49 protein-coding genes, 1 tRNA gene and 1 other RNA gene (1 of these 51 only partly in view) are annotated in these 57,671 nt (G+C 49.5%); 23 read left to right on the forward strand and 28 right to left on the reverse strand.

Annotation, left to right across the window (positions count from 1 at the left end):
* The 5 genes from H6G50_RS13425 to H6G50_RS13445 all read right to left on the reverse strand — a co-directional run.
* Window positions 1–242, reverse strand: partial view of a hypothetical protein gene (locus H6G50_RS13425; protein WP_190717045.1) — the start only. Its footprint begins 256 nt before the window's first position; 242 of the gene's 498 nt are visible here — the first part of the coding sequence; its start codon is at window positions 240–242; the stop codon falls past the left edge of the window.
* Between the two features lie 322 nt (window positions 243–564).
* A complete protein-coding gene (locus H6G50_RS13430) occupies window positions 565–2,688 on the reverse strand; it encodes a DUF4114 domain-containing protein (protein WP_190717047.1) in 2,124 nt (707 codons plus the stop codon).
* A 257-nt stretch (window positions 2,689–2,945) separates the two neighbouring features.
* Entirely contained in the window at window positions 2,946–4,061 is a 1,116-nt protein-coding gene (locus tag H6G50_RS13435) for a TIGR03032 family protein (RefSeq protein ID WP_199302920.1), read from the reverse strand.
* A 166-nt stretch (window positions 4,062–4,227) separates the two neighbouring features.
* Window positions 4,228–4,622, reverse strand: a transfer-messenger RNA (tmRNA) gene (ssrA, locus tag H6G50_RS13440).
* 55 nt (window positions 4,623–4,677) lie between these two features.
* On the reverse strand, window positions 4,678–5,040 hold the full coding sequence (locus tag H6G50_RS13445; protein WP_190717049.1) for a hypothetical protein: 363 nt from the start codon (window positions 5,038–5,040) through the stop codon (window positions 4,678–4,680).
* A gap of 176 nt (window positions 5,041–5,216) precedes the next feature.
* On the opposite strand from H6G50_RS13445, the gene H6G50_RS13450 reads away from it, so the two are divergent.
* Window positions 5,217–5,741 carry a GIY-YIG nuclease family protein gene (locus H6G50_RS13450; RefSeq protein ID WP_190717051.1) on the forward strand — a complete coding sequence of 175 codons (525 nt, stop codon included), beginning with the start codon at window positions 5,217–5,219 and terminating at the stop codon, window positions 5,739–5,741.
* A gap of 200 nt (window positions 5,742–5,941) precedes the next feature.
* On the opposite strand, the gene H6G50_RS13455 is transcribed toward H6G50_RS13450, so the two are convergent.
* The 3 genes from H6G50_RS13455 to H6G50_RS13465 all read right to left on the reverse strand — a co-directional run bounded on the left by H6G50_RS13455 (window position 5,942) and on the right by H6G50_RS13465 (window position 9,764).
* The gene (locus H6G50_RS13455; protein WP_190717053.1) at window positions 5,942–7,756 is read right to left on the reverse strand and encodes a R3H domain-containing nucleic acid-binding protein; all 1,815 of its coding nucleotides are present in this window, start codon (window positions 7,754–7,756) and stop codon (window positions 5,942–5,944) included.
* A 157-nt stretch (window positions 7,757–7,913) separates the two neighbouring features.
* Window positions 7,914–9,032, reverse strand: coding sequence for an LdpA C-terminal domain-containing domain (locus H6G50_RS13460; protein ID WP_190717056.1), 1,119 nt, complete (start codon window positions 9,030–9,032; stop codon window positions 7,914–7,916).
* Between the two features lie 315 nt (window positions 9,033–9,347).
* Window positions 9,348–9,764, reverse strand: a complete 417-nt coding sequence (locus H6G50_RS13465) for a DUF4278 domain-containing protein (protein ID WP_190717058.1) — start codon at window positions 9,762–9,764, stop codon at window positions 9,348–9,350.
* Window positions 9,765–9,944: 180 nt separating this feature from the next.
* Between H6G50_RS13465 and H6G50_RS13470 the strand changes: the two genes are divergently transcribed.
* The 4 genes from H6G50_RS13470 (at window position 9,945) to H6G50_RS13480 (ending at window position 13,422) form a co-directional block, all read left to right on the forward strand.
* Window positions 9,945–10,598, forward strand: coding sequence for a DUF1003 domain-containing protein (locus tag H6G50_RS13470; RefSeq protein ID WP_190717060.1), 654 nt, complete (start codon window positions 9,945–9,947; stop codon window positions 10,596–10,598).
* A 97-nt stretch (window positions 10,599–10,695) separates the two neighbouring features.
* Window positions 10,696–12,174 carry an alpha-amylase gene (locus tag H6G50_RS13475; RefSeq protein WP_190717062.1) on the forward strand — a complete coding sequence of 493 codons (1,479 nt, stop codon included), beginning with the start codon at window positions 10,696–10,698 and terminating at the stop codon, window positions 12,172–12,174.
* Window positions 12,156–12,290, forward strand: a complete 135-nt coding sequence (locus tag H6G50_RS24430) for a hypothetical protein (protein ID WP_277882691.1) — start codon at window positions 12,156–12,158, stop codon at window positions 12,288–12,290. Before H6G50_RS13475 ends, H6G50_RS24430 begins: the two co-directional genes overlap by 19 nt.
* 88 nt (window positions 12,291–12,378) lie before the next feature.
* Window positions 12,379–13,422, forward strand: coding sequence for an isochorismatase (locus H6G50_RS13480; protein ID WP_190717064.1), 1,044 nt, complete (start codon window positions 12,379–12,381; stop codon window positions 13,420–13,422).
* A 28-nt stretch (window positions 13,423–13,450) separates the two neighbouring features.
* Here H6G50_RS13480 and H6G50_RS13485 read toward each other — a convergent pair whose 3' ends face one another.
* Window positions 13,451–14,410, reverse strand: coding sequence for a phosphate ABC transporter substrate-binding protein (locus H6G50_RS13485; protein ID WP_190717066.1), 960 nt, complete (start codon window positions 14,408–14,410; stop codon window positions 13,451–13,453).
* Window positions 14,411–14,996: 586 nt separating this feature from the next.
* Here H6G50_RS13485 and H6G50_RS13490 point away from each other — a divergent pair.
* From H6G50_RS13490 to H6G50_RS13515, 6 genes are all read left to right on the forward strand, one after another.
* The gene (locus H6G50_RS13490; RefSeq protein WP_190717068.1) at window positions 14,997–15,743 is read left to right on the forward strand and encodes a phycocyanobilin:ferredoxin oxidoreductase; all 747 of its coding nucleotides are present in this window, start codon (window positions 14,997–14,999) and stop codon (window positions 15,741–15,743) included.
* Window positions 15,744–15,824: 81 nt separating this feature from the next.
* Window positions 15,825–16,724, forward strand: coding sequence for an agmatinase (gene speB, locus H6G50_RS13495; RefSeq protein ID WP_190717070.1), 900 nt, complete (start codon window positions 15,825–15,827; stop codon window positions 16,722–16,724).
* 202 nt (window positions 16,725–16,926) lie between these two features.
* Window positions 16,927–17,484, forward strand: a complete 558-nt coding sequence (locus tag H6G50_RS13500) for a thioredoxin family protein (protein ID WP_190717072.1) — start codon at window positions 16,927–16,929, stop codon at window positions 17,482–17,484.
* A 158-nt stretch (window positions 17,485–17,642) separates the two neighbouring features.
* On the forward strand, window positions 17,643–18,365 hold the full coding sequence (pyrH, locus tag H6G50_RS13505; RefSeq protein WP_190717073.1) for a UMP kinase: 723 nt from the start codon (window positions 17,643–17,645) through the stop codon (window positions 18,363–18,365).
* On the forward strand, window positions 18,352–18,900 hold the full coding sequence (frr, locus tag H6G50_RS13510) for a ribosome recycling factor (RefSeq protein WP_190717075.1): 549 nt from the start codon (window positions 18,352–18,354) through the stop codon (window positions 18,898–18,900). Before pyrH ends, frr begins: the two co-directional genes overlap by 14 nt.
* A 230-nt stretch (window positions 18,901–19,130) precedes the next feature.
* Window positions 19,131–20,258, forward strand: a complete 1,128-nt coding sequence (locus H6G50_RS13515) for an NAD(P)/FAD-dependent oxidoreductase (protein WP_190717077.1) — start codon at window positions 19,131–19,133, stop codon at window positions 20,256–20,258.
* A gap of 138 nt (window positions 20,259–20,396) precedes the next feature.
* Here the strand turns inward: H6G50_RS13515 and H6G50_RS13520 are convergent, their stop codons facing one another.
* A complete protein-coding gene (locus H6G50_RS13520; protein WP_190717079.1) occupies window positions 20,397–20,861 on the reverse strand; it encodes a hypothetical protein in 465 nt (154 codons plus the stop codon).
* A gap of 317 nt (window positions 20,862–21,178) precedes the next feature.
* Here H6G50_RS13520 and H6G50_RS13525 point away from each other — a divergent pair, with 317 nt between their 5' ends.
* Window positions 21,179–21,361 (forward strand): CsbD family protein, encoded by a 183-nt coding sequence (locus H6G50_RS13525; protein ID WP_190717081.1) that lies wholly within the window; start codon window positions 21,179–21,181, stop codon window positions 21,359–21,361.
* A 205-nt stretch (window positions 21,362–21,566) separates the two neighbouring features.
* Here the strand turns inward: H6G50_RS13525 and H6G50_RS13530 are convergent, their stop codons facing one another.
* Window positions 21,567–22,844: a response regulator gene (locus tag H6G50_RS13530; protein WP_190717083.1), complete on the reverse strand. Its 1,278-nt coding sequence runs from the start codon at window positions 22,842–22,844 to the stop codon at window positions 21,567–21,569.
* A 445-nt stretch (window positions 22,845–23,289) separates the two neighbouring features.
* On the opposite strand from H6G50_RS13530, the gene H6G50_RS13535 reads away from it, so the two are divergent.
* From H6G50_RS13535 to H6G50_RS13550, 4 genes are all read left to right on the forward strand, one after another.
* Window positions 23,290–23,652, forward strand: a complete 363-nt coding sequence (locus tag H6G50_RS13535) for a response regulator (RefSeq protein WP_190717085.1) — start codon at window positions 23,290–23,292, stop codon at window positions 23,650–23,652.
* Window positions 23,653–23,686: 34 nt separating this feature from the next.
* Window positions 23,687–24,067, forward strand: a complete 381-nt coding sequence (locus H6G50_RS13540) for a response regulator (protein WP_190717087.1) — start codon at window positions 23,687–23,689, stop codon at window positions 24,065–24,067.
* Window positions 24,068–24,291: 224 nt separating this feature from the next.
* Entirely contained in the window at window positions 24,292–27,987 is a 3,696-nt protein-coding gene (locus tag H6G50_RS13545; RefSeq protein ID WP_190717089.1) for a PAS domain S-box protein, read from the forward strand.
* 211 nt (window positions 27,988–28,198) lie between these two features.
* Window positions 28,199–29,518, forward strand: coding sequence for an MFS transporter (locus tag H6G50_RS13550; RefSeq protein ID WP_190717090.1), 1,320 nt, complete (start codon window positions 28,199–28,201; stop codon window positions 29,516–29,518).
* An 87-nt stretch (window positions 29,519–29,605) separates the two neighbouring features.
* Here H6G50_RS13550 and H6G50_RS13555 read toward each other — a convergent pair whose 3' ends face one another.
* Window positions 29,606–29,758 carry a hypothetical protein gene (locus tag H6G50_RS13555; RefSeq protein ID WP_190717092.1) on the reverse strand — a complete coding sequence of 51 codons (153 nt, stop codon included), beginning with the start codon at window positions 29,756–29,758 and terminating at the stop codon, window positions 29,606–29,608.
* 132 nt (window positions 29,759–29,890) lie between these two features.
* Here H6G50_RS13555 and H6G50_RS13560 point away from each other — a divergent pair, with 132 nt between their 5' ends.
* The 3 genes from H6G50_RS13560 to H6G50_RS13570 all read left to right on the forward strand — a co-directional run bounded on the left by H6G50_RS13560 (window position 29,891) and on the right by H6G50_RS13570 (window position 34,911).
* Entirely contained in the window at window positions 29,891–30,388 is a 498-nt protein-coding gene (locus tag H6G50_RS13560; protein ID WP_190717094.1) for an MEKHLA domain-containing protein, read from the forward strand.
* 138 nt (window positions 30,389–30,526) lie between these two features.
* A complete protein-coding gene (locus H6G50_RS13565) occupies window positions 30,527–32,878 on the forward strand; it encodes a prolyl oligopeptidase family serine peptidase (RefSeq protein WP_190717096.1) in 2,352 nt (783 codons plus the stop codon).
* Between the two features lie 176 nt (window positions 32,879–33,054).
* A complete protein-coding gene (locus H6G50_RS13570; protein ID WP_190717098.1) occupies window positions 33,055–34,911 on the forward strand; it encodes a glycosyltransferase family 39 protein in 1,857 nt (618 codons plus the stop codon).
* A gap of 182 nt (window positions 34,912–35,093) precedes the next feature.
* On the opposite strand, the gene H6G50_RS13575 is transcribed toward H6G50_RS13570, so the two are convergent.
* From H6G50_RS13575 to H6G50_RS13590, 4 genes are all read right to left on the reverse strand, one after another.
* Window positions 35,094–36,074 carry an aldo/keto reductase gene (locus tag H6G50_RS13575; protein WP_190717100.1) on the reverse strand — a complete coding sequence of 327 codons (981 nt, stop codon included), beginning with the start codon at window positions 36,072–36,074 and terminating at the stop codon, window positions 35,094–35,096.
* Between the two features lie 41 nt (window positions 36,075–36,115).
* Window positions 36,116–37,099, reverse strand: a complete 984-nt coding sequence (locus tag H6G50_RS13580) for a vitamin K epoxide reductase family protein (protein ID WP_190717102.1) — start codon at window positions 37,097–37,099, stop codon at window positions 36,116–36,118.
* A gap of 195 nt (window positions 37,100–37,294) precedes the next feature.
* Window positions 37,295–38,146, reverse strand: a complete 852-nt coding sequence (btpA, locus tag H6G50_RS13585) for a photosystem I biogenesis protein BtpA (protein WP_190717104.1) — start codon at window positions 38,144–38,146, stop codon at window positions 37,295–37,297.
* A gap of 222 nt (window positions 38,147–38,368) precedes the next feature.
* Window positions 38,369–38,659: a hypothetical protein gene (locus H6G50_RS13590; RefSeq protein ID WP_190717106.1), complete on the reverse strand. Its 291-nt coding sequence runs from the start codon at window positions 38,657–38,659 to the stop codon at window positions 38,369–38,371.
* Between the two features lie 29 nt (window positions 38,660–38,688).
* Between H6G50_RS13590 and rimO the strand changes: the two genes are divergently transcribed.
* The 3 genes from rimO (at window position 38,689) to thrC (ending at window position 42,977) form a co-directional block, all read left to right on the forward strand.
* Window positions 38,689–40,017, forward strand: coding sequence for a 30S ribosomal protein S12 methylthiotransferase RimO (gene rimO, locus H6G50_RS13595; protein ID WP_190717109.1), 1,329 nt, complete (start codon window positions 38,689–38,691; stop codon window positions 40,015–40,017).
* Window positions 40,018–40,179: 162 nt separating this feature from the next.
* Complete coding sequence (locus tag H6G50_RS13600; protein WP_190717110.1) at window positions 40,180–41,631, forward strand: DEAD/DEAH box helicase; 1,452 nt, start codon at window positions 40,180–40,182, stop codon at window positions 41,629–41,631.
* Between the two features lie 245 nt (window positions 41,632–41,876).
* Window positions 41,877–42,977, forward strand: coding sequence for a threonine synthase (gene thrC, locus H6G50_RS13605; RefSeq protein ID WP_347239933.1), 1,101 nt, complete (start codon window positions 41,877–41,879; stop codon window positions 42,975–42,977).
* Window positions 42,978–43,010: 33 nt separating this feature from the next.
* Here the strand turns inward: thrC and H6G50_RS13610 are convergent, their stop codons facing one another.
* The 5 genes from H6G50_RS13610 to H6G50_RS13630 all read right to left on the reverse strand — a co-directional run bounded on the left by H6G50_RS13610 (window position 43,011) and on the right by H6G50_RS13630 (window position 49,653).
* Window positions 43,011–43,886 carry an Rpn family recombination-promoting nuclease/putative transposase gene (locus H6G50_RS13610; protein WP_190717112.1) on the reverse strand — a complete coding sequence of 292 codons (876 nt, stop codon included), beginning with the start codon at window positions 43,884–43,886 and terminating at the stop codon, window positions 43,011–43,013.
* A 128-nt stretch (window positions 43,887–44,014) separates the two neighbouring features.
* On the reverse strand, window positions 44,015–45,457 hold the full coding sequence (locus H6G50_RS13615) for a DUF1802 family protein (RefSeq protein ID WP_190717114.1): 1,443 nt from the start codon (window positions 45,455–45,457) through the stop codon (window positions 44,015–44,017).
* Window positions 45,458–45,483: 26 nt separating this feature from the next.
* The gene (locus tag H6G50_RS13620; protein ID WP_190717115.1) at window positions 45,484–47,388 is read right to left on the reverse strand and encodes a P-loop NTPase fold protein; all 1,905 of its coding nucleotides are present in this window, start codon (window positions 47,386–47,388) and stop codon (window positions 45,484–45,486) included.
* Window positions 47,389–47,438: 50 nt separating this feature from the next.
* Window positions 47,439–48,134, reverse strand: a complete 696-nt coding sequence (locus H6G50_RS13625) for a hypothetical protein (RefSeq protein WP_190717117.1) — start codon at window positions 48,132–48,134, stop codon at window positions 47,439–47,441.
* 394 nt (window positions 48,135–48,528) lie between these two features.
* Window positions 48,529–49,653: a site-2 protease family protein gene (locus tag H6G50_RS13630; RefSeq protein WP_190717119.1), complete on the reverse strand. Its 1,125-nt coding sequence runs from the start codon at window positions 49,651–49,653 to the stop codon at window positions 48,529–48,531.
* 195 nt (window positions 49,654–49,848) lie between these two features.
* Between H6G50_RS13630 and H6G50_RS13635 the strand changes: the two genes are divergently transcribed.
* On the forward strand, window positions 49,849–50,358 hold the full coding sequence (locus H6G50_RS13635; RefSeq protein ID WP_190717121.1) for a pentapeptide repeat-containing protein: 510 nt from the start codon (window positions 49,849–49,851) through the stop codon (window positions 50,356–50,358).
* A 181-nt stretch (window positions 50,359–50,539) separates the two neighbouring features.
* Here H6G50_RS13635 and H6G50_RS13640 read toward each other — a convergent pair whose 3' ends face one another.
* The 7 genes from H6G50_RS13640 to H6G50_RS13670 all read right to left on the reverse strand — a co-directional run bounded on the left by H6G50_RS13640 (window position 50,540) and on the right by H6G50_RS13670 (window position 57,561).
* Window positions 50,540–51,832, reverse strand: a complete 1,293-nt coding sequence (locus H6G50_RS13640; protein ID WP_242032824.1) for a pentapeptide repeat-containing protein — start codon at window positions 51,830–51,832, stop codon at window positions 50,540–50,542.
* Window positions 51,833–52,210: 378 nt separating this feature from the next.
* Window positions 52,211–52,456, reverse strand: a complete 246-nt coding sequence (locus H6G50_RS13645; protein WP_190717123.1) for a hypothetical protein — start codon at window positions 52,454–52,456, stop codon at window positions 52,211–52,213.
* Window positions 52,457–52,558: 102 nt separating this feature from the next.
* Window positions 52,559–54,712, reverse strand: coding sequence for a GAF domain-containing protein (locus H6G50_RS13650; protein ID WP_190717125.1), 2,154 nt, complete (start codon window positions 54,710–54,712; stop codon window positions 52,559–52,561).
* A gap of 116 nt (window positions 54,713–54,828) precedes the next feature.
* Window positions 54,829–54,913: transfer RNA gene (locus tag H6G50_RS13655), tRNA-Ser, on the reverse strand.
* Window positions 54,914–54,941: 28 nt separating this feature from the next.
* Window positions 54,942–55,841, reverse strand: a complete 900-nt coding sequence (locus H6G50_RS13660; RefSeq protein WP_190717127.1) for a TIGR04168 family protein — start codon at window positions 55,839–55,841, stop codon at window positions 54,942–54,944.
* Between the two features lie 169 nt (window positions 55,842–56,010).
* A complete protein-coding gene (locus H6G50_RS13665; RefSeq protein ID WP_190717128.1) occupies window positions 56,011–56,577 on the reverse strand; it encodes a hypothetical protein in 567 nt (188 codons plus the stop codon).
* A gap of 195 nt (window positions 56,578–56,772) precedes the next feature.
* Complete coding sequence (locus tag H6G50_RS13670) at window positions 56,773–57,561, reverse strand: SDR family oxidoreductase (RefSeq protein ID WP_190717131.1); 789 nt, start codon at window positions 57,559–57,561, stop codon at window positions 56,773–56,775.
* Window positions 57,562–57,671 lie beyond the last annotated feature (110 nt).

Consider the following 57,671-nt stretch of genomic DNA (forward strand, 5'->3'; position numbering starts at 1 on the left):
GTTTTAGGGTTAGTAGCATCGAAGAAGTTGATATTGGGAGTGCTAGCTACTAAAGGAACACTAGAAGGAAAAAGGAGCGAGGGATTTGGTGCAGCCTTAGCCGCTTGAGAAAATCCTAAGAAAGCGATGGTGAAAGCGAGGACAGACGCTAATAGACTCCGCAGCATTTTAATTGACTTTGTTTCGGGGTGTATATTGAAATGATATAAGACATTTTTTAAGAAAGCATGGCCTTTACCCAATCTTTACGCTATGGGTTAGTTTTTTAACCTAAAACTTTACGAAACTTACCGTGAAAATAAAATCTGGTCGTAGTTTAATCCTGCTAGCTCGGATTAATCGCTCGATTGCGGAAACGACTTCAATAATTAGGTAGACTGCATTTACGCTAGCACAGGATTTGTGCGTTACGCTTCGCTAACACACCCTACTTTTACTTAAGTCAGTGGCATTCCACCCTACTACATTCGCAAGCAAGTAACGCTATAAAATACTTCAAAGAAAAGAAAAGGGGAAATTGCGATCGCAACTCCCCCGAACCTTTACTTATTTCAGATCGAGCATTTAGACGACAATATCGACGCTAAGAATTAGATCGTTATAATCGCGATCGCCGCCGCCTGGTAAATCCTCAAAACCAAACGTATTATTCCCCAGCAATAGGACATGATCCGTACCATCGGGATTGCTCCCCAGGAAGGGGAAATAAGCCTGCGGGGGACCGATACCAAGAATCGCCAGACGCGAGGAGGCATTGGTTGGATTTTTCTCTAAGAACTGTTCCGGCGTTGAATTAACGATTAGGAACGGCGCATAGAGCGCATCTCCATCCAGTACCGCCGTGGTAGCCGCTGTTTGTTGGTTGCCAACCCCAAAGGTACTGCCCGCGACGCGCCGCTCGATCGCCGCCCGAGCGTAGCCCTCTTGTCCCGGAGCGATCCCGTTAATCGTCCCTTGGGCATCGTCAATGCGGTACAGTCCCACGACATCATTAAACCTCGCTTCCCGCTGCAAGGTCAGATTTGCCTGAACTTGTCGCCCTTGTAGGTTCACCTGGGGATTATTAGCAGCGAGCAGATCGACAAACTCTTGCCCTTGTCGCTGTACGTTCCCTACGCCAAGGGGTTGGGGTGTTGCCGTTTGCTGGAAGTTAATCGCAATGTCGTTGAACTTGCGATCGCTTCCTTCCTCAAATCCGAGAATAAAGTTACCGTTGCCGAGATCGGTTGCTTTTAATACGTTCTGACTTCCCAAACCGAGGGCTACATTATCCGTCGAAGTACGACCGGCTACAACCGCATCGCTGCTACTACTTTTCACCAAGTAGAAAGCAAAGCGATCGCCCGCCTTGAACTCGTCCGCAATGCCATCCTGTTGGCTCGCGCTAAAGCCCGCCGGTCGCGTTCCATTCGGCAATACCGAGAAGAACGCTTGCGATCGCGCCAAAGCAGCTTGCAGGTAGCCCCCACTACCGGGAGTTAAGTTGCCAATCTTACCCGAGTCGTCATCGACCTTAAAAATACCAATTTCGTCGATCTGACTGTTACTCGCTTGGGAAAGAACGTACTGCAAATTTGTATTGCCCCCATTCTTCCCAACCGTAAATACATTGTTGGCATTAACGCTGAGTAGGTCTCCCACCGGCGGTGGCGGTGGCGGTGGTGGTGGCGGTGGCGGTGGTGGCGGTGGCGGTGGTGGCGGCGGTGGTGGTGGCGGCGGTGGCGGTGGCGGGGTTGGTGAATTCGCTAAAAAGGTAATGCCACTGCTTGGTAGTCTTCCGCCATAGAGTAGATCGATTTTACCGTCTCCATTCAGGTCGGCAAAGACCGGACTCACTCCCTCGATCGCTCCGGCTTGGTTAACCGCATTGAAAGGATTATTCGCCCCTGTCAGTTCGACAAATTGAGAGGCATTCTTCGTCCCTTGATTCTCAAAATACCTTAATTGTCCCTTACCAACGTTAGCAACGCCCAGAACAGCATCTAGGTCGCCATCGCCATCGACATCGCCAAAGGCAGGCGTAACATAGTCGCTCGCTGCCATATTAATCCCATTAAAGGGGTTACTCGCTCCGACCTGCTTTGAAAAATTAGGATTTTGCGCGGTTCCGGTATTTTTATAAAACTCAATGTTGCCATCGCTACCGCCTGCTGTATCCCGGCGACCGATAAAGGCATCCAATAGTCCGTCGCCATCGATATCAGCAAAGCGAGGGGCGGAAACATAAACTTGAGACCCGACAGTGGTGGAAGAAACTGGACTCAAACCGAAGGGACTTGCCTGCGCCGGTCCAAATTGCGGGTTATTTAAGGTGCCATTGTTTTTGAAGAAATAGATTCCTCCCTCTGCTTCTCCAACGAAAGCATCTAATAGTGTATCGCCATCGATATCGACCAAGGTCAGTCTGGGATTCTCAGCCGGCTGACCCCCAACCAGCGTCGATAAGTCTAAGTTAAAAGGTTTATAAGACTGTTGGGTTAGAGGAGTCGAAAAATCCGGAGTGGTCTTGTTTCCGGTGTTAGGAATGAAGGAAATCAGACCTTTAAATAAAGGAAAAGCTCCGTTCGTCCCATCTTGACCGATTAACGCATCCAAATCGCCGTCGCCATCGATATCGCCGAAGGTGGGATAAGTATTATATCCCTGCGCGCTAAACAGTTTGACTGCCGAAGCAAAGGTAGTAGGCATATTTCAATTGCTCCTAATATGCTCTTTTAAGAGGATATTTGTGGTAAAGGAATAGTATTTTCACCGTGCGATCGCCGTTTGCGATCGCTCGCAATGCCCTTAATTTTTCCTCCTTTCACTCTCTCACACTCTCAAATCGTCTGCCGACCGGAGCTAGAAGGTCAGCGCTCTTCGTTCGGATTCATTGTACCCCAATGCTCGCCAGAATTTGACTTTGATTCTACCCCGCGATCGCAAACCGGAACGACTCTGAGAAATTACTGGAATTCGGGGAAAATTTGCCCGCTTCCTCGGATTAACGTTTCACCCCTCTGCGGTTGTAGGGCGGGACGCTGAGGATCGATCGCGATCCAATTACAAATTTCATCGGTTTTAAACCCAAAAGCCATCGGGCGCTGCACTCCCGGCAAAACTTGCAAATCGTAAAGTTCTGTAATCATCCCCTCAATTTGAATCCAATGATCGATATTGCCGGTTTTTATATTAATAATTGCAATGCCGCATTGACTTTCTGCTTCTTTTGTAGTCAAACGTTCATCCAAAGTTAGCTCCGAAAAAGCGCCTTCTCGCCTCGGTTTAGACAGTCCCACCAACGCCCAATCCTTATAAAAAGTCAATCCTCGCGCGTAACCGGGACAAAACGCGATCGCCTCAAAAACGCCTCGCTCTAAATCCACCGTTCCCAAATCCCCCGTTCCCGAGTTCAGCACCCATAACTGTCCGCGATACCAGCGCGGCGAATGCGGCATCGACAAGGTATTTAAAATAATTTCATTGGTACTGACATCGATTAAACAGCCCCCGCTTTGGCGCTTTTTACGCCATCCCGCCGCCACATCCGAACGACTAATCGCCGTTACATAGCGCGGTTGTCCGTTAACCATCGCCAAACCGTTGAGGTGACAGCGATCCTCTGGGGCGAGCTTGTCAATGAAAGGGGGCTGCCAAAGTGGAGTAAAGTTATAGCGATCGCTCGTCGTCCCCAAACAGCTATAGAGCGTATTAACAAAAACGATTCGTCCTTCCCCATCGACGGCTAAATCGTGAATGTCTAAATCCCCCGTTGTATGAGCCAAACGCGGCACATAGAGCTTATCGTAGCCGTTGTAATTTTCCCCGACAGCTAAAGTGTTTTCCAACTGCCAGATTTGATAGAGCGTGCTGAGATAAAGCCTATCTGGAGTGGCATAAAGTCCCATCGGGCGAGGGAACTGCCGCTCGAAAATCGAGAGTTCGCCTTCGGGTTTTAAACCGACAAAGAACAGGCAATGAGTTTGATAGGTACTAAACGCCAGACTAATCTGCTGCTCGTACAGCCAAGTGAGACAGTGACGAGAGCAAATAAATTCTAAGGGGGGGGAGGGAGAATTCAAAATTCAAAATTCAAAATTTTAAATTATTTTAACGGCTCGCAATCGAGTTGCTCGATGCGATCGAAAAGGGAGTTGCTCGAACGAACCCAAAAAAAAGAGGGCGAGGAAGCAATGATTTCCCCACCCTGTCGGATTAGTTGGTGTTTTTCAACTTGACAATTTCAACGAATGGAGCCGAGCAGAGTCGAACTGCTGTCCAAACTGGGTATTAACCTCTCGCTCGTTCACAAGTTTAGCTCCTCTAATCCTCAGAGCGGGAATCGTTCCTTATCCCGAACGATGGGATTCTTGAATTAAGTCTTAGCTAACAAGTAATTCAAGAAACCTTGTTAGAGCGTCCGTTGGGGTTAGTTCTGCAATCTTTAACGGAGTCAAATTACAGATGCTCGAACCTGAAAGAGGTTAGATTAGGCAGCTACAGGAGCGGCTTTACGAGCAAAAGCTACGATGTTGTTTTTCGCAGTTACATTTTTTTTGAGCCCGGGATTTGCGAGAGAAGACTCACTCTCGACTTGTATCACAATTCAGCGTTCGCCAGCCTGTCGAAACCATTACGGCCCCGCGTAGTTTTTATTGTAGCAGATGTGATGCTGTTAGGGAAGGTTTTAGTACAGTGCTAGGTTTTAGCGAGAAACTGAGTTTTTAAGCGAGGTACAAGCTCTAAGTCGGGAGTCATCGCCACGGCTAAAGCATTAACGAACAAGCAAGTACCTCCCAAACCGCTGAGAATGAAGGTAACGGGAGTCACGACTCCGATGACAAACCAACTCGATACGTGGAGAAAGAGCAGCAGGGCAAAGACGCTAGCACAGGCGGCGGAAAGGCGGATACGATAGAGAGAGCCATCGAACAGGAACGCCCAAGCGGTATGCCCGGTGGTAAAGAAGGTAGCAGGAACTAGAAATGCACAGATAGCGATGCAGTTCTGATGAGAAAAGTGAAGAAGTGTTGCGAGGTCGATCGCGGGCATAAATTGCATTGTATTAAAGTACCAGAGTAGCCGGAGCAGTCAAAGCCTCTCCTATCTTAGCTCGACCATCAAAAGACGGGACAATAGTAGAAGGCAAAGAAAATGTTAAAGAATGTCACAAGCTCTCTCCGACGCGGTTTGGTAGGATACTGAAGTGTCGCAGTTTGCCCCGCTCGTATCCGTTCATGGAAATTCCATCCTTAGAAAGTTTGCCTTATCAGTCCTACCTCGATGCTGAGGGAAAAATTCCCGATGAGTTAACCGGGAAAATTGGAGTTTATGCGATTTTCGATCGCGCCCGCACCCTGCAACTCGCAAATTACTCCCGCAACGTCTATCTCAGTCTCAAACAGCACCTCACCCGAAAGCCGCACCAGTGCTACGAGTTTAAGCTGCAAACCATCGAAAAGCCGAGCCGCACGATTTTAGAGGAAATCAAGCAAGCTTGGATTGCGGAAAACGGTAGCATTCCGCCGGGAAATAGCGATCGCGCCGTAGAATGGAATGAGGCGATCGATACCAAACCAGCGATGACTGAAGTCGAAAAAGCGACTTACGAAAAAAGCGAAGAACTCGCTAGAATCAAGCTGCTGAAAACCGTAGCGCGGCGCGTCGAAGCCGAAATTTTAGAAACCTTAAAAGAGCGCGGAGCGCAAATGGAGTTTCGCTTCAATCCCAAGATAAAAGAACGAGGATTGCTCGATCTCTAGCTGCCGCGCCAACTAAGAAACTATCTTATCGACTGTTTTTTGGATAATTTTAGAGGGTAGAAACCGAGCGGACAAAGGCAGAGTCGATTTTGAGGCGATTGCACCAAACCTGTAATTCGCCACCTTTACCCGCCCGACAATGGCTGCTTCTCTACTTCCATTAAGTTAAGAGCGCGAGCGATTGTTCATTAAAGCCTAACTTACGCCGGATAAATTCGCAGGCGACGATTCGGTTCTTCGCCGAAACTATCAGATTGCAGGCGATAATGTTCTACCAGTTCGTGCTGCATTTTCCGCACTTGAGAAGAGCGCGGCAATAACTCCACCGGCTGTCCTTTGGGAATGACGATTTGTTCCACCGCCAAACGCGCTTCCTCTAGCGCCTCGATTTCGTCATCGCTACCGTTCGCAGAAAAGAGGCGCAAATCGGGCGTATCGCCATCCCCCTCGCTGAAATCGTCCAGTCCGGCTAAACGCCGCAGCACGCGCGCAATTTGGGGCATTGTATTCGATTTGAGCGGGTGAATGGGAATTTGCCGCGCTTTGGCTAGGGTGCGAAGTTTGGCATGGTTTTTAATCTGCGATCGCAACGCTAAAATCGCATCTGCACCATCGAGGTCTTTTGTCAAGACTACGGGTAAATTCATTAGCTCGATCGCTTGCATCAATTGCGATCGCCCCACGCCATAAGGATAGACGTAAACCGGCCATTCCTCGCCATTCGGCCCGGGGGTGCGAACCTTAGCATTCTCGTCCTGAACTTGTCCCCAGGTGCGATCGAGCATCCGCTCGAACTCGCTGCTTGTTGCGCCGCCATTTCCGCTCGGAATTGCCTGCATCCGTCCCGAAGCGCGCCATCCTTGCGGGCGGCGTTCGTCCAGTTCGGGCGAAACCGGCGTTAGCATCTGCGGTAGCGGGCGCGTCGTGCGTTGGTGCGTAATGGTAATTTCCCCGCTTTCCGTCATCGTCCGCAATTGCGGCTGCGGTTCCTGTCCCCGCAGCAACAAATCCACCGTCTGCGCCACGTCCACATGAACCACCCAACTTTGCCGTTCCAGCATTTCCACCGCTGCTTCAAACGTCGGCGGTGCTTTGCGTTCCAGCACGGTTTTTTGGGAACCGCGCCGCCGCGCTTCTTCATCGCCCAACGTCACTGCCTGAATTCCCCCGACTAAATCCGAAAGCGTGGGATTTTTAATCAAGTTCTCAATCTGATTCCCGTGGGCGGTTCCCACCAACTGCACGCCGCGCTCGGCAATCGTGCGCGCTGCTAGGGCTTCCAGTTCCGTTCCGATTTCGTCGATGACAATCACTTCTGGCATATGATTTTCCACTGCCTCGATCATCACCTGATGCTGCAATTCGGGGCGCGCGACTTGCATCCGGCGCGCCCGACCGATCGCCGGATGCGGTATATCCCCATCGCCAGCAATTTCGTTCGAGGTATCAATGATTACCACCCGCTTTTGCAACTCATCGGCGAGAACGCGGGCAATTTCCCGCAGGGCAGTTGTTTTTCCGACTCCCGGCCGACCGAGCAGCAGCAGGGATTTCCCAGACTCCACCAAGTCGCGAATCGTACCGACCGTTCCGAGGATCGCCCGACCGACGCGGCAGGTTAGCCCGATAATTTCGCCGTGGCGGTTGCGAATGGCGCTGATGCGGTGGAGGGTGCGCTCGATCCCGGCGCGATTGTCGCCGCCAAAATTGCCGACGCGATCGATGGTATATTGCAAGGCTTCGCGCGAGATTGGTGTTTCGCTGAGATATTCGGCTTTTTTGGGCAGGCGAACTTCAGGAAAACGCCCCAAATCCAAAACGACTTCAATGATGCTGTCTTTAGCGGGGTGCTTTTGCAGTTTTTCACGAAGTTCCTCGGGAAAAATGTCGAGCAATTGGTCTAAATTATCCGTCACTTCAGTTCGTTGTCCGTCACGCTCTTCGGTCGTAATAATGGTGCGATCGCTCGCGCTATCTTGCGGATTAAAAGTGTCGCTAGAGTTGGGATTTACCATACCCGGTATCTTAGTTTCAGCGGTGAATTGGTACTGAGAAAAGCAAGGACGAGCAAGGTGAGTTGGGAACCCCTGCTTACCTTAACTTTACTGGATTAGCAATGATAAAATTCGAGACGATTGAACTTTTTCATATCTAGTGTTTTAGCGGGAGAAATTAAGCCAAAATTCCCCTAGATATAGCGGTATTAAAGTTGGATTGATTGCCTTTGACAGGGGAGACGAGGGAATCGGCGATCGCAACGGCTTGCCATAATAAAGCAGGAAAGTTTTCAAGATGGGGTAAGGTTTGCGTCTGGAGACTTTGCTGTTCGAGTTGGTGAAGGACAGGCAGAAGCAGCGATCGCGCGTAACTCCCATAAGCAACGCCGACAACCGAAGGAATTGAGGTCGCATCGAGCGATCGCAACCCTTCTGCTTGCAACTTCGCAACGGTATGTTGGTTCGTACCGCCCGCCAACTGCACCAATCCCGGCAAATTGGCTGCCAGGACTTTTCGCGCGAGTTTCACCGCCGCGCGCGTCGTACCTTTACCGATATCTCCACTCATAGGGCGACCGTCTGTTTGCCAAATTAAGCGGCAAGGCAAGGGAGACATGAGGTCGTAGAGGGAGGTGAGGTAAGGAATTATATCTGGACTGTCGGGACAGCTAATGGCGATCGCTTGCAGCCGATGTAGCCAAGGGTGGATTGCTGCCCACAGTCGTTTAAAATCATCCCTGCGTCCGACTTGGGTATGAATTTCGATCGCGTCGATCTCCAGGCTCATTATAGATGACGCGATCGCCTCCGGTGCGAAAACGCGAGCGCGGGCCGAAATGAGTTGTTCCGGACATACCGGCAAACAGCGACCGCAACCATAGCAGCGGCTATCGATTACGCCCTCGACTGCGCCCCCAAAGCGGATTGCTTCGGCCGGACAAATAATCTCGCAAGGGCGAGGACAATCGGACGGGCATTGAGTTGGGTCGAATTCAGCTTTGCGGAAGTGCGGATCTTCGCCATCATTCAAGCTCACCATCAGCCACGGCGACGGGCTGGGTTGAAATCCTCGCGCTTCGGCTTCTTCGAGCCACCCCGTCGCTACGGCGAGCGCTTGGCGAACGGCCGCGATAACGGCAGGATCTGCGGCTACGTCAATGCAATCTGCACCGGCTAAGGTATAAGCGAGCGTCAGACTGCGGATAGCCGGTAAATCCTGGTAACTGGCCCCACAAATGAGCTTGAACCAGCGATTCGTTGTTAATGAATGAATGGGAGATCGGTGTTTATCCACCCTTCTATGCTAATCCGTCCCGCTAAAAATGGGGCAGCGATCGCGCGAATTTTTCTCTAGCGGCGAGTTTTAGGCGGGCGTTCCGGACGATTAAAAGCATTGGCAGTATCGGTTAAACAGCTTGGGATGCGATCGCAATTATAACACGCATACTACACAAAATACATCCCGCCAGACTATATCCTTAAATTTGCGGTCATTAAAAATTGCCCATTACCAATTAATTTCCCCATCCCCCATGTTTAATTTTGAGCGCGAGGGACTCGGAGGCTTCCTTCGATTGTCCAATCGCGCTGTTAAATTGTAAATTTGCTTCTACACGCTTAGTGCTAATTGTTTCGACTCCTCCTCTAGCTGGCGAACTAAGACCTCATTTCCCTTTTGCTTGGCAATTTGCAGGCGATAAAGCAAATTGCGATGAAGATTGCTTAAGTGCCTTTGTTCTGCCTCGTGGCGCAAGACTTGGGGAACAGCCGCAAGCCATTGACTTTCGGGCTGAGCGATCGTTGGTAAACTGCAACCGATGCGGGTCTCTGCTAAAAGTATTGGGTGGGGCTGATACTGTACGCCGCGATATTGCAAAGTATGAGAATTCGGTTTTGCATTGGGTAAGTGCTTGGGATAGTGATGCTTCCAAGTTTCCCCCCGATACACCCCACTCGCTTCCCGTTCTGTCACTTCTAGGGATAGGGGTTGACTCTCGTAACTAACGCCGCGATAGATTAATCTCATGACTGCCTCCGATTGTTGCCGAGCTTAAAAAGCAAGGGCAGCACTCTAGCCCAGCCCTTTTATTATCTCGGCTTTTATTTCTGTATCTATTGTAACAGTTATGCGATTGAGTGTCAGTTGCCCGGAATACATTCCAAAAACCTCGTTGTAACACTTGTCAATTTCCTCTCTCAAATCGTTATGCCAAAACAATCTCAGACCTCAACCGACGAACGTTCTACCCCTAAAAATCGCTTGTTTAACTTAAAACCGCCGCGCAGTCGTATCGTTACAACTCCTCTCCCCGATCCCATTGCTAAAAATATCGAAGCCATCACCGCGCTCCACAACCAAGAACTACAAACCGTTTCCACTCACCAACAACTCCTAGAAAATTGGGCAGTCTTCTTCGGGCGACCCGTATTTTTATACAGCTTACTGGTCGTCTTAATCCTGTGGATCTTCTGCAATGCGTTCGGTGACTTTCTGCCTTTTACAGTCCCTTCTTTTGGTTGGTCGGAACACGGTTTAGACGCAGCCTCCTTAATTATTTCAACCGGAGTCTTAGTCCGACAAACACGCCAAGAAAATTTTGCCGAGCAGCGCGCACAATTGATGCTGCAACTCAATCTCCTTTCCGAACAAAAAATAGCGAAGAGCATTGCCTTACTAGAAGAACTCCGCGCCGATTTACCGAATGTAGTGAATAGATACGATCCTGAAGCTACAGTGATGCAACAAGCAGCCGATCCGATTGCCGTACTAGAAGCCCTCCAGGAAAACTTGAATCAAGAGTTGTCTGAAATCGAAGAACAAGAGTCCTCAAGAAAAGAAGAGGAAGCAGAGCGAAAATAACTTTGCCTCTACCTTGAGAGAGATTCAAAAATTATTTTTCAGACAAATGCCCTCGAAACCAGATAAAGTAATTGAATCATAACTTGGAGCAACCCGTATGTCTGGATTAAATGGCGTGATGATGCAGTATTTCCACTGGTACATCCCCCCGGATGGGGAACTTTGGAACGAGTTTAAAAACAACGCCAAAGAACTCGCCGAGGTCGGAGTAACCTCGGTTTGGCTGCCTCCTGCCTACAAAGGCAGTGCGGGCGGCTACGATGTGGGCTATGGGGTGTACGATATGTACGATCTGGGTGAGTTCGACCAAAAAGGTTCGGTGCGTACCAAATATGGCACAAAAGATCAATATCTTGCCGCAGTTAAAGCCGCCCGAGAGGCAGGAATCCGAGTTTACGCCGACATCGTTCTCAACCACAAGCTAGGGGGGGATGAGCCTGAAGAGACTGAAGCAACGCCCTTAAGCATGGACAATCGCCACGAACCTATTGGTGAGTTGCAAACCGTTCAAGTTTGGACGCACTTTACCTTTGCCGGTCGCAATAAGATGTACTCCGATATGGAATGGCATTGGTGGCACTTTGATGCGGTTGACTACAACTCCTACAACGACGGAGAAAATGCTATTTATTTATTCAAAGATAAATCGTTTGACGAGAACGTAGACCTCGAGAAAGGCAACTTTGACTATCTCATGGGCTGCGATTTAGATATGGATCACCCCGAAGTTCGCGATGAATTGAAGCGGTGGGGTGAGTGGTTTATCGACACGACCGGAGTCGATGGTTTTCGGTTCGATGCGGTCAAGCACGTTAAAGCGAATTTCTTTGCAGAATGGTTAAATCATTGCCGTCATCATGCCGGTCGAAACCTCTTTGCAGTCGGCGAATACTGGTCTTATGACGTTGAAGCGCTTCACTTTTTTATTGAAGCAACGGGCGGAGATGTTTTACTGTTTGATGCCCCCTTGCACTATAACTTCAGTGTCGCCAGCACGCAGGGTAACGACTACGATATGCGGCAGATTTTTGATAATACTTTAGTCAAAGATCAGCCGACTTTAGCTGTTACTTTAGTGGACAATCACGATTCCCAACCGTTGCAAGCGTTGGAATCTGTAGTGGAAGGTTGGTTCAAGCCCATTGCTTATGCTTTGATCCTGCTGCGGACTGAAGGTTATCCTTGTATCTTTTATGCTGATTATTATGGCGCGCATTATAAAGATAAGGGGAGTGATGGCAATGAATACGAAATTTGGCTCGAAAGCCATAAATGGTTAATCGATAAGTTTTTGTATGCCCGTCAAGCCTATGCTTATGGCGATCAATACGATTATTTCGACCATGCCAATACGCTCGGTTGGACGCGCTTGGGCGATGAAGAACATCCCGGCGGTATGGCAGTGGTGTTGAGTAATGGCGATAGCGGTACGAAGTGGATGGAAGTGGGACAACCCAATTGCACTTACATCGATCTTACCGAGCATATCGACGAACCGATTACGACGAATGAGGAAGGTTGGGCTGATTTTCGCTGCAATGCAGGTTCGGTTTCAGTATGGGTGCCGAAGTCTTAAGTACGACGTTTGCACGCATCTCCAACAGCAGTTCAGTAGGGGCGCATAACGATTCGCCCTTACAGTCGGCAATTGGCACTTGGAGCGATCGCGTCAGTCGCGAAGTCGTAAACTGACTCTTTAGAATAGGAATACTAAGGGTAGAGTCGCAGGAAATTCAGTCTTGCGCTCGCCCCAAACCTAAATTCTCTATTCGCTATTCTTATGAACGCTCCTCAACTCCTTCCTATTCCCAATTTTTACAATCCAGAAGCGATCGAAAAAGTTTGGCGTGTTCCCTATGGAGAACGGTCAACCCAAGCTGAATCTTGGGCGAAGCAACACGAAATCAAGCCCGCTGCTTTCGATAAAGCGCGCGTTTGTTTGTTATTAATTGACGTACAAAATACCTTTTGTCTGCCAGAATTTGAACTGTTTGTCGCGGGTCAATCGGGTAAGGGAGCAATTGAGGATAGCGCGCGATTGTGCGAGTTGATTTATAAAAATTTGGGAATCGTTACCGAGATTGTCCCGACGATGGATACGCACGCAGCCGTGCAAATTTTCCATCCCATTTTTTGGATTAACGAGGCGGGAGAACATCCTTCCCCTGCGTCTCTGATTAGTCTTGATGAGGTTGAAGGAGGCGCATGGAAAACTAATCCCGCGATCGCGCCAAGTTTAACGGGCGGCGATGTTGAGGCGCTGCAAAATTATGGCTATTACTACGTTAAAAAACTGAGCGATGAAGGGAAATATCCCCTCACAGTTTGGCCCTATCATTCAATGTTGGGCGGCATCGGGCATTCCTTAGTGTCTGCGGTGGAAGAAGCGATCTTTTTCCATAGTATTGCGCGGTGCAGTCCAACTCGCTTTGAATTAAAAGGAAATAACCCTTTAACGGAAAATTATTCGGTCTTGCGCCCGGAAGTCTTAGAAGATGCAAAGGGCTTATTGAAGGCAGCGAAAAATAAAGCTTTAATCGACCATTTGTTAGAGTTTGATGCGGTTATTATTGCGGGACAAGCAAAAAGTCATTGCGTGGCTTGGACGATTGACGATCTGCTGACGGAAATTAAAGCACGGGAGCCGAAGTTAGCGGGTAAAGTGTATTTATTGGACGATTGCGCTTCGGCAGTGGTCATTCCGGGTATTGTTGATTTTACCGAGCAAGCAGAGGCAAGCTATGCGCGCTTTGCCGAAGCGGGAATGCACCGCGTTAACTCGACCGACGCGATCGCGACTTGGCCCGATTTCCCGATAAACTAGCGATCGCCGGTTGCCCCATCCTGACTTATTAAAGAGGTGCGACCGCGCTTTGTCCGGCCGGCGACCCCAGAAAACCCAAAAATGCTTGCACTGCGGGCGATGCCGGTTGTTTGTAAGCGTAAGAAAGTTCGCGCACAAAAGGATAATTCGCAGCTTGCGGCGTTAATCCATCCACCGCCACAACGCGAACGGTTTGCTGGTTCGCGACTTGGGCATAAGTAGCATACCCGATGCCATCGACTCCCAGCGCGCGCAGTAACGGCGTAGTTGCATCGCGCTCTAAGGTTTGGAAATTGCCGCCGCTGCCAAACTTGCCCTTATTCAAAACTAACTCCTGAAAAGCTTGATGCGTGCCACTCCCCGCCGGACGATTAATCACTTTCAGCGTTCCCGCCTTGCCCCCGACTGCTGACCAATCCGTTGTTTGCCCCGTAAAAATATTGACCACTTGCTGGCGAGTTAAACCCTGACGGAAGGGATTGTTCGCCCCGACAACGATCGCGATCGCATCTTGTACCACCGGAACCGCAACCAACCCTTGGCTTTGTTCTTGGGGAGTTAGCGATCGCGAAATCGCCGCTACATCGGCACTGCCATTAATCACCGCCGCAATTCCCGCGTCCGTTCCTCCCGCTTGCGTCGTGACTGTCGTTCCCGAAAACTGCTGCTCGAAGCGATTTTTCAAGGCTTGATTAATCTGAACCATACTCGTCGAGCCATTGACTCGTATTGCTGTTCCCGCCGGTACTGTCGCGGGCGCGGGGAAAGCGTTCGGAGTCTGACTGTTATTGTTCGCGGGCGGCGGATTTGCCGGTACGTTCCCAACCGGAGTATTCGGTGTGGTGGCGGCGCTTCCCGGAGAATTATTGACCGTTACGGCATCATTCGGTGCATTTTTGCGCGTAAACCACCAAAATCCCCCGCCGACAATCCCTAACGTTAACAGCAGCGCGAGAATTAAAGGAACCGTTTCATTTTTCTGGGACATAGCCATTCTCCAAATCATTCATTTTGTAACAACTGCTGTCGGAGATCGAGCTACTGGTTCTAACGCAGCACTGTCCGAGACAGTTAACAATAAATCAATGGCACTGACTTAAGAAAGAATAAATTACGCCTAATGTGAATTAGCGTTAGAAGCCAGAAAGATCGATCTTTCTGTTCTTTCCCCCCTCGCCCACCGATTGGGAGAGGGGCTGGGGGTGAGGGAAATCAAGGCTTTTGGATAATGCACATCAGACGTAAATTGCCTGTCGAGACGTTGCATACAACGTCTCGACGATAATTTGGTAGGGTGGAACAGCGCCCACCCGCCTTAAATAAGTGCCATTCAACAATAAATAAATGTCGCATAAACGCGAGTTCGAGAAAAATATTCAATAGAGTTCGTCTGTTGAAAGCGTAAGGCTTTCCGCACGCGAACCGAATCGGGGTTTCCGGATTTGTCGATCGCGCGGCTCCCGATCGTTTTGGGAATTGGACGCTTAGAGTATATCGTTAAAAAAGATTAGGAAAGTTCCTCACCGGCTCATTTGGTTCGCATCTTAGCCCCGATTTTGCTCTAAACGCTTGTTATGTCAGAAGTTTCAACCCCCTCCCTCCAAGAAGAGTTGCACCCGTTAATTCGCCAACTCGCCGATGTAATTGTCACCAGTTGGCAGGAGTATTTAGATTTGTCTCCTTACGAACTGCCGGAGGGATTGGGCTATGTGGAAGGACGTTTAGAAGGGGAACGGTTGCGAATCCAGAACCGCTGTTACCAAAGTCGAGAATTCCGGAAAATGCACCTAGAGTTGGCAAAGGTGGGGAAAACGCTGGATATCCTGCATTGCGTGATGTTTCCTCGGGAAGGCTATCCGTTGCCGATGTTTGGCTGCGATTTGGTGGGAGGGCGCGGACAAATTAGCGCCGCGATTGTTGATTTGTCGCCGACGAACTCCGATCTTGAACTATCCGACTCCTATCGCCAGCAACTCGCCGCTTTACCCCCCGCAGCGTTTTCGCAACCGCGCGAGTTGCCGCCCTGGGGAGATATTTTTTCGGAATTCTGTCTGTTTATTCGCCCCAGCGATGAGGGGGAAGATGCACGGTTTCTCGATCGCGTCAAGCATTTTCTCGAGATTCACTGTCGCAACGCGATCGCCATGCAGCCCGTATCGGGAGAAGACCGCGATCTTTACTTAGAAGGTCAGCGCTACTACTGTACCAAACAACAGCAGAACGATAAAACGCGCCGCGTTCTCGAAAAAGCTTTCGGGAATGAGTGGGCTGAAACTTACATGACTTCGGTTTTATTCGATTTACCGCCCAGCATTGCTTGAGACTCAGCGTACTCGGAGATGGAGAGAAATTTTAAGCTACAATTCCTGATGGTTCTTTAACACATTGCGCGATCGCCACGGATGCCTACTCTTCCTTCTCTGCCCCCGTTCCTCGACTCCACCGTAGAAAGTTCCTACGAAGCCGCCCGCGTCGTCATTTTACCCATACCCTACGAAGCCACCACTACTTACCGCAAAGGGTGCGAAAGCGGGCCAGAAGCCATTTTAGCCGCCTCGCCGCAATTGGAATATTACGATGTGGAATTGAAGCGAGAAACTTGTTTTGAGATTGGCATTCACACTTGCGAACCCGTCGCCGATACGCGCCAACAGCCCGATCTCGCCCCCGAACGCATGGTTGAAACCGTTAAGGAAACGGTGATGCGTCTGGTTGCCGATGGGAAGTTTGTTATCGCGCTTGGGGGCGAACATGGGATTTCTGTTGGTGTCGTTGCTGCCTACCAAGAATTACTCTCAGAACCGTTTACCGTCATTCAAATCGATGCCCACGGCGATTTGCGCCACGAGTACGAAGGCTCGATCTACAATCATGCCTGCATCATGCGTCGCGTTGTCGATATGGGGTTGCCGACTTTGCCGGTAGGAATTCGGAGCATTTGTCAAGAGGAAGCAACATTAATTAACGACAAACAAATTCCCGTTCAGTGGGCGCACGAGATAGCAGAAAATCCCAACTGGATTGAAGAAGCGATCGCGCAAATCTCCACCCAGAAAGTGTTTATCACCATCGACTTAGACGGTTTAGATCCGAGCTTAATGCCGGGAGTCGGAACGCCGCAACCGGGAGGCTTGAGTTGGTACGACTTAATGCGATTTTTGCGCCGCGTCTTCGCGACTCGCGAGGTCATCGGTTGCGATATTATGGAACTCGCGCCGGTTGTCGATTCTGTCGTATCGGAGTTTACGGCGGCTAAATTGGTCTATAAACTCATTGGCTATCAACTGGCGAGCCGAGGCTAAACTCGACTTTCCCGATAGGGCGCGCTGGGACTGCATTTGCTAAAAAATTCGGACGCGATCGCAAACTCGGAAACCCTGTTCTGATTTTCCAGCGATCGGAGAAAATAGACATAAGGGTTCGCTTTCGTCGCTCAGCACCGAACGAGAGGGAAAACCCTGCAAAATAGCGAATATTATTTCTCACCCGGGAGTCTGCAAACCTATGATTGGGGAACAAGGTCAAACATCGCTGGGCAGTCGCGCCCCTGATTTCGAGTTGCCAGGGACAGACGGACAAGTCCACCATCTAACGCCCTATCTTCAAGAATACCAGGCTGTCGGAGTCATTTTCTTGGGTAACTTATGCCCCTATGTCCGGCGTTACATCGATCGCCTCAAAGCCATCCAAACTGAATTTCAAAACCGAGGCTTCACGCTGGTCGGAATCAACGCCAACGATGGCGGACAAATGCCAGAGGAAACTCTCGAGGAAATGAAAAAATTTGCCATCGAGTACGAACTTAACTTTCCCTACCTGCGAGATTCCAGCCAGGATGTCGCGCAGAGCTTTGGCGTGGAGCGAACGCCCGAAGTCTTTTTGCTCGCTCGCGACGGAACCATCTGCTACTGCGGAGGCATTGACGACAGTCCCGACACCCCCGAAGCCGTGAAGCAGCCGTTTTTGCGGCAAGCGATTTCTGCCTTGCTCGAAGGGCGCGAGATTGTAACGACTATGACTGAAGCTCCGGGCTGTTCCCTCATTTGGCAAGAAAAAAGCTAGCCGCCCTCTAACAACAGCAAAGGCGAAATAACATCCCAAAAACCTGCTATCTTAGACTAGGCGCGGTCGCCAAGATTGCCACCGTTCGCCTCTAGAATCCCTGTCTTTCTTTGAGGCGAGAGTCACTAATAACTGATGACTGATGACTGATAACTGAAATGACCTACAAACGGGTTTTACTCAAACTGAGCGGTGAAGCCTTAATGGGCGACCTCGGCTACGGAATCGATCCTAAAGTGGTTGCCGACATCGCTCAAGAAATAGCTGAAGTCGTCTCTATCGGCACGCAAGTTGCGATTGTTGTCGGTGGCGGCAATATTTTTCGCGGTGTAAAAGCAGCCTCAGCGGGCATGGATCGCGCGACGGCAGACTATGTGGGTATGATTGCCACAGTGATGAATGCCATCACCTTACAAGATGCCCTAGAGCAGGCAGGTATCCCCACGCGCGTTCAAACCGCGATCGCCATGCAAGAAGTTGCCGAACCTTACATCCGCCGTCGCGCCATTCGCCATCTTGAAAAAGGACGAGCGGTAATTTTTGGGGCGGGTTCGGGGAATCCCTTTTTTACCACCGACACCACCGCCGCCTTAAGAGCCGCAGAAATTGAAGCTCAAGTAATTTTTAAAGCCACCAAAGTCGATGGCGTGTACGACTCAGATCCCAAACTCAATCCTGAAGCCAAACGCTACACCAGCTTGACTTACGATCGCGTCCTCACTCAAGATCTGCGAGTCATGGATGGAACCGCGATCGCGCTGTGCCGGGAAAACAACATTCCCATTGTCGTCTTCGATCTCTTCGTTCGAGGCAACATTATCCGCTCCGTTAAAGGAGAAGCAATAGGAACACTTGTAGGAGGTTCGTGTGAAACTAAATGAAGTTGAAAGTTCAATGAAAAAAGCCGTTGAAGCCACTCAACGGTCTTTTAATACGATTCGTACTGGCAGAGCCAACGCCAGCTTGCTCGATCGCGTCTTGGTAGACTACTATGGCTCCGAAACGCCGCTAAAATCCCTTGCTAACATCAGTACCCCCGATGCCAGCACGATCGCCATCCAACCTTACGACAAAACCAGTATGGGCGCGATCGAAAAAGCAATCTCCCTCTCCGACATCGGTTTAACGCCCAGCAACGACGGCGTAACCATCCGTTTGAATATCCCGCCCCTAACCAGCGATCGCCGCCAAGAACTCGTCAAACTCGCCGCAAAATACGCCGAAGAAGGCAAGGTCTCCGTCCGTAACGTGCGTCGTGATGCCGTCGATTCCACCCGCAAGCAAGAAAAAAGTCACGAAATTTCCGAAGACGAAGCTCGCGACCTTCAAGATAAAATTCAAAATTTAACCAACAAATACACCAGCAAAATTGACGACCTATTAACCCAAAAAGAAGAAGACATCACCACCATTTAAAAAAATTAACGATCTTGTTTCAAACATTCCACCAATCGAGGGAAGAATAAGATCGGGGAACAATCCCGATCCCTTCCTCCAATTGGTGGTAGTGTTCCCTGTTTTCACGGGGCGGCGCTTGAGGTTACCTCGAAAATGGGAGCGGGACACGTTGATGTAATTTATTCGATGGCCTTAAATCGCCGCTCGACAGACCCAATTCCTTAATAGAAAAACGACTATAACGTATCATGGTTGACTGTATCATTGTCGGTTCGGGTCCCGCAGGTAGCGCTGCGGCCTATCATCTCGCCAAACGCGGACATTCAGTATTAGTTCTAGAAAAAGAATCCCTACCGCGTTACAAAGCCTGCGCGGGCGGCGTTTCTCCCGCCGTTGCCGACTGGTTTGACTTCGACTTCTCCCCCGTCATCAACGCCAAAGTCAGTCAGGTCAACTATACCTGGCAAATGGGCGATCCGATGGCAGTCGAACTCACCACCCAACCGATGTGGATGGTTCAGCGCGATACATTCGATAACTTCTTGCTCGAGAAAGCCAAAGCAGCCGGCGCGCAAGTTCAAGATAGTACCGCCGTTACTGCCCTTAAGTTTAACAACGGCGCGTGGCAGGTCACGACCAACAACGGCAACTTTGAAGGGCGATATTTAATTGCCGCTGACGGTGCAACCGGCCCTTGTGCCAAGCTTCTCGGCTTCAAAGAAATCAAACCTTACACGGCTGGGGTGTTAGAAATCGATAGCCCCCCCAAACAAAGCGATACGGCAAAATTTGACTTCGGAACGCTTAAAAATGGCTTTATTTGGGCATTTCCGAAAGGCGATCGCATCTCCATCGCCGCCGGAGTTGTTGGCAGTCACAAAGCCAACGCCGACGAATTAGAAAAGCAACTGAAAACCTACGCCAGCGAACTCGGATTCAATCTCGCTAATAGCCAGTATCGCCAACAGCCAATGATTCTCTGGTCGGAAAATCGCACCCTCCACGCCCAGAATGCGCTGCTAGCAGGAGATGCGGCTGGAGTTGCCGATCCCCTCCTCGCCGAAGGGATTCGTCCGGCTATGTTTACCGGCGTAAAAGCTGCTGAAGCCATTAGCAAAGCATTAGGAGGCGATGGTAGCGCCTTAGCGAACTACACTAAAACCATCGCTGAGGGATGGGGTAACGATATGGTTTGGGCGCAACGTTTAGCGGGCTTATTCTTTAAATTCCCCAAAATTGCTTATAAAGTCGGAGTTAAACGCCCTGCTGCCGCTGAAGTGATGAGTAAAATTCTCTGCGGTGAAATGCGCTATGGCGAGATTGCCGATAAAGCGACGAAAGTTTTAAAACGCAGTTTCCTCCCCGGACAAGGTTAAGAAGTAGAGAACGATTCTCCTCCGCCCGTTGAGATTAAATCGAGTTGAAAATGCAGCCTGGGGTTTAACTCAGGCTGCTTGTGCGTATAGAGGGAAATTAGTTAAAAAACACTCCAGACGCGCGCAAGGCATAAAATTTTACCGATCGAAAAGATTTTTAACCGAATCCACTAAATTATCCGCAGCTTTCTCTGCCTTGTCAGCCGCTTTTCCCGCACGGCGATCGACTTCATTAATATCGCGATCGACTTTATTTTTGAGGCGACCGATATCGTACTGCGCCCGTCCTTGAAGTTCTTTTCCCGCACCTTCAACTTTATTAGAAAAGCGATCGCTCGCTTTACGCTGTACGGTTCCCACATCTTGCTTCGCTTTTCCGGCTGCTTTATCGCCCGCGCCCGCGCCGAAGATTTCACCAACCTTATTAGCAATACCACTTTCAGCCAAAGTTAGAGAAGGATTTAAGTTTGAAGCACTGGCTGGAGGGGTAGTATTATAACCGAGACCGACCCAACCCAACGTTAGAGTTAATAGAGCTAGACAAACTGAAAAGACTTTTTGAGTATAACGAGTCGCACCCTTGACAATTTTAGCAATTTTCATGACGACTTTTGCTCCTGAGAATTTTTTTAATATCAACCTTATTGAGTCAGAAAATTGCTTTTCCTTCTTCTTTCATGCGATAGAAACAGAGTAGAATGACTCACCGTTCGCGACTCTTCCGAAGGATAGATAGTAAGAGCGACTTTGCCTGCTTATAAACTCAAATCGCCGAGCGTGCAAGGCTTTTTGGATTTCCATCTTTCGACAGACGAGCGGGGAAAGCCCTTTTGGTAGATTAAAGGAGTGCCAAACAAATCGGCAACTTAATATGACGAACTTGGCAAAATTTAATTAATTGTATTACGAGGGTAAAGATCATGAGTCTTGAAGATAGAGCTAAGGCAACTGCTAAAAATATCGAAGGTAAAGTTCAAGAAGTTGTCGGCGAAGTAACCGGCGATCCTCAAGATAAAGCAGAAGGTAAAGCAAAACAAGCTGAAGCTCAAACCCGCCATGCGGTTGAAGATGCAAAAGACAGCGTTAAGAAAGCAATTGACTAATTAATTTTTGGTCTGATGCACGCGTGCCTACAGGAACCCTAAAAACTTTTAGGCCGTAGAAAGTTACTAGAAGATGTAGAAAGATGTGTAGCTGCGATTGGAATCGCAGCTTTTTTGTGTTGAGCGCTAATGCAAGCACCCCTAAAAATCTTAAAACTTGAAACCCGTCCTACTAACTCACTTCAAGGCGGGCTTACCAGGAGATTTAACGATCGCTCTCAGGAACCGGACAGTATTTGTGTAAGATCGCTAAAATTTTATCGTCTTCGAGCGGTTTTGCCATAAAATCGGTTGCCCCGACCAGTTTGGCACGAATCCGGTCAATCGGCCCGTCGTTCCCGGTCAGGATGACGATCGGAATATTATGGAAGCGAGAGACTCGACGAATTTGACAGCAAACTTCGTAGCCGTTGGCGATGGGCATCGCTAAGTCGAGAAAGATAAAATCGGGTTTGTACTGGAGCAGTGTAGGCAGAGCGGAAATGGGATCGGGGATCGCGAGAAATTGATAGTTCGTGGTGCTGAGAATGGCTTCGATGCGAGCGAGAACGGTAGGACTGTCGTCAATACCAATCACGAGGGGGCGTTTGACAGCAGCCGTAGTGCGACGTGCGGGAATCGAGCGGCGTGGAGTTTCTGGGGGGCGCTCGAGAAAACGCGGTTGCGGGAAATCTTTGAGTGGAATCAGCTTGATGAGGTTCTGGCTGATGTAGGGAACGAGGGCGCGAGTGACGGTTAATAGGTCTTTTCTGGCGGCTAGAGCGAGATCGCGAAGCGTGCGTTTGCCATCCAGAGCAGCAACTAATTTGCGATAGACGCTAGAATCTAGGTTAGGGTGCAGCGTCATCAAGTTGCTGGAGAGTGGGGCTAAATCGGGACAGCAACGAGTCAAACCAGCAGCGACCCAGCTTTGCCAATCTTGCTCGGCGCGATCGAGAGCAGTTTCTAAATTAGAAGCAAATTTATGAAGAAGCATCCCGGTATTAGAAGGACGCACGCCCGGAACGGCGCTAATGACGAAAGGCAGGGTATTATCTTCTTTGGGGAGAGCGTCTTGCTGGGGGCGATCGAGTTGGGCTGAGGTATGGGCGACGGAAGTTAACGCGATCGCGCGTAAAATATCGAACAATACTTCGTCGATTATCCCCTGCCAAATCGCCTTTAACTGTTCGGCTTGGGGACTTTTACGCAGCCCTAACAATCCTAAAGCATGGTAATCCCAACACTCGGGAACCTCGTTGGAGCGCAGGGAGAATGCCTGCGGGTTGAGAGTAGGGCAGTAGCGTTTTAAGTGACGCTGCCAGCGACGGACAGGATGCAAGCCCCCTGCTGCCCAAACCAAACGTCCTAAATGAAGGTACAAGCGCCAGTGCGCGCGGCTCGAGACTTTAATGTCCAGTCTGCCCGTGAATTTATCTTGACTGTAAGCAGAAAGTCGAGCGGCAAAGCTATTGGGGATGGGTTGGGCGATTAAGGGAGTCATAATTTAGGCTCGGCCAACTTGCGCGCGTTCAAAAATTTAAGGGCTGCGGGGCAAGAATACTGTTTTTGTTCCTTGCGTAAGCATGAGTTTACAAGACAATCGTGAAAAATTAGTGAATGCACGGGGTTGGCTCGATAGGGATGTCTAGCAATCGAGTTTATTTTCGTTGAAGTGTAGATGAGTGGAGAGAGTGAAGAAACCGTCAAGTCTCAGAAATACTTAAGTAAATTAACGCAAGCTTCAAAAAACATACTGAGTCTTCACAGATTTTTCATACGAGTTGGTTAATCTCGATGTACCGATCGGGCTGAGTTTAACGATGCTGCAAACCATAATAAATTCCGTAGATTATCCGCTAGTTAGCTTTCCTCCCGCGAGTGCGGTTACATTGTCTCCGATGAGCGATTGCGCCTTTAACTCTCGACACCTGTCATCTCGAACACTTTTGTTGATCGATCCTGAAGACGACCTGCGCGAGGTGATCCAAACCGGCTTAGAATTAACGACGAACTGGAAAATTGTGACCGCTCATTCCCACGCACTCGGCGCAAATCTTGCTGCGATCGAGCAACCTAACGTTATTCTTCTGAATGTGGAACGAGTCGATCTCGAAGATTCAGCCTTACTCGCCCAGCTTAAAGCTAATCCCTCCACCCAAAACATTCCGGTCATTCTCATGGCAGACCGGGTTAGGCTTTCCGACTGGTGGCGATTGACCCAACTCGGAATTGCGGGCGCAATCTCTAAACCCTTTGATTGCGTCAACTTAGGGAAGCAAATAGCTGTATTGTTAAAGTGGACGAGTTAAAATGCTGAAGCAATTAGAATCAAACGGTTAGACAATGGCAGCGAAGCGGATATTAATCATCGACGACGAGGCAGACATTAGAGAAGTCGCGCAACTCAGCCTGGAAATCAGTAACGATTGGGAAGTGCTGACTGCTGCTTCAGGTCAGGAGGGTTTAAAAATTGCAGCCCAAGAGAAGCCTAATGCCATTCTTTTGGATGTTATGATGCCTGATATGGATGGACCGACGACCTGGCAATGCCTTCAAGACAACCCAGCAACTCAAGATATTCCCGTCATTTTCTTGACGGCTAAAGTGCAAGCAACGGAGCAGCGACGCTATGCAGAATTGGGCGTTACGGCGGTTCTGACTAAGCCTTTCGATCCCGTCAGCTTAGCCGATCGCGTTGCTGAAGCATTAAATTGGCAGTTGTAAGCGATCGAAGTTGCTCTGACAGTCAAAAGGCTAAAGGGGGGAGAAACTGCCCGAATTGCAAAGGAATGAGAAGCATTATCAATTCATTCTCAAGGGTGGGGCATTCTATGATTAATCGCGCTTCTAGGGCTAGTCCGCAAATAATGCCTTTTTTAACTCAAGCTTCTTTTTTAAACACCCTGTGAAACGCGCTCGGTAAACGCTACTTTCAACTTTCTAAAGCAATGGGCAGAGCCGCACGTCCCCATCGTCCTCTCAAAGCCAAAGCGCGCGCGCGCGCCGCAGAGACGGGGAGCGAGCGCGCTCGCTCGGATCTCGACCGGTTGCAAGAACTGGCGAATTCCCTGGATGTATTACTCTACCAATTTCACCTCACCTCGGACGGCTCGATCGCGTTTCTCTATCTCTCAGCCGGATGTCGATCGCTCCTGGGTTTAGAACCCGAACGGATCGAGCAAGACGCTTCCTTATTCTGCGATTGTATCCATCCCGACGACGCAGAGGCGTTGCAGACATCGCTGCTGACCTGCGCTCAAACATTACAGCCTTGGCATTGGGAAGGACGCATACGCGGTGCGAGCGGGAAGTTTCAGGGGATAAAAGCAAGTGCCAAACCCATTCTCAGTGATGAGGACAGTTGGATTTGGGAGGGTTGGGCGATCGCGATCGCAGAACCCCGGCCGACGCAAGCCGCCCTAGAAGCGGAAAATCAACGCTTGAGGGAACGCAATAAAACTTTAGCCGCGCAACTGGAAGACTGTACGGCGAGAAGCCGAGAAAGCGAACGGCGGCTCCAAACCCTGCTCGATACGGTTCCAGCAATTTTATTTGCCCTCGATCGCGACGGCAACTTTACCCTTGCCGAAGGTCAAGGATTAGAAGCATTAAACCTCAAACCCGAACCCGTTCTCGGTCAATGCTTCTACGATCTCTACAGCGATACGCCCGAAGTCGTCGATCTCATCCAACAAGTTTTTCAAGGTCAAACAATCAAGAGTCGGGTGCGCCTAGGAAAGCAATTCCTAGAGCTTAAATGTTTCCCAGCCTACGATGCGGCAGGAATCCTAACGGGGGCAATCGGAACAATTGCCCAAAGCGGCGCTTGCAGCGAAACCGAACCCGAAGCGAAAAAGTCAAACCCACGATTCACGCAATCGCTCGATCGCATTTCAGTTGCAATGATTGAGTGGAATTGCCGTTGGGAGCCGCTGGCGTGCAATCCAGCCGCAGAGAAACTCTTTGGCTATAACACTGAGGAACTACGTGAAGGCATCGAGGCGATGTTCCCGGAGCCAGAACGAGAGCGGGAGGCTCGACTGCGGCAGTCAATACTCGCTCAGCCTAAAGAAATGCGAATACTCCACGAAAATTTAACCCAAGAGGGGCGCAGGCTTTATTGCGATTGGTATCATGCCCCCCTGCTCGACGACCGAGGCGATTTAACGGGCATCATTTCAGTGGTGATGGATATTACCGAACGCAAACTCGTCGAGACAGCCCTCGAACAGAGCGAAATTCGGTTTCGGACTTTAGTTGAAAATGTACCGGGCGCGATTTATCGCTGTCGGAGCGATCGCGATCGCACCGCTGACTTCATTTCCGAAGCAATTGTCGAGATCTCAGGCTATTCTCCCTCAGATTTTATTGAAAGTAACGTTCGCAGTTTGGGGAGTCTGATTCATTCCGAAGATCGCGATCGCGTCGAACGCGAGCTAGAACGAGCGATCGCCCTCAAAAATCCCTACTTGCTAGAATATCGTTGGATTTGTGCAGATGGCAGCGTTAAGTGGGTCTCCGAAAAAGGTCAAGGAATCTTTGACGAGGGCGGTCAACTTCTCTATCTCGATGGGGTCATCTTCGATATCAGCGAGGGCAAAGTCGCCGAAGCCGAACTCCTGCAAACCCGTCATTTCCTCTCTTCCGTCCTTGAAAAATTGCCCGTTGGCGTTGCCGTCAAAGAAGCTCGGGACTTAAGATTTATCTTTTGGAATATCAGTGCTGCGGAAATTACCGGCTATAGCGCCGAAGAAGTCATGGGTAAAAAGGACTCGGACTTTTTCCCGGCAGAACAAGCCGAACGGTTCGTTATTGCCGATCGCGCAGTCTTAAGCTCCGGCACGACTTCCGACATTCCCGCCGAGGTCATTCGAGTTAAATCCGGCGAAACAAAAATTTTACATACTCGAAAGACAGCGATTTTAGATCGTTTGGGACAACCTCAGTATTTACTGGCAATTCTCGAGGATATTACGGCCAACAAACAGGCGGAAGATGCTCTGAGAATTTACCAACAAGCTGTTGAAAGTACCAGTGACGCGATCGCGATGGTTAATGCAGAAGGCGAACACTTTTATCAAAATGCTGCCTTTTCCAAACTCTTTGAGCATCCCACCGTAGAAGCTTGTCGTGAATGGGGCAGCCATCAAAATACCTATTGCGATCCGATCGTTCAGGCAGAGGTTTATCAAACGTTACTTCAAGGCAATGCTTGGAGTGGCGAAACTGAAATGCGATCGCGCAGCGGCCGCCGCTTGCAAATTCTCCTGCGCGCTAACCCCATTAAAGATGCAAACGGACAAGTTATTGCCTTCCTCGGTCTTCATACCGATATCAGCGAACGTCGCCGCGTCGAAGAAGCCCTCCGCCAGAGCGAAAAACGCTTTCGAGATGTCTCCGATGCGGCGGGCGAATACCTGTGGGAAATCAACGCTGAAGGAGTGTATACCTTCCTCACCGATAGAGTAAAATCGGTCAAAGGCTACGAGCCTTCTGAATTGCTCGGTCAAACGCCCTTTACGGTCATGCCGCCTGAAGATATAGAGAGCGTGACAGCAATTTTGCAGGTGGCTAGCGCCCAAAAAAGTAATTTTCAACTCGAACATCGCGATATTACGCCTTCTGGAGAGATTGTCTGGGAACAAGTCAGCGGCGTACCCATGCTCGATCGCAACGGTAATATCATTGGCTTCCGGGGAACGGGACTGAGCATTACCGAACGCAAACAGACAGAAATTCGGCTCAAACAGCAAGCCAGTGATTTAGAAGCAGCACTCTATAAACTGCAACGCACGCAATTGCAACTACTCCAAAATGAGAAAATGTCGAGCTTGGGGCAGTTAGTTGCCGGAGTCGCGCATGAAATCAACAACCCGATTAACTTTATTCACGGCAATCTGGTTCCGGCGAACGACTATATCCGAGATTTGTTAGCCCTAGTAGAGCTTTATCAGAAGCATTATCCCCTGCCGCCCCTAGAGATTCAAGAGGAAATTGAAGCGATCGATCTCGATTTTATTCGGGAAGATTGGCTTAAATTATTTACCTCCATGCGCGCCGGAACCAATCGCATCCGCGAAATTGTTCTCTCGTTGCGCAGTTTTGCCCGTCTCGACGAAGCCGAATTCAAAACGGTTGATATTCACGAGGGCATTAGAAGCGCGTTAATGATTCTTCAGAGTCGCTTGAAAGGGCGCACCCAACGTCCCGATATTGAAACGAGCGAAGAATACGGGTTCTTGCCCTTGGTGGAATGCTATCCGGGGCAACTCAATCAAGTGTTTATGAATATCTTAGCCAACGCGATCGATGCGATCGAAGAAAGAGATGCGCATCGCACCTACAAAGAAATTCAGCAAGCCCCAAGCCACATTCGCATCGCAACGACTATCCCGCGACCGGGTTGGGCGCAAATTCGCATTCACGACAATGGACCGGGAATTCCCGCCGCTATTCAAGAGCGCATTTTCGACCCATTTTTTACGACTAAAACGGTTGGAAAAGGAACGGGTTTGGGAATGTCCATTAGCTACCAAATCATCGTCGAGAGACATAATGGATCGCTCGTTTTTATTTCTGAATACAATAGCGGCACAGAATTTGTTATTGAAATTCCATTAAAACAGGAAGTTATTGAGTTATAATCGATACATCGGAGAAGAGAAAGCAAAACATTTAAATCATTAAAGGTTTGTATTAATGATGATTCCTTTTTGATAATTAGCACGCTAAAAAACTCGAATTAAACATTCTGTGAGTTGGGCAGTGCAAGGCTTTTAGTATTTAGAGAATACATTCACGTTTCAAGTGGCGCTATATTAAATCAACATCAATTAACTGTATTTTAAAAAAAGCGTGAAAGTTTTTCAGACCTTAGAGCGACAAACACAGATTAACTTCCTATTCTTATTTGGGGCAGGTTTACTGTTCTGGTTGAGCATAACCTCCCTTTTGCCCGTTCTGCCGAGCTATATCCAATCAATCAGTCCGGGACAGCAGTCTTGGCAGTGGGGAGGGCGCGGGGTTGTCTTGTCGGTACAATCGCAGGTGGGATTGGTGATGGGGTGTTTCGCGATCGGTTTGCTGCTATCGCGGACTCGTTTGGGTAGATTATCCGACCGACGCGGCCGCAAAATTGTGATTTTAATCGGGACAGTGGTCGCGACGATCGCGCCGTTTGGCTATTTATTCATGCCCTCGATCCCACTCCTGATGCTATGGCGAGTCTTCCACGGGCTAAGTATTTCGGCTTTTACCACGGGTTACAGCGCTCTGGCGATCGACCTTTCCCCCGTCGATAAACGCGGCGAGATTATCGGTTATATGAGCTTGGTGGTTCCGATTGGGATGTCCTTGGGGCCGTTATGCGGGGGCTATCTCGATGAAGCGATGGGAAATAGCCCGGTTTTCATCCTTTCTGGGATTTCGGGAGGATTAGCGTTGCTGTTGGCGAGTCGGGTGAAAGAAACGCGCAGATCTGAGAAAGCTATTTTTTCTAAGTTGGCATCGGAACGAGTTCAACCGCGCGAGGAAGGATTCTGGCAAGTGTTATTGCGTCCGGCGTTGCGAGTCCCGACTTTCGTGATGGTCGGTGTCGGGATGGTGTTTGGGACATTAGTGACATTTTTGCCGCTCTTTTTGGGGGAGAGTGGAATCGATTTGAATGTAGGGCTGTTTTATACGACGGCAGCACTCGCATCGTTTATCGGACGGGCGGTAACTGGGCGCGCGAGCGATCGCTACGGGCGCGGTTTGTTTATCAGTCTGAGTTTGCTGAGTTACGCGCTATCGATGGGGTTGTTAGCGCGCGCTGTCTCACCCTCCGCCTTTCTATTGGCTGCGATCTTTGAGGGGCTGGGCGGCGGTGTTTTGATTCCGATGGCGATCGCGCTAATGTCCGATCGCTCTTCCCTAAACGAACGCGGCTTGGTGTATGCCGTTTGTTTGGGCGGTTTCGATTTTGGAACCGCGCTTGCCGGTCCAATCCTGGGCTTTGCGATCGCCCCGCTGGGATATCGGGGATTGTATGGAATTTCCGCCGCGATCGCGCTACTCGCCTTACTCCTGTTTATCACCAGTTCCGGGAAATCGCTCTCTCATTCTTTCCGCTTTGCTACCGGACGCGCGATCGATGTTTATGCCTTAAAAGAACCGCCCCTTAGCGAGGGAGTCTAAATCCTTCAAAGTTCGGGTTGCCTCGCTACCTATCCCACTCCAATCTTGGAGGAAACCTCCGAGACGGGGAACACTATTCCGACATTTTCACAACGGATAAGCATTAAAAACAACAACATTCCGCTCGAAAATAAACTCGCTATAATCTGCTAAATTATCGAGACCGAGGAAATTTAAAAGGATTTCGGCAGCAAGCCAGATCGAGATTCGGAATAAAACTTTGGTAATGGGCTGATTCATAAATTGTCGCTCGTAACAAGCGTTATCTAAAGCAACGGCTTGCTTCTAACGTTTTCTGCAAGCACGCGATCGCCCATTCCGCTGTACTTTATATTTGTTTACCCAAAAAAGCCAAAGCCTCCCCTGATTCCGATGAGCAATTCTCTCCCGTTTGTCGCCCAACAAGAATCGACCGCCCGCCATAGCCAGCGATTGTTAGACAGTTTCCAGCATTGGACGGGGCGCAGCTTAATCGAAGTCGCCGGTTCTCCCTTAGAAATCGCCCGAACCTTATTTGAAGCCCCGTTCGTCGTAGTTTCCCACGGTACGGAAGCGAACCCGATTTTTAACTACGGCAATCGTAAGGCGCTGGAATTATGGGCATTATCGTGGGAAGATTTTACTCAAATGCCGTCGCGCCAATCGGCAGAACCGAGCGAGCTTCCAGACCGCCAACGCCTGTTGGATGCGGTTGCTCAGAAAGGTTTCAGCGATGGTCATTCGGGAGTTCGCATCTCCACCACGGGTTGTCGGTTTTTACTTGAAGAGACGCTCATTTGGAATGTTTTGGACGAACGAGGCGAATATATCGGTCAAGCCGCGACATTTTCTCAATGGCATTTTCTATCCTCGGTCGGCAGTCCGAAGTAGTCTTTCTCGGTAACTGATGCCTGACAACGGATAACTAAATTTTCCCGAACGACCCAGTTTTAATTTTTAATTTTTAATTTCTAATTTTTAATTTTTAATTTCCCCTCTCTTTCTCTCTATCGGAATAACTCAGAATCTATGCCTTTGGAACGTACTTGGGAGACTTGGCAATCTCCCCCAGAACCGATCGCTCGAATTTTAGATGCAGCGCTGCCGCCTGCTGTAACGATTTCGCCGAATCATCGTTGGTTTGTTATGGTCGAACGGACGTATTTGCTGCCTGCAAGCGAACTCGCCGCCCCAAAATTAGCGATCGCGGGCTTGCAAATCGATCCTCAAGTTTATGCCCCCAGCGGACGCAGCGGCTTTCGCAATCTTACCTATCGCTCCTTAGAATCGCCCGAAACCATCCAAACGCCCGATCTGCCCGAAAATGCGCGTTTGAGCTTCTTTGAATGGTCTCACGATGGCGATCGCTTGGCTTTTACCCTCGCTCGCGAATCCGGATTAGAACTCTGGTTCCTCGACCTCCCCTCCGGACAAACGCACCGTCTAACCGAACCGATTTTAAACGCAACCTATTACAATCCTTGTCGCTGGTTGCCGGGAGATGAAGGGTTAATTTGCAAGATTGTTCCCCCCAACCGCAGTGCGCCGCCAGAATCTCTACTTTTGCAAGGCCCCTTAGTTGAAGAAAATTTGGGCAAAAAAGCGCCCGCGCGGACTTACACCAATTTGCTCAAAAATCCTCACGATGAAGCGCTGTTCGAGCATTATCTTTCATCGCAGGTGGAAAGAATTTCCTTAAAGGGGGAGCGCGAATTGCTCGTACCGCCGATGTTAGTCGATGAGGCAATCCCTTCCCCCGACGGACGTTATATCTTGCTCGAAACGTTACAGCGCCCCTTCTCCTATCAATTTCCCCTTTCGCGCTTTCCCAAACGCATCGAAGTCCGCGATCGCGCCGGAAATCTCGTCTATACGGTTGCCGATCTCCCCTTAGCCGATAATATTCCCATTCAGTTCGGTTCGGTAAGGGCGGGACGACGCTCGGTATTTTGGCGCAGCGATCGCGCGGCAAGCTTAGCCTGGGTAGAAGCCCTCGATGGTGGCGATGCAGGCGCAAAAGCCGATTTTCGCGATGCCTTATTCGAGCTAGATGCGCCCTTCGACGGGCAACCCAAGCAATTATGGCGATCGCAATACCGCTTTGAAGGCCTGGTTTGGGGGCGCGACGATCTCGCCCTCGTCTGGGAAGGATGGTACGATAACCGCTTGCAGCGCATCTGGCGAATTAATCCCCAAAACCCGCTCGATCCGCCGCATTTATGGATAGAACGCAACTACCAAGATCGTTACAGCGATCCCGGACATCCCTTATTAACCCTCGGAACGCAGGGCGATATGGTGCTGAGATTCTCGCCAGACGGGGACTCGGTTTATTTGGAAGGGCGAGGCGCATCGGAAGCCGGAGTTTATCCGTTTTTAGATCGGCGATCGCTATTTGGGGGCGAAACCGAACGCATTTGGCAAGCGCAAGACCCTTACTACGAAAGGGTTGAGGCTTTATTAGATGCGGAAGCTCGCCGCTGGGTGATGCGACGCGAATCGCAAACCGAACCGCCCAACTTTTTCCTGCGCGATGGCGATAATCCTCCCATTCCTTTAACCGCCTACTCCGATCCCGCCCCCGAATTGGCGCGAGTTCGCAAAGAAATCATACGCTACCATCGTGCCGACGGGTTGCCGCTCTCCGCAACCCTCTATTTACCGCCCGATTACGATAAGGAGCGAGATGGTTCGCTCCCGGCACTATTCTGGGTGTATCCCGAAGAATTTAAGGATGCTATCACCGCCGCTCAAATTGATGCCGCCCAAAATAGTTTTAGTCGTCCTTATGGGTTCTCAATTTTGTTTCTGTTATTGCAGGGCTACGCGGTAGTAGACGATCCCGTATTACCAATTATTGGCGAAAACGATCGCGAGCCTAACGATACTTATATCGAACAGTTATTGACGGGGGCAAAGGCGGCGGTTGAAGAAGTAGCGCGGCGCGGCGTTATCGATCCCAACCGAATCGCGATCGGCGGGCATTCTTACGGCGCGTTCACCGCTGCCAACCTCCTCGCCCACAGCGATTTATTCCGCGCGGGGATTGCCGCTAGCGGCGCGTACAATCGCACCCTTACCCCCTTTAGTTTTCAAGGGGAACAGCGCAGCTTCTGGGAAGCGCGCCAAACTTATATGGAAATGTCGCCGTTTACTTATGCCGATCGCATCAACGAACCCCTATTGTTAATTCATGGGATGGATGATAGTAATGTCGGGACGTATCCGTTGCAAAGCGAGCGCTTGTTTGAGGCGTTGAAAGGTTTGGGCGCAACCGTTCGCTGGGTGCAACTGCCTTACGAAGATCACGGCTATCGCGGGCGAGATAGCGTCGGCCACGTTTTATGGGAAATTTTGCAGTGGTGCGGTCGGTATTTATAAATGATGAATGGGGGAATTATGAATTATGAAAGGGGGGAATTACGAGTTATGAGTGATGAATGATGAATGGGGGAATGATGAGTTATGAGTGATGAATGATGAAGGAGGGAATTACAAACTACGAATTACGAATTACGAATTACGAATTACGAATTACGAACTACGAATTATGAATTATGCAAAGGTGGAAAAATTTTGAGAAATATCCTCGGACTTGTCTTTATTTCTCTATCTTTTGGCTGCTGTTTGTGAATGGAATTGCCTTTTTGTGGCATTTGGGCAGCACGGGGTTAGTAGATGAAACCGAACCACTCTTTGCTGAAGCCGCACGCCAAATGGTGGTGACGGGCGATTGGATTACGCCTTACTTTAACGGTGCAACCCGCTTCGATAAGCCGCCTTTGGTGTATTGGTTGATGGCGATCGCCTATCGCGCGATTGGGGTGAATGAATGGGCGGTGCGTCTGCCTTCTGCCCTTTCTGCGATCGCTCTAACTTGCTTCGGGTTCTTCACTCTGCTTCGGTTTGGCTATCCCCAACCGGGCGCACTCTCCACTGACAAGCCCCAAACTCCCTTCCCTCCAAAATCCCTCTGGCTATCAGCTTGGATTGGTTCGACTTTAATGGCGTTTAACCTCCAAACTCTAGTATGGGCGCACACGGGGGTTTCTGATATGCTCCTGAGTGCTTGTATGGGTTGCGCGCTATTCTGCTTTTTTTGGGGGTATGGCGCTTCGGCAGGCGCGGCAGTCGAGGTAAGTCGAGACTCAGCGGATCGGGAGATGGGGGGAAAGGGGGCGATATTTCCCAATCGATGGTATTTAGCGTTCTACGTCTTTATCGCCCTAGCGATTTTAACCAAAGGCCCCGTAGGAATTGCGATTCCGGGACTTGTGATTTTTGCGTTTTTGTGGTATGTAGGGCGATTGAAAGAAGTATTGCGAGAAATGGGCGTTCTCGTGGGGGGAATCCTTGTCAGTGCGATCGCGCTGCCTTGGTTTGTCCTCGTTATCCAACGCAACGGAGAAGCCTATATTGACTCTTTTTTCGGCTATCATAACGTCGAACGCTTCACCCACGTGGTTAACGGTCACGCCGCGCCGTGGTACTTTTATTTTCTGGTCGTTTTAGTCGGATTTTTACCGTGGTCGGTGTATCTGCCCGTTGCGATCGCGCGTCTGCGAATTCCGGCGCGATCGCGCTGGCAAGCCCAACCCCGCAATTCTCATCTCGGAATCTTTGCCCTGTCTTGGTTTGCGGTCATCTTCCTCTTTTTCACCATCGCCGTCACCAAACTCCCCAGTTACACCCTACCCCTCATTCCCGCCGCCGCCATCCTCGTCTCCTTATTCTGGAGTCAGAAACTAAGCGATTCGGAGCCTGTAAAAGAAAATAAACAAAAATCCTGGGGTTTCTTCCTCTCTGCGGCAATAAATGCCCTAATTTTGCTCGTATTAGCGATTGCTTCTTGGTTCAGTCCGCGATTAATCGGTTACGATGCGGCTGCACCTAATATCGGGGAACTATTCGGACAGACTGGTTTGTCGGTTCGCAGCGCGATTGTGTGGGGAATGGCGAGTGGCGCGATCGCGCTGCTACTGTGGAAAACCTCAACTCGTCGCTGGATTTTGCCCGTCAACCTTATCGCCTTTGCCCTTTTTCTCCTCTTTGTCCTAACCCCAGCTAACTTTTTCATCGATCGCGTTCGCCAGCAACCCATCCGAGAACTTGCCGCGATCGCCGCCCAAAGTCAACAACCGGGTGAAAACCTGCTGATGACGGGCTTCAAAAAACCCACTTTCGTGTTCTACAGTCAGCGTCCCGTCCAATTTTTCTACGGTAAAGAAGATACGATGAGTTACGCGCGCGAAACTGCTGCAACTGCATCTCCTACCCTTCTCCTTTTGAGTCAATCGACCGCTTTTTCCAATACTTTTGGACTCCAACCCAACCAATATCAAATTGTCGGTCAGCGTGGCATTTATCAACTGGTTCGCATCGACCGCGCAACGTTGGGAAATTCTAAATCATGAATGATTAATTACGAATTACACCGAATGTGAATTAGAAGCCAGAAAGAGCCATCTTACTGTTCTTTCTCCCCTTTAGTAAGGGGGGTTAGGGGGGATCGGGAGAGGGGCTGGGGGTGAGGGAAATCAAGATTTTTGGATAATGCACATCAGACGTGAATTACAAATTACGGTTGACCGGTTCTCTAGCGATTGACAGAACTCATATCGGAATAGCGATCGCCCGCAGTCGCACCCAAAGGTAAGATCGCTTCGAGTCTGTTAACATCCTCTGAGGTCAGCGAGATAGAAGTAGCAGCAATATTTTCTTCGAGATAACTGCGGCGTTTCGTTCCTGGAATCGGCACGATATCATCCCCTCGAGCCAGCAGCCATGCTAACGCCAGTTGACTGGGGGTGACTTGTTTTTCCGCCGCCATCTGTTTGACTTGCTTGACTAACTCCAAGTTTTTAGCAAAATTTTCACCTTGAAAGCGAGGCGATTGCCTGCGGTAATCATCCTCTGCCAAATCCTCAAACCGCGTTACCGTTCCCGACAGAAATCCGCGACCGAGAGGACTGTAAGCAACAAACCCGATCCCCAATTCTCGAATCGCCGGCAAAATTTCGACTTCCGGTTCGCGACTCCACAACGAATACTCGGTCTGAAGGACTGAAATGGGATGGACGGCGTGGGCGCGACAAATCGTGTCCGGTGCGGCTTCGGACATTCCCAAATAGCGCACCTTGCCTTGCTCGACTAACTCTGCCATCGCTCCAATCGTATCCTCAATCGGCACGGTCGGATCGACCCGATGCTGGTAGTACAGGTCAATGGTATCGACTCCTAGGCGTTGGAGTGAGGCATCGCAACATTGACGTACATAGTCGGGTTTGCCATTAACGCCCAACCAACCTCCCGCTTCGGTTCGCACGTTACCAAATTTAGTTGCGAGTACGACTTTATCGCGGCAATCGCGAATCGCCCGTCCGACCAATTTCTCGTTAGTAAAAGGACCATACATATCGGCGGTATCGAGCAAGGTTACTCCTAACTCCAAGGCTCGATGAATGGTGGCAATCGCTTCTGCATCGTCGCGTCCGCTATAGAACTCGGACATTCCCATGCAGCCTAGCCCGAGTTCCGAAACGACTAATCCTCGATCGCCCAATCTTCGCATTTTCATCGATCGCTTCTCCCGCCATAGATTCGGTTTAAATTTTAAATTTAACGTCCGGGGATAAAATACTTAAAGTTTTTCTCGCCGGTATAACCCGTTAATTCGGTTAATTTTTCCATCGGTTGAGCGCCTTTTTCGAGTTTGCCGTTAATATCCCAAGTGGGATAGGATTCGATTTTTGCCGCAGCACAAGCAGGAAGCTGAGTTTGACTGTTGGGCGAGGCGCATTCAATGTAGTTGATTTTGCTAAAAGCTTCTTTACCGAAGAGTAATTTTTGTTCGTGGCAGTGCGGACACCAGTACGCGCCGTACATTTTTGCGCCTTTAGTTGTCAAATATTCAGCAAGGGCGATTTCGGAGGGGCCAGAAGTCGTTTTAATATCCCAACCTTTACCGGGGACGAGTTCGGCTTGCCCGAAGTCGGAGGGAATGGCTTTGCGATCGCCTGCGGTTGTTGCACCATCGACATTCGCATAAACCGCCAGGGTTCCGACCAGCGTTATCATCGCCACAATTAACCCAGTAAAAGCAATTTGACCGATATCGTCCCAATCGCGCCCGAACAGCGTTAGCCCCAGCAAGCTGACAGAGAAGAGCGCAGAACCGATACAGTAGGGACAAACAGCATTGAGTTTAGTTGCCAGAACAAACATAAGGTAGCCGCTAAAGACTGCCATTGCCGTGCTGCCAATGAGGAGGAGAAGCCACGTCCAATGTTCGAGTTGGTTTCGTAAGTCTTTGCTGGTTTCGCGGTTGATGGTGAGGGGAACGAGAGCAAAAGCAGTCATCGCCGCGTAAGCGAGGAAGCCGAACAGCGACAGGGGCAAGCCGAAAACGGTGGCGTAGGCACTGTTAAGGACATCGTTACAACTGGCGGCATTGGCGGCTGCATTAGCGGCACAGCCGACGGAAGCACCGCTGAGTTTAGTAATGGTGAGGTAGGCGGTTAATACCATACCTACAGTCGCGATCGCGCCAATTATCGGACGAGACCAGCGATGAATCCAAGGAATCGAACGTCGGCGGCTCATGATCTTCACCTGAATGGAGTACGTTGACACTCTACCGCCCTAGAATGGCAGAGATTCCTAAGAGATTTTCACTCTTAACGGCTGTGCCAAACAGCCTCTAGACACTCCGCTTAAAGCATCGTGTTTACTTTTTATTAAAATATTCGCCGCGCCGTTGCAGTCGGCGATGATTTTCGATTTTAGCTTAATCGATAACTACCGCACCGGAACTTTAAGGGGGGCTTTGTCGGAGAGTAGGGGTTGGGGTTTTTCCGGCTGGCGGGCGGCTTCTACGAAGGCTTGAACGCGAATCGGATCGATGGGTTCTTTAATGTTGCCGTTGCGTTTGAGGGAAGAAGCGACAATCGCGCCATTGGCTGCCCCCAGAAGCATACCGATGTTCTCTTCCGTTGCCCCGCTGCCGATGAAGACGGGGGCTTCTCCGGCAACGCGGGAAGCAATTTCTAGGTCTTGGAGACGGGGCGGCGAACCAGTTCCCCAGCCGGAGATCGCGATCGCGTCGGCTAAACCCCGCTCGATCGTTTCTCGGGCGGCGTAGGCTAAATCGGAGGTACTCAGCGGTTGGGCGTGCTTGACGAGGACATCGGCAATAATGGCGGCATTGCTGCCCATTTCGCGACGATAGCGTAGGAGTTGGTGGGCTTTACCCTCAATCGTGCCTTGGTCGGTGGCCATGACTCCGGTGAGGACGTTGACGCGAATGAAGGGACAGCCGCAAGCGGTCGCGATCGCGATCGCGCTTTTTGCGTCATTTCGCAAGACATTCACGCCCACCGGCATGACGACTAAATTCATCAAGCGCTGAACGATCAGCGTCATGGCGCTGACGACGGCGGGATCGACTTCTTCTTTCGGAAACGGCGCGTCAAAAAAATTCTCAACGATCAAACCATCGATCCCCCCAGCAGCGAGGGCAGTGGCTTCTTGTTCGGCGCGATCGATGACTGCTTGAAGGTTTCCGCCCCACCGCGCCGAACTCGGCAGGGGCAATAAATGAACGACCCCGATTATCGGGTTCGGATTGGGGAAAATTTGCGTTAAATCCACGGAATCTTTGGAGGGAGTGCGATTGGCTCGCCTAGATTTTATCAAACATTATGAGCTATTACGGCCTATCCTGATTGATTCGACGGATAGTGTTGGACATCGGGGATCGCTAATTGCTTAAGCGCCTTAGAAGCCAGAAACCTCATTGTACCGTTCTCTCGTCCGGGAGTCGGGAGTGATAGCGAGAGGGGGCGGATTGGATCCCGGCAGCGGACGAATAGGTTAGATCGGATCGGGTTCGGTTTTCTGGGTAGCAAACTCCTTAAATTCGCTGCGCGTTTCTGACGATTGTGAAGTATCATGAAGAACGATGACCGCAACAGACTTCCAACGAACCTTCCGTTCGGCGCAAAAGTTTCCAATTTCGTTTTTTAGATGGCGGTCGCACTGAGGTAAGCTTTCACAGCATCGACCGACCCCACCTCCAAATTTCGTCCTGAAGCTCGGACTCTCTGGCTCGAGCCTCAGTTGCAAGCGCAATTGGATAACAACACTCCCTAACCTCGCCAACATCACGACTCTCTCTAAGTTTAAGGAATTGCATGGGCAACAAGCCAACCATTGCCATCTCCCATCTCGGATGCGAAAAAAATCGGATCGATTCCGAACATATGCTCGGTATGCTCGCGCAGGCGGGCTATCAGGTCGATAATAACGAAGAACTTGCCGATTACGTTATCGTCAATACTTGTAGCTTTATTGAAGCGGCGCGCCAAGAATCGGTGAGAACCCTCGTCGAACTCGCTGAAGCGGACAAGAAAATTATTATTGCCGGTTGCATGGCGCAGCATTTCCAAGAGCAATTGCTCGAGGAGTTGCCCGAAGCTGTGGCGGTGGTAGGGAGTGGCGACTATCAAAAGATAGTGGAGGTCGTGGAGCGCGTTGAAGGGGGCGAACGGGTTAAGGAAGTTTCTTCGGAACCGACTTATATTGCTGACGAGACAACGCCGCGCTATCGGACTACGCCGGAGGGAACGGCTTATTTACGGATTGCCGAAGGGTGCGACTACCGCTGCGCTTTTTGTATCATTCCGCACTTACGCGGCAAGCAGCGATCGCGTAGCATAGAGTCCATTGTCGCCGAAGCCGAAGCGCTAGCCTCTCAAGGCGTTCGCGAACTGATTTTGATTTCCCAAATCTCAACAAATTACGGCTTAGACCTCTACGGAAAACCGAAGTTGGCAGAGTTGTTGCGCGCGCTCGGTCGAGTTGATGTTCCTTGGATTCGCATCCATTATGCTTATCCGACGGGTTTAACGCCCGAGGTGGTCGAGGCGATTTCTCAAACGCCCAATGTCCTTCCCTACCTCGATTTACCGCTCCAACATTCCCATCCAGAAATTTTGCGGGCAATGAATCGTCCCTGGCAGGGGCGCGTTAACGACGAAATTATCGATCGCCTCAAACAGGCGCTTCCCGATGCCGTCTTGCGAACGACATTCATTGTCGGCTTTCCGGGGGAAACCGAAGCTCATTTCGAGCATCTGTGCGAGTTTGTGAAACGTCACGAATTCGACCACGTAGGAGTTTTTACCTTTTCCCCCGAAGAGGGAACCGCCGCTTACGACCTTCCGGAGCAGATCGCGCCCGAGGTGAAAGAGGAACGACGCGATCGCTTGATGGAACTGCAACAGCCGATTTCTTGGCGCAAAAATCAAGCTGAAGTTGGCAAAACGGTAGAGGTTTTAGTCGAGCAGGAAAATCCGCAAACCGGGGAAGCGATCGGACGTTCGGCTCGCTTTGCCCCAGAAGTTGATGGTCTTGTCTACCTAAACGGTTCGGCGAGCTTGGGAAATATCGTTCCCGTCAAAATCCAACAAGCCGATCCCTACGACCTCTACGGCACTATTTTGGAATTCAATTCCAATTGAGTGACGGCATGAGGCATTAACCTAACAAACCGACAATCTGCAAGCTAACACCCGATTGCCGAACGGAGATAGAGTCAGAAAAATCCTACATTGTAACTCAAATCCCTTTTCAAATCGGGTTAAGTTTTTTAAACTATACACAAGTAACAGCAAATCGCAATTATGACCATTTCTTTCCAAGACCTAGGATTATCCGAGGGCTGCCTCGCGCGACTCGAGGAACTAGGCTTCAGCACCCCGACCGAAATTCAAACCCAAGCCATTCCCCAACTGCTCGGCAGTCGCGATGTCGTGGGTCAATCCCAAACTGGGACGGGCAAAACGGCGGCTTACTCGCTCCCCATCATCGAACAGATTGACGTTCGGGATCGCGCGGTTCAAGCCCTGATTCTCACGCCGACACGAGAACTCGCTCAACAAGTCGCCCAAGCGATCGAAGACTTTTCCGGCGATCGCAACCTCTACGTCCTTACCGTCTGCGGCGGTCAATCGATCGAGCGGCAAATTCGCAGCTTGCGACGGGGCGTACAAATCGTTGTCGGCACGCCCGGGCGCGTCATCGATCTTCTAGATCGCAAAGATCTAGACATTGCCTCCGTTCGTTGGGTCGTTCTCGACGAAGCAGACGAAATGCTGAGCATGGGCTTCATTGACGACGTGAAAAAGATTTTGCGCCAAACACCAGAAGCGCGCAATACCGCTTGCTTCTCCGCCACCATGCCGCGCGAAATCCGCGACCTGATCGATCGCTTCATGCGCGATCCTATCGCCCTAACCGTCAAGCAGCCCCAAGTTGCGCCGACTCGCATCGAACAGCGAGCCTACATCATTCCGCGCAGTTGGACAAAAATTAAAGCCCTGCAACCGATCCTCGAACTCGAAGAGCCGGAAGCTGCCCTCATTTTCGTTCGCACCAAGCGCAGCGCCGCCGAACTCACCAGCAAACTGCAAGCGGCCGGTCATAGCGTCGATGAATACCACGGCGACTTGAGCCAAGGACAGCGGGAACGCCTCGTCCAACGGATGCGGAGCGGTCAAGTTCGCATCGTCGTCGCCACCGATATCGCCGCGCGAGGATTAGATGTCGAAGATTTGAGCCACGTCATCAACTTCGACCTGCCGGATAATACGGAAACTTACATTCACCGCATCGGACGCACCGGACGCGCCGGAAAAACCGGCACGGCAATTGCGCTGATTCAGCCGATGGATCGCCACCTGCTCAAGCGGATCGAACGTCGCCTGCGTCAATCGCTGGAAATTTCCCAGATTCCGACTCGCGCCGAAGTTGAAGCTCGCCGTCTCGAGAAACTGAAAACCCAAGTTAAAGAAGCACTAGCGGGCGAACGCATGGCTTCCTTCTTGTCTACGGTGAAAGAACTCAGCGCTGAATGCGATCCCCAAGCCATTGCCGCCGCCGCGCTGCAAATGGTCTACGATCGCTCTTGTCCGAATTGGATGAAGACCGATTGGGAAGTTCCTGCTGCCGATTTCCAAAAACCGATCAAGCGCAATACTCGTTCGGGCGGCAGTCGCAAACCGAACAAGCGGGGCGAAGACAACTTCAAGAAGGGAGATGGCTCCGGACGCACTCGTCTGGCAATTGAGGGCTAAGCGCGTGGGGGACTTCAAAATTAAAAATGCGTATCGAGAGAGCAGCATTTCACAAATTTTGAAGCATCGCTGAATTTCCGGGATCGGGAATCTGATATGATTACCGGTGCAGCGCGCCAAAATTAATAGCGTTTCAATACAAGCGGCACAATGAATGTTTCATTGTTTCGATCGCACTTCGCATCCCAGCCCTTTGAGAATCGCTATTCCCCTTCTTTTAACGCTCGGTTTTGCAATAAATAATAGTGACTCTTTCTCGCCCTGACTCCCAACCTGCAACTCAGTCTTTCAGCCAATGGCCGGGTTTAATTGAAGCCTATCGAGCCTTTCTGCCGGTGAGCGACTCTACGCCCGTCGTCACCTTGCTGGAAGGGAATACGCCCCTAATTCCGGTTCCGGCAATTGCTGAGGCGATCGGACGCAACGCACAAGTCTGGGTGAAGTACGACGGACTCAACCCCACCGGCAGCTTCAAGGATCGGGGCATGACGATGGCGATTACTAAAGCCAAAGAAGCGGGGGCGAAAGCCGTTATTTGTGCCAGTACCGGCAACACTTCCGCCGCCGCCGCTGCTTACGCGCGTCGTGCGGGGATGCGCTGTTTTGTGATCTTGCCCGAAGGCTACGTCGCTTTGGGGAAATTGGCTCAGTCTTTGGTGTACGGTGCGGAAGTCATCACCATTGACGGGAATTTCGACGACTGCATGACAATTGTGCGGGGCATGGCAGAGAGTTATCCCGTAACTTTAGTTAATTCAATCAATCCTTACCGTTTGGAAGGGCAGAAAACGGCGGCTTTTGAAATCGTCGATACTTTGGGGGATGCTCCCGACTGGCTTTGTATTCCCGTTGGGAATGCGGGGAATATCACAGCATATTGGATGGGTTTTTGTCAATACCAAGAGATCGGAAAGTGCCGCCAATTGCCGCGCATGATGGGCTTTCAGGCAGCGGGTTCTGCGCCGATTGTGGCTGGGGCCGCCGTGACTTCACCGCAGACGCTAGCAACGGCAATTCGCATCGGCAACCCGGCAAACTGGGAAAAAGCTCTTGCGGTTCGGGAAGCTTCGCAGGGTGAATTTGAGGCGGTTACGGACGAAGAGATTTTGGAAGCTTACCGCTTGTTAGCGGCGCGAGAAGGCGTATTTTGCGAACCGGCAAGCGCTGCATCGGTGGCGGGGTTGTTGAAAGTGAAGGAACGGGTTCCGGAAGGAGCGAAGATCGTTTGCGTGCTGACGGGGAATGGGTTGAAGGATCCCGGTTGCGCGATCGAGCATTCGCAGAATACCGTTTATTCGGGCATTACGGCTAAGTTGGAAGAAGTTGCGAAGGTGATGGGATTTTAGCGCGATCGCGCGCTTTCCCGGAAGGTTTTAAGTTCAGGTTTCTGGATTCAGAAGGCTGCGAATTTCTTCAACGCTCAATCCAGTCGTTTGGCTAATTATCTCCTTATCAAGGATGCCGATTAGCTGCCGTGCGATCGCGATTTGAGAACTCCGCCGTCCTTCTTCTCGTCCCTGTTCTAAGCCTTGTTCTAAGCCTTGTTGCAAGGCTTTTTTGATGATATTGCGTTGATCGTGGATATAAATTTCGCGTTTTTCCAAATCTTCTAATTCCTCCCGGCTTAAATTTACGCGATCGGCAATTTCAAAGGCTTTTTCGAGTTCTGGAACCTCTTGCAGATTGGCAGGAATTTCGTGCAATAATCGAGCATTTTTGATGAAATAAAGCCATTTATCGGATAAAGTGCTTAGCTGGTCTAGTTCGAGATTAAACTTAGGCAATTCAACAAAGACGAGTTCGAGATCGTCGCTGATATAATCGACAAGATAATCTCTTTCTTTGAGAACGAATCTAGAAATAGGGCGAGAAATTTCGGGAAACATCTCAAAATCCGTAATTGTTAGAGCGATAACGGGATTTAAGAGCGTATATCCTTCGCCAAGATCGAGTTGAATGGAGTAGGATTTGGCAGCATTATAGAGAATTCGTTTCTCAAAACCCTCTACATTCAAGACTTGCATTTCAATAATGACTGTCGTATTGTCGCTCAATACCGCTTTGATATCTAAATAAGTATCCTTAACGCCCCGAATTCGCGGCGCTTGGTAAGGATCGAGAATTTCGAGGTCTTGAATGGCGGGTCGGTTTTCAGACAGAATACTGTTGAGGAAACTAATCAGGATATCTTTACTCTGCTCGGATCCAAAGATTTTTTTGAAGGCAAAATCAGTTTTGGGGTTAATAAAATTCATACTCTAGCCCCCGGAAGATTGGTAACGATGACTTTATCATAACTGCAATTGCCCGATGGGGAGATATGCGATCGCGCCTTTAACGCAAATACTACCATCTGAGGCGAGCGATGGCTGTCCGGATACCCCTATAATTCCCTTAAAAAATAGAAGCGATCGCGCCGCCAACTCTCCCCCTTAATCCGTCCCGCATAACCCGCAAGCGGTGAAGAAAGCTCCACTAAAATTTCATGCAATTCTTGCTCCGATAAAGGTTGAGGAGCGTCGGGCGTGTGGTAAGCACCACTGAGCGCATCGACACTTGCCCGAGAACGTCCCGAATTTTCCAAGTAAGTTCTTAAAACTCGGAGAACGTGCGATCGCAGCGCAATTGTGGCTTTAATTTCTTCAATAAATTGTGTGATGCTAGCGTTAGAATCTCCCGCTTGCAAAGCAGTTTTTAGCTGAAAGAGATCGACGGAATTGGGATAATTTGCTTGGAGCGCGACTAACTTTTCTAGCGTTTCTGGGTTTAAAATAGCCATACCTTCTTTTATCGCTGTTTCATTTAACTGTTTGGTTGGAGTTCCGGGGCCGATAATCAGTTTCGATGCCTCTTCAAATTCTGCCTTACTTTTTAAGCGTAACTTCCCTAAAGTGAGAAGCTGAATGGCTGTTGTATGGGGGATTTTTCGACCGGCTTTACACTCGCAAATCAAGGGGTAAGGTTGCGAGCAGAATACATCTAAACCTCCCGCGCCACCGCGATGAGAAGGGTCAATTTTAAAGCCTAAAAACTCCAAACTTTGCTTGACAACATTCTCAAAGTCTGTTCCTGCTTGATAATTGCTTTTGCCTTCATCTAGTTCCCGACTGCGGTTTCCGAGGGCTGCAATTTTTTTAACCCAATCCAGATCGGGGGGCGGTAAAGTTTTTTTTGAAGCATCGTATCGCCACCCCAAAAACGTTTTTATCTTTTCATTCAAACTTTCAGCAGCAGAATTTCGGGGACTTAAGACGGCAAGATTGGCTTGCAAATATTCTAATTCTGGGTATGGGGGAGGAAGACGATTTTCTATGGAATTGCGGCGTTGAGAAAAAACGCGATCGCTAATTACAGGAGTTGTAGCCGGTATTTTCAACGGATGAGGGAGTGCAACAAAATTCCCGCCCGAACGAGCGGAAATTTCAAGTGTTTCAGGAAGCTCACAAACGCGCAAGCCAGCGAGAAAAAGATAAGGCTTTTGCGAAAGGATTTTTTTGAAGGCTTCTACCTTCCAAATTGTTAGCCGCGAAAGCGTTTTTAAAGCATCCGATTCATCGACAACCAGACAAAACTCGCACTTTGCCCAGGCTCTAATCGTAACTATTGAAGAGGTATCGGCGTTCGCTCGCGCAACAGGCAGAAAACTGTAGCGATACAGTTCTTCGGGGGAAGAAAACAGCGCTGGCAATACGTCCGGATAAAGCGCAAATACGCTTCCAACATCGAGCGATTTTGCCACCATTGCAACAATAATTCTGCCTTGAATTAATGCTTCAAGAGCGGGGGCGGGGATACGGAGTGCCAGTTCGATGGAATTTGAATACATACATTTTTAGGCAAGTCTGTTACAGCTTAATTGCGCGGAATATTAAATTGATTCCGGAGGTCATTGAGCGTGTTATCTAAATCGTTGTCATCGGATATTGAGAAATCATCTCGAATGGATTCTGCGACCAAAATGGGTTCATCTTCAATTAAATCGGTGGGGACATCGTAGGAAGGATCGCTAAGAATTTCCTGCAAGAGCGGATTGCTTTCCCCTAACATAAGTTCTGCTCCTTTTTCCGCAATAAAAGTCTCGATTTGCTCTTCGCTGAGTCCGTAATCGACTTCTCGTTTATTATGAACGGCACGAATCGCCAGGAGAGGTTTGATTTCTGCTTCCTTCAATTCGACAAATTCTCCCCCTTGCTGGCGAATTAAAGGCTCTAAATATTTCTGTTCGAGATAAGTCGTTATTTTTTTAGCTTTTGAACGAACTAAACAACCCCGCGTTAGCTCGAATTGTTCATAATCAATTAGCCGTCGCAGACCCGCTCCTAATGCTTTTCTTCCCGCATACTGAAGAACCGACACGCCAATACTGACATTTTTATCGCCTTCCTTACCCAAAATCTTAAAATTGAGGTAAGAATCTCGCCCGCCTTTTGGGAAAACGCCATCGGTTACTTCGGTTACGATAATTCTTTCTATTGTTTTTCCAATTAAGGTTTTGAAGCCAAAGTAGAGCGCATCGGCAAGTAAATTATTATCGTCTATAATACTGTCAAAATCTAGGTCGAGTTCGGCGATAAAAGCTGTTTCAACTGGATCGGCTTTTTGCTTCTTCGGATCGCAGTTAACGCGACACCATTTTAATAATTCTCGAACCGTTGGCTTGTCATCTGCTAAACTGAGCAACTCTTTTTCTTCAAATGGATAAAGGGGACTTGAAGGCGTTAAGTTTTCTCGTTCGTAATACTTTTTCAGCCACAGCGTTACAAAGCCGATAACTGAATTACGGTCGATGTAAGATAGCTTTAATGGCTCGCCTTGAGCAGAAACTTTATTATGAATCTGGTTGGGCAACTGCTTAATTTTATTTGTCCATTGAGCGGGCATCATCACTGTGAGAATTACCCCTCGGTTGAGATTTTGAAGCAAGTCTTTAACTAAACAAGCAATAATTTGGCTCAAATGTAAGCCGATCTCCTCGTCCTGAGCATTTGGTTGATCTAGTTCATCGAAGCAGATAACTAATTCCTGATATTCTGAGATTAAATCCAAAATTTGTAAGACGGCTTCAAAGCTTTGATTTTGAGTCGGTAATTGCAGTTCGGCAGCTTTGGCTTGTGAGAGTTCTTGACCCTTCAGCCACTTCACCGCATAGGAAGCTTCAGGACTTAACGTTAAAAATACGGCGCGAACAATATCGGGGTCTTCAATGGCTTTAAGATTGCAATATAATCCCGATAATCTTTCAATCCATTGATTCGCTTGATTCGGCTCGGAAGTTTTGAACTTTTCGAGCAAATCGGTAACAGAATAAGCAGTCGTATTGGGATTCTTGTGATTCAAAATGTGATTCGTCATTGCTGTGGCTAGTTCTTGCCATTGCGTCACGCCTTGATGACCAATTTGCCCCAAACTTTCTGCTAATATCTGTTGAAAGCTATGCTTAATATTAATGAGATTGCTATATTTATTAGCATAAACAAAAAGTCCGCCGTTCTCACTTTGGAGTTGATGGCGGATGCGACTAATGATATGTGTTTTTCCGGTTCCGTCTTGAGCGGTAATCGCAATTGAAGTGGTAGAATATAGTCCGTCTCGAATTTGTTTTAAGGCTTGAAAAACAGCATCGGACGCATGAGCGTTGACACTTTCAACATCAAAAAAGTCCTGCCCCCAAATGTCTTTGGCGTTGACGTAGGGCGGTTTGGCGAAGGGATTGCGATCGCGGAGTGCTTCGTCGATACTTTGAGGGGAAGATGTCATGGTTAGAGTTGTGTGAGTGAGTGAGAACAGAAAAGAGGTCAAAAAATCAATTAAGCGTTCAGACGTTGAACGTAGTAGCGCAATGCTCCCAGTTTTGTGGTAATAGAGTCTTCAGCGCGATCTGGGGTAATATCGGTGACTTCGCCGCCGATTAATTGAATTAGATCTATGGCTTGCATTTCCAGCAGCCATTCATTAAATTTGGTGCGAGAAACGCGATCGCTAATTTCGCGCCGAATCCGATAAATAGGAACGAGATTGTCTAAATTGTAATCTCGATTCAATCGCTCGTAGACTTCCAATGCCACTTTTTTAAATTCCTCGAGAGAAGAAATTTGCTCGGGCTGAAATGCAATTTTTTCTGCTACTGCTGATGCGGGCGCGCTACTCTCTAAATGCTTAATCCAGTTAAGTAAAGCGTTGAAATCTTTCGTTCTGACGCGCTGTTGCGGACGGTATTGAAAATCGGCGCTAATCAGACCGGATTTCAACATTTCTAGTCCTTGGGGCATTAAAGAGACGTTGACAGACCGCCCTTTTTTTGATACTGCGATCGCGCCTTTTTTCTCCAATTCGTCATAGACTTTTTGATAAACACTGTTAGACTCTTTACTCAGTTTGACGCGATTGGTCAGTTCGCTTTGCTTAACCTCTTTATCCATGCCGCCTAAGTCCCATAAACTCAGCAAAAGGCGGATTTTAAGTTTGGGATCGATCGCGGTTGAGGCCTTCGTTTTTGCAGCCATATTGAGTTTTTTGCGTGAATATTCGGAGAAGAGCGAATTTTCCAAAAAAATTGGAACGTTCTCTCACTCATCTTATCTCGCTAATCATCGCTTGCACACAAACCTAAAGGTATAGCAGTTTTCACGTGGATGAGGTACACCCAGCGGGCGAATACCATTCGCCCCTACGGAGCGGCGTTTAATTTCGAGGCGACCTCGAAATCCGCGCCCCTACCGATTTGATTTTCGGAACTGTAACTCACGCAAAGGAAAAACGCTATAGCATAAGCACAATTGAAGATTTTCAACGCATCTTCAAGTGCGAGTACATCCACTTTCTTTAAACATTAAAAAAGGGACGTTGCTGCCAACGTCCCTCAAAAAAATTCATCGAAATATCGAAATTAGAGCGGTATTAAGTCAGCGCTGCCGGTTTTTTGGTTTGCAACAACTTTAAGATAGAAGCCCTTTCGAGGAGTCCGAGAACTGCACCATCTTCGCGAACGACAGGCAACTGTTTTAACTGCTTGGATTCGAGCAACTTAATCGCCTCGAGTAGGGATAAATCGGCTCGCACGGAATCAACATCCGCCTCTAAAGATTTTGCGACTTCGCTAACGCGAGTTACCGTCCAATCGGAAGTTGCAATCGGTTTGAGGTCGTCGGCAGAAATCGTACCTACCCATTGTCCTGCTTCGTTCGTCACCAGGAATTTTTGCCAGCGCGTTTGCCCGATAACGTAATTGTTAGCAAACTCGCGTAAGTTCAAACTTTCGGAAACTAAAGGACTGTTGGGAATAACGGCATCTTCTGCGGTAAACCCGTCTAATTTATCTTGAGCGATCGCGGTTTGTGCAGAAACGCCTGCATTTTGTAGCAAAAAGAAACCGATGAGTAGCGTCCAAACGCTTCCGTAACTACTAATCCCTAGAATCGAAAGTCCGCCGAGAATAACAGCGACAACGCCCAAAAATTGACCGACGCGACTCGCTGCAAGGATTCCTTTGTTGGGATTGCCCGTCACTTTCCACACCAAGGACTTAAGAACATTACCGCCATCGAGAGGCAGTCCGGGGAGGAGGTTAAACAGGGCGAGGACTAAGTTAATTTGAGCCAGCAGCCCGACGATAGGAGCGATCGCGTCAGGAAGGGGAACGTAAATTCCGACTGCACTCAACAATCCGAATAATATCAGACTGACGACCGGCCCCGCGATCGCAACTGAGAAAGATTGCCAGGGCGTTTTCGACTCTTGCCCCAACATTGCCAACCCGCCAAAGATAAACAGAGTAATTGATTTGACTTCAATCCCCTGGCGCAATGCTACTAAACTGTGACCGAGTTCGTGGGCTAAAACCGAGGCGAACAGCAACAGCGCTGCCATTAAGCCTAATACCCAGGGTAGCAAACCCGCCATTGGTAAAATCTGCGCTAAGTCTTGACCGAATTCCCACGTGACCAAACCTAACACTAAAAACCATGAAAAATTCACATAAAAGGGAATCCCGAAGAGGCTCCCAGCACGAATATTGCCATTCATCGCGATATCCTTAACAAAATTTATGAATTTCAATCTTCTGTTAGTCTAACCAAAGATACGAACCGAAGCAGCGCGATCGCGTGCCGTAAAATCCGTCCTATCGGTTCGGTTTTCACAAACTCTCTAGTAGAGAACGTTTGTAGCTCGCCGTCAGGTAAAATCAAGATTAATAAGGTTCAGACTCAAGCAATACTGATGAAGAATCAGCCGTTCCTCTCAATCTCAAAACGTTTACTGCACGTCGTTGCCTCAATTGTACTCGGAATTTTCGTTTGGAGCGCGATCGCGCCGTCCGCCCTCGCCACAGATTACGATAACGTCACCATGATTGGTGCGGATTTTTCTAATCGAGACTTGAGCGATTCGAGTTTTGCTCACGCTAATCTGCGCGAGAGCGACTTCAGCAATTCTAATTTAGAAGAAGTCAGTTTCTTCTCCTCCAACCTCTCTGGAGCGAACTTTGAGGGCGCTAATCTGCGCAACGCCACCCTCGGTTCGACTCGCCTCACTCGCACTAACTTTAAAAACGCCATCCTCGAAGGAGCATTTGCCATGAATGCCATGTTCAAAGGTGCAAGCATTGAGGGAGCCGATTTTACTGACGTGCTGCTGCGTCAAGATGAAATCGATATGTTGTGCGAAGTTGCCAGCGGAACTAATCCCACTACTAAGCGCAATACTCGCGAGACCTTAATGTGTTTGTAGAAATTATGAATAATGAATAGTGAATTATGAATAATGAATAGTGAATAATGAATGCTAAGTTACTGAGTGCTGAGCGATCGATTGCGAACTCTGAATTTCATAATTCCCATTCAATCATTCACAATTCATAACTCATAACTCATCATTCATCATTCATTATTCACTATTCATTATTTAAAATTCATCTTCCCAACCGATTAGGAATATCTCCACATCCTCCCGGAATCGTGGCTCGCGTTTCTTCTCCGCCCCAAGCGCATAGATAGCAGCGCTGTTCCTCATTCAATCGCTGTAGGTTAGTGAAGTCGGCTTTTTCCACCACTGCTCCGGTATAAGCACCTGTTTCGTAGTCGGGGCGATGGAGGCGACTGCGGGGACTGGCAGTTTCCAACCTTCCATAAAATAGGCGAACGCTCTTAAAATCCACGCCGATTAAATTTGCTTCATAAAGAATGCTGCGTGCAAAATTCGCCTTGACTAAATCGCAACCGCTGAAGTTAGCGCGCACAAAATTCGCATCGCTCAAATCCGACCAGCGCAAGTCCGTTTCCGACAAGTCTGCCCCCGCCAGCATTACGCCCAACTCAATCACGCGCACGCCGTTTTCGCGGTCTTCTTGATAACCCCCCACACCGTCAGAAATCGGTCGTCCCAGTTGCCAATCTCGTTTAAGGGGAGTTAGAAGCCGCGATTGGGACAAAAAGCGCAGAATTTTCGCTTTTCCAGCCGCATCGACGCTGCCTAAAATAGCGGCAGTTCGTCCTTCAGCAAAGGCGCGTTCTTGGGGCAAATCTTCGAGCAATCCTTCTTCATCGAGGGCGAGTTCGGAGATGCCTTGGAAGTAAGCATCGATGGTTTGTTGCTGGGTAATCGCGTTTTGACGAATGGTGAGATCTTTGGAGATGACGTACTGTTCCCAAGCGACGTAAACGGCGAGCAACGCAATCATGATTTGTCCGAGCGCGCCAAACCATTCCGCCCAAGAGCCAAATTCATCCCATTTAATTTGGGTAAGCCAATAACTGACGAAGCGATAAAGACCGAGAAATTTGAGCAAACCAACGCTCGCGATCGCTGCTGTAATTAAAGCAAATAAGGTCTGCCGTTCGTGGGGGGTAAAAAATTGACCCAGCCAATCGCGCAGGGCGGGCAAAATTTCGCGCAGAGAGAGTAACAGGGCAACAATAGCCCCTGAAAGCCCGATCCAAGTATTATTGAGGAATAGGCCCACAATCATAATCGCGATCGCAATGATTGTCAGCCACGCTCGAGAAACCTCTCCCGAATCTATCGCTATCTTTCCAATCTTGGTTTGCGGAACTATGCGATTACTCTGACGAATGCCTTTGCCAAAAGCCGCAAGTTCGAGGGGAATGTCGCGATCGTCTTTTTGCCCGTCTTGTTCGCTATTCGTCGATGCGTTGGATGGGGGTTCGGGATTGGAAGGGGCAGAATTGGGGGGCTGCATCGTCATTTCAGTTGTCAGTCGTCAGTCAACAGTCAACAGTCGCTCTCCCATCTTACGCCGATCTCTGCCGATCCCAACAGGCATCCTAATAGAATGCCCTCGCATTAACGGGACTTTAGCCGAAATCTAGGTCAAAAAGAACTGAAAGCCTTATCTAGCATTTTTCGTTGGCGTGAGGTACACCGCGCGGGCGAATGCTATTCGCCCCTACCCATCTATTGCAATTTTTGTACCTCATCTATTTGAAAAATGCTATATAGCGGTAAAAATTAGTGCGCGCTCTTCCTTGCCCCTACTTATACGCATCCCCACAAGAACCAATTATTGTTAAGAATTCGATACATCCTTTCAAGATATCTTTGAGCCTTTTTAAGCAGGATATAATCAGCCACGTTTTTCTCCAAACAACCTTTGCTTAAGTTCTTGGGAAGAAATACCGCGATCGCGACCGGCTAAATAATCTTGCCATGCAGCTTCACTAGCTGCCAGTTCTTCAGTCGTTAGGGTTTCGGAGTCTTCTTCAGCTTCTCTCGAAATGTTGACCAGCGTTTTTAACTCTTCGAGCAGCCGTAGCTTGTCTGAGAAAGTCAGATTTTTAACTTGACTCAGCACATTGTTATAAACAGTCATAGACACTCTTGCTCTGGGAATTTCTACCTCAAGTCTAACGTACCGAATCGTGACTCCGGAGCGAGACCGGCGTGCGCGGAAACTCGATCTGTACGGTTAATTCTATTCTTCTTTTACCCCGGAACTGTCTGCTGGCAGCACGGGAACGCGAGCGTATTTTAAGCCGGTAATTCCTTGCAGGGATTCGACGCTACCAGAATCAATTTTGCAGCCTATCGAGCCTTCCCGGACTAAATAGCGCAAATACTGATGGTATTCCGTCCACTCGTCGGGAGTTGAGTAAACGAGGGTTAACATTCCAGGACGCGCGATCGGCAGATTTTCTTTTGTATCTTTGGCGCGATCGATGTGCTTTTTGATGATTTCCGATCGCGTTTCCCGAAGTTTGGTACTGCTACCGGCTAAGTCGCGAATTTCCACCATTTTCTGGCTTTTCTCGTCATAAACCAGATCCAAAGTCGTATTTTGTACGAGAACGAGGTGAGAGACTTCTAAGGGAATATCGAGGCGATCGCGTATTTCCATCGCGGCTCGGGCGCAGTTGCAAATTGCGCGCAGGTGTTCGTAGCGCAAGCTGTGGAGGTGAAAGAGAGAAAATCGAGCCTGAATAGAAGCACCGATATAAAGTTGCGCAGAAATGCCGTTTTCTTGCTCTAAATGGCAGTAATGAGGCAAAATTTCTTGCATTTTGAGTTGATGTTGTTCCCAAGTCAGGCGCAAGCGCTCTTGAATCGCTTCGGCGCTGCGATCGTAGCGATCGCGTCCTTGCATGACGGAACGATGTTCGTTAGCGCAAGCTGCTTCGTAAGCTTCCAGGGCGCTTGCGGTTTGGGCGCTGCACTGACGAAAATAGTCGCAATAAACCTCGAAATGCTGTTTGAGATAATCGAGCGCGCCGATCTCATCTTCGGTTTTCATCTCCCGGGACAAGCGATCGGCATACAGTTGCAAGTCGATCGCGAGTTGTCCGATAAATCCGGCTTGAGGTTCTAGCATCGCGGCTTCTACAACCCCCAGCGCAAGGCTAAACTGCTTCAGGAGATCCGCTCGAATCGCTAAATCGCGATCGCGCTCGAAATCGCCCATCCGCAGGGCTGCATAAAGCGGATAAACATCGCTACAAATAATCGGTTCCGGGGATAGTCCGAAACTGCGGCGCTCGGCTTCCTGGAGAAAACGCCCCTCCAAGGCGGGATGAATCCGTGCAAAGGATTCTGGGGCGGTGCGGCGGAACGGCACTTTTAAGGCGGGAACGAGGCTTTGAGCGCGATCGGCATCGAGGCGATCGAAGCGATCGGCGCGATCGCTAACCACTGCAATACAACCCAACCAAAGACTTGACAAATCCTGTTCGTTGTGTATTGATTCCCGCCAGAGGGGAATAATGAGGAGGGAACGAACGCCCGCTTCCAGCAGTAATTCTTCGAGTTCTGTCGGGCAATCGCGCTCGAGGTTCGGCACGTTCCAAATGCGGTGAGATTCGGCGGCGCGGCGGAAGTGAGAACCTTCTAAAATATCTAACGGCAGCGTTTCATCTTCTTGTAACTCGCCCTGCCAATCGAAGAGAATACGCGCGCGATTGTCGCTGACACTGACAAGCAGGTGTCCGGAAGCGCGAAACAGCGATCGCAACTGTTCGCCCAGTTTAGCAAACGCCTGGGGTTCGACGAAGGAATTTTGCGCGATCGCCCACGCCATCAAGCGTTGAACTTGCTCGCGCGCTGTAATATCCAACCCTTCCCACAGCAATTGTCCCGTAACGCGGTAATTCGACCAGCGAATTTTTTCTTCCCAAAACTGCGATGAAATCGTTTCTTCGCTCAGCCATTGCGCGAAATCGATATCGACGAATTCATCGAGATCCGGATCGATGCGTTCGACTTTGAGATCCTGCGATCGCAACCAAAATTCCACATAACGCACCTGAGAACCACGCACCGCTACCACAATCGGTTCGTCGAGAAACTGCCAATCGCCCCCTTCTAGCTGGTAAATATCTCGCAGGATCGGGCGCAGCAAATGGCGGTGATAGAGTCGTTCTTGCATTGCTTCGTCAAAATCGACGAAGAGATCGCACAATCGCCTTCCCTCTACTGTTGGCGTTCCCATCACCTCGGTAAAAGCAGCGTTAGCTTCCCGAACGGCTAGCGTAGCGGAATCCAGTAGCGCGATCGCGAACTGACTGTGTTGTCCGACAGCACTCAACCAGTCCGCACGTCGGGAATAAGAATTAGCATTTGTAGAAGTGTCGAGCATGGGATTTCTGGAGGCGAGAGGGAGACTGCAATAGCACTATTCATATTGATACGTCTCTCAAACCCACCGTTCAGTATATTTTTATCAGTATATTTTTAGCTCGATCGCTATAAAAACGGAGAGGGTGGGATTTGAACCCACGGACTCTTTCGAGTCACTCGATTTCAAGTCGAGCGCAATCGACCACTCTGCCACCTCTCCAATAGCTCCTATCATAGCAAGTGTTGGTTTAATTTTCACAGGTGTAGAGGGTTTTGCGGGACGCAACCGCGCCGGTTTCATCCGCCCACACGAGATCGATGCGCTTAACTTCGCCTGCTTGCAGAGATACCAACGAAAAGTTGCGCCAAGTGCGATCGCTCGATTGTTCGGTGCGGGGAACGACGGCTGCATTGTAGTACACCGTTCCATCCGGCGGCGTACAAACTGCAACCCGCGATCGCTCTTTTGTGTGGCGCAAACTGTGGTGCATATGGCCGAAGGTCACTAACGGAATGCGCCGCCCCCCAGCGCGGACTTTCGAGATCGCATCAGCAAAATCCGGATCGCCGAAATCGCCCCCTTCCGGAAACCAATCTTTCCCGCAAATATCCTCGGCGCGATCGCCTAATCCGAACGGGCCATTATGACCCAGAAAAACGATCGTGTCGCAAGCTGCTTCTCGAGCGGCAGCAACAATTCTCTCCGTTGATTCCGTAAAACTACTGATACTGTAGCGCTCGCGATAAAACTTCTCATTCTTCCATTCCTGACCGCCCCAACTAAACGGGCGACTCCCCACCACCGACAGTCCCAACTCCGGAAAATCGCGATAGCTGAAGCCAACGTGAGCATCTCCTAATAAATCTAACTGCTGTTGGACGCGATCCTCTTTCTTGCGATTGTAGGGGGCGCGCTTGATTCCCCAAGGCGAGGCACTGTACCACGCATCATGATTTCCCGCGATCGCGGCAAACGGCACTGGAGTCGCCGCAACCTGCCGCACCACCTCCACCGACTCATTGCCAAAATCGCCCACAAACAGCGCGAGATCGACTCCTAAATGCTGTAGCGCCGCGCCATCTCCCTCATCCCATCGATCGTGAATATCGCCGATAACCGCGATCGTAATCTCTCCCTCTCGTGCCATACTTACTTCTCGACAAACGCTCTTTCCTAGGATATCGATTTTTCACGCAGGTCGTTTTCTCTCGGCGATCGCTTCAGGAGATTCGACCTCTACACGAGTTGGAGTTAACAGGATCCTTTCCAGTTGGGTCTAGCAATGAAGAATCCCCGCACTTCTAGGGCGGAGACTGTCAAGAATTCTGTTGCGACTTCGAGGGTAAATCTAGAAAGTCGCGAATTTCCTTGGCACAGCGCTTACACTCAAACCAACGCAGAGACAGTCCAAACATCGGATGCAAAAATAACAGACTGCCCCGAATTAACATCAGCTTGGATAAGAGCGACATATTCGAGAAGTCCTGTTTCCCTTGGGACAGTAGAATGATGACTCGATGGGGCTGGAAGAGAACTCGATCCATCACAATGACATCGGCAACTTTTTTCAAGGGATACTCCACGAGTTTTTTCCCCCATAAAGTGCGTTGCTCGAACCTTAATTTCCCCGTGATTTTATTCAGCCGTAGGGTTCTAATTCTTCCTTCCAGTGCGATCGCGCCGGTTAATAATCCTGCGAGGATGACGAGCAAAATGATACTCAGGATTGCGATCCGTGGATCGTCTTGATTGGGAGAACCTTTGAGCGCAAAAAAGCTGAGAAGCGCCAAAAACTTGAGCGTTAAGTAACTCAGCGCTAACCATGTTCCCCAAGGAACATAGCGCATCGTCAGAGTATTGGAGGTGCGTTGAACTAATTTCATTAGTCTACGGAGTTTGCTCTCGTTTGGCTTTGCGCAAATCGCAATGCTTATCCATCCAGACTATCTCAGAATTTTGCAACTATCCAACAGATGGATTAATTCCGAGCTAAGACGAAGAAAACCAAGCCAACTAGAGAACCAACGGAAAACCCCTCCAATTTGTAGATTGAGGAACCCGTCGAGCGATTAACGAGCCTAAGAGTGGGGACGAAATTGCTGCTCGATCGCGCGTACCACAGCCCAGCGCGGTAAAAAGCGAGAAATGTTCGCAACGAATTGATTGGACATTTCCCCCGGAACTAGCGTACAATCGCCGCGCTCCAGCGCTTCCAAGCTTTGACGCACCACGACTTCCGGCGAGAGCGATTGCTTGTTGGCTTCTTGGGCGTTTTTGAACGGATTAAAGCCTGCAACCTCAAAAAACTTCGTTTTCGTCGGCCCGGGACAAACCGCGAGGATTTTTACGCCCGTGTTGCGATTCTCTCCCCAGAGTGCCTCGCTAAAGTGGAGGACAAAAGCTTTACTGGCGCTGTAAATGGCGAGGTAAGGTATGGGTTGAAAGCCAGCGATCGAAGAAATATTGATAATTTGTCCGGAACCGCGCTGCTGCATCGGAGGAAGGAAATGATAAGTCAAATCCACCAACGCCAGAATGTTGAGTTGAATCATTTTTAGCTGCTTGTCGCGGGAGTTTTCAGTAAATGGTCCGTAATCGCCGAATCCAGCATTGTTGATTAAAGTGTCGATCGCAACGCCTGCTTCTGTCACCGCTGCCACGACTTCGGGAACCGCATCCGCTTGCGTCAAATCTTTAGCAATAACCTCAACTCTCACGCCGTGGCGATCGCGCAGTTCCCCTGCTAAGGCTTCCAGTGTATCGCGAGATCGCGCCACCAACACCAAATCCAGCTTGCGCTCGGCCAGCACCCGAGCGTAAGTCTCCCCAATCCCCGATGAAGCACCTGTAATTAACGCGGTAGCCATAAACTAATGATTTTTTACGATAACTTTTTCAAAAATTTTGGGAGTGCGAACCTCCTCCCTCGCGGTTCTCCTCGAAAACGAGTATCTTCGCTCGCTGTTCTTGTCCGTAT

Origin of the sequence: Oscillatoria sp. FACHB-1406 (assembly GCF_014698145.1) — a bacterium.
Classification (GTDB): Bacteria; Cyanobacteriota; Cyanobacteriia; order Cyanobacteriales; family Spirulinaceae; genus FACHB-1406.

Excerpts from the sequence above, each read along its gene's own strand:
- H6G50_RS13465 (WP_190717058.1), bottom strand. The coding sequence starts at position 9,764 with ATGAGATTAATCTATCGCGGCGTTAGTTACGAGAGTCAACCCCTATCC.
- H6G50_RS13480 (WP_190717064.1), top strand. The coding sequence starts at position 12,379 with ATGAACGCTCCTCAACTCCTTCCTATTCCCAATTTTTACAATCCAGAA.
- H6G50_RS13545 (WP_190717089.1), top strand. The coding sequence starts at position 24,292 with ATGGGCAGAGCCGCACGTCCCCATCGTCCTCTCAAAGCCAAAGCGCGC.
- H6G50_RS13555 (WP_190717092.1), bottom strand. The coding sequence starts at position 29,758 with ATGAATCAGCCCATTACCAAAGTTTTATTCCGAATCTCGATCTGGCTT.
- H6G50_RS24430 (WP_277882691.1), top strand. The coding sequence starts at position 12,156 with ATGGGTGCCGAAGTCTTAAGTACGACGTTTGCACGCATCTCCAACAGC.
- H6G50_RS13470 (WP_190717060.1), top strand. The coding sequence starts at position 9,945 with ATGCCAAAACAATCTCAGACCTCAACCGACGAACGTTCTACCCCTAAA.
- H6G50_RS13490 (WP_190717068.1), top strand. The coding sequence starts at position 14,997 with ATGTCAGAAGTTTCAACCCCCTCCCTCCAAGAAGAGTTGCACCCGTTA.
- H6G50_RS13525 (WP_190717081.1), top strand. The coding sequence starts at position 21,179 with ATGAGTCTTGAAGATAGAGCTAAGGCAACTGCTAAAAATATCGAAGGT.
- H6G50_RS13475 (WP_190717062.1), top strand. The coding sequence starts at position 10,696 with ATGTCTGGATTAAATGGCGTGATGATGCAGTATTTCCACTGGTACATC.
- H6G50_RS13650 (WP_190717125.1), bottom strand. The coding sequence starts at position 54,712 with ATGCTCGACACTTCTACAAATGCTAATTCTTATTCCCGACGTGCGGAC.
- H6G50_RS13600 (WP_190717110.1), top strand. The coding sequence starts at position 40,180 with ATGACCATTTCTTTCCAAGACCTAGGATTATCCGAGGGCTGCCTCGCG.
- speB (WP_190717070.1), top strand. The coding sequence starts at position 15,825 with ATGCCTACTCTTCCTTCTCTGCCCCCGTTCCTCGACTCCACCGTAGAA.
- H6G50_RS13610 (WP_190717112.1), bottom strand. The coding sequence starts at position 43,886 with ATGAATTTTATTAACCCCAAAACTGATTTTGCCTTCAAAAAAATCTTT.
- H6G50_RS13660 (WP_190717127.1), bottom strand. The coding sequence starts at position 55,841 with ATGGCACGAGAGGGAGAGATTACGATCGCGGTTATCGGCGATATTCAC.
- rimO (WP_190717109.1), top strand. The coding sequence starts at position 38,689 with ATGGGCAACAAGCCAACCATTGCCATCTCCCATCTCGGATGCGAAAAA.
- H6G50_RS13455 (WP_190717053.1), bottom strand. The coding sequence starts at position 7,756 with ATGGTAAATCCCAACTCTAGCGACACTTTTAATCCGCAAGATAGCGCG.
- H6G50_RS13620 (WP_190717115.1), bottom strand. The coding sequence starts at position 47,388 with ATGACATCTTCCCCTCAAAGTATCGACGAAGCACTCCGCGATCGCAAT.
- H6G50_RS13570 (WP_190717098.1), top strand. The coding sequence starts at position 33,055 with ATGCAAAGGTGGAAAAATTTTGAGAAATATCCTCGGACTTGTCTTTAT.
- H6G50_RS13645 (WP_190717123.1), bottom strand. The coding sequence starts at position 52,456 with ATGACTGTTTATAACAATGTGCTGAGTCAAGTTAAAAATCTGACTTTC.
- H6G50_RS13540 (WP_190717087.1), top strand. The coding sequence starts at position 23,687 with ATGGCAGCGAAGCGGATATTAATCATCGACGACGAGGCAGACATTAGA.
- H6G50_RS13665 (WP_190717128.1), bottom strand. The coding sequence starts at position 56,577 with ATGAAATTAGTTCAACGCACCTCCAATACTCTGACGATGCGCTATGTT.
- H6G50_RS13530 (WP_190717083.1), bottom strand. The coding sequence starts at position 22,844 with ATGACTCCCTTAATCGCCCAACCCATCCCCAATAGCTTTGCCGCTCGA.
- H6G50_RS13445 (WP_190717049.1), bottom strand. The coding sequence starts at position 5,040 with ATGCAATTTATGCCCGCGATCGACCTCGCAACACTTCTTCACTTTTCT.
- H6G50_RS13515 (WP_190717077.1), top strand. The coding sequence starts at position 19,131 with ATGGTTGACTGTATCATTGTCGGTTCGGGTCCCGCAGGTAGCGCTGCG.
- H6G50_RS13615 (WP_190717114.1), bottom strand. The coding sequence starts at position 45,457 with ATGTATTCAAATTCCATCGAACTGGCACTCCGTATCCCCGCCCCCGCT.
- H6G50_RS13450 (WP_190717051.1), top strand. The coding sequence starts at position 5,217 with ATGGAAATTCCATCCTTAGAAAGTTTGCCTTATCAGTCCTACCTCGAT.
- H6G50_RS13630 (WP_190717119.1), bottom strand. The coding sequence starts at position 49,653 with ATGAATGGCAATATTCGTGCTGGGAGCCTCTTCGGGATTCCCTTTTAT.
- H6G50_RS13485 (WP_190717066.1), bottom strand. The coding sequence starts at position 14,410 with ATGTCCCAGAAAAATGAAACGGTTCCTTTAATTCTCGCGCTGCTGTTA.
- H6G50_RS13565 (WP_190717096.1), top strand. The coding sequence starts at position 30,527 with ATGCCTTTGGAACGTACTTGGGAGACTTGGCAATCTCCCCCAGAACCG.
- H6G50_RS13670 (WP_190717131.1), bottom strand. The coding sequence starts at position 57,561 with ATGGCTACCGCGTTAATTACAGGTGCTTCATCGGGGATTGGGGAGACT.
- H6G50_RS13500 (WP_190717072.1), top strand. The coding sequence starts at position 16,927 with ATGATTGGGGAACAAGGTCAAACATCGCTGGGCAGTCGCGCCCCTGAT.
- H6G50_RS13590 (WP_190717106.1), bottom strand. The coding sequence starts at position 38,659 with ATGTTGGCGAGGTTAGGGAGTGTTGTTATCCAATTGCGCTTGCAACTG.
- H6G50_RS13520 (WP_190717079.1), bottom strand. The coding sequence starts at position 20,861 with ATGAAAATTGCTAAAATTGTCAAGGGTGCGACTCGTTATACTCAAAAA.
- H6G50_RS13560 (WP_190717094.1), top strand. The coding sequence starts at position 29,891 with ATGAGCAATTCTCTCCCGTTTGTCGCCCAACAAGAATCGACCGCCCGC.
- H6G50_RS13635 (WP_190717121.1), top strand. The coding sequence starts at position 49,849 with ATGAAGAATCAGCCGTTCCTCTCAATCTCAAAACGTTTACTGCACGTC.
- H6G50_RS13575 (WP_190717100.1), bottom strand. The coding sequence starts at position 36,074 with ATGAAAATGCGAAGATTGGGCGATCGAGGATTAGTCGTTTCGGAACTC.
- H6G50_RS13625 (WP_190717117.1), bottom strand. The coding sequence starts at position 48,134 with ATGGCTGCAAAAACGAAGGCCTCAACCGCGATCGATCCCAAACTTAAA.
- H6G50_RS13640 (WP_242032824.1), bottom strand. The coding sequence starts at position 51,832 with ATGACGATGCAGCCCCCCAATTCTGCCCCTTCCAATCCCGAACCCCCA.
- pyrH (WP_190717073.1), top strand. The coding sequence starts at position 17,643 with ATGACCTACAAACGGGTTTTACTCAAACTGAGCGGTGAAGCCTTAATG.
- H6G50_RS13430 (WP_190717047.1), bottom strand. The coding sequence starts at position 2,688 with ATGCCTACTACCTTTGCTTCGGCAGTCAAACTGTTTAGCGCGCAGGGA.
- H6G50_RS13580 (WP_190717102.1), bottom strand. The coding sequence starts at position 37,099 with ATGAGCCGCCGACGTTCGATTCCTTGGATTCATCGCTGGTCTCGTCCG.